Origin of the sequence: Rhodobacter maris, from assembly GCF_900217815.1 — a bacterium.
Lineage (GTDB): Bacteria > Pseudomonadota > Alphaproteobacteria > Rhodobacterales > Rhodobacteraceae > Rhodobacter > Rhodobacter maris.
In genome coordinates, this window is the sequence record NZ_OBMT01000005.1 from 114,644 (window position 1) to 168,813 (window position 54,170).

General features: G+C 65.0%; 57 protein-coding genes and 1 tRNA gene (2 of these 58 running past the window's edge). 19 read left to right on the plus strand and 39 right to left on the minus strand.

The window, feature by feature from the left end:
• From gyrB to mutM, 7 genes are all read right to left on the minus strand, one after another.
• Nucleotides 1-1,108, minus strand: partial view of a DNA topoisomerase (ATP-hydrolyzing) subunit B gene (gene gyrB / locus CRO22_RS09310; protein WP_097069871.1) — the beginning only. The gene continues 1,343 nt to the left of window position 1, outside the view; only the first 1,108 of its 2,451 coding nucleotides appear in the window; the start codon lies at nucleotides 1,106-1,108; its stop codon lies off the left edge, out of view.
• 73 nt (nucleotides 1,109-1,181) lie between these two features.
• Complete coding sequence (gene recF, locus CRO22_RS09315) at nucleotides 1,182-2,252, minus strand: DNA replication/repair protein RecF (protein WP_097069872.1); 1,071 nt, start codon at nucleotides 2,250-2,252, stop codon at nucleotides 1,182-1,184.
• Entirely contained in the window at nucleotides 2,249-3,367 is a 1,119-nt protein-coding gene (dnaN, locus tag CRO22_RS09320) for a DNA polymerase III subunit beta (protein WP_097069873.1), read from the minus strand. Before dnaN ends, recF begins: the two co-directional genes overlap by 4 nt.
• A 101-nt stretch (nucleotides 3,368-3,468) precedes the next feature.
• Nucleotides 3,469-4,827 carry a chromosomal replication initiator protein DnaA gene (gene dnaA / locus CRO22_RS09325; RefSeq protein ID WP_097069874.1) on the minus strand — a complete coding sequence of 453 codons (1,359 nt, stop codon included), beginning with the start codon at nucleotides 4,825-4,827 and terminating at the stop codon, nucleotides 3,469-3,471.
• Nucleotides 4,828-5,281: 454 nt separating this feature from the next.
• Entirely contained in the window at nucleotides 5,282-5,548 is a 267-nt protein-coding gene (gene rpsT / locus CRO22_RS09330; protein WP_097069875.1) for a 30S ribosomal protein S20, read from the minus strand.
• Nucleotides 5,549-5,707: 159 nt separating this feature from the next.
• Nucleotides 5,708-6,484, minus strand: coding sequence for an enoyl-CoA hydratase (locus tag CRO22_RS09335; protein WP_097069876.1), 777 nt, complete (start codon nucleotides 6,482-6,484; stop codon nucleotides 5,708-5,710).
• Between the two features lie 122 nt (nucleotides 6,485-6,606).
• Nucleotides 6,607-7,452, minus strand: coding sequence for a bifunctional DNA-formamidopyrimidine glycosylase/DNA-(apurinic or apyrimidinic site) lyase (gene mutM / locus CRO22_RS09340; RefSeq protein WP_097069877.1), 846 nt, complete (start codon nucleotides 7,450-7,452; stop codon nucleotides 6,607-6,609).
• 76 nt (nucleotides 7,453-7,528) lie between these two features.
• On the opposite strand from mutM, the gene ubiE reads away from it, so the two are divergent.
• Both ubiE and ubiB read left to right on the plus strand, forming a co-directional pair.
• Nucleotides 7,529-8,281, plus strand: a complete 753-nt coding sequence (gene ubiE / locus CRO22_RS09345; RefSeq protein WP_097069878.1) for a bifunctional demethylmenaquinone methyltransferase/2-methoxy-6-polyprenyl-1,4-benzoquinol methylase UbiE — start codon at nucleotides 7,529-7,531, stop codon at nucleotides 8,279-8,281.
• A gap of 1 nt (nucleotide 8,282) precedes the next feature.
• Nucleotides 8,283-9,809 (plus strand): 2-polyprenylphenol 6-hydroxylase, encoded by a 1,527-nt coding sequence (gene ubiB, locus CRO22_RS09350; RefSeq protein ID WP_097069879.1) that lies wholly within the window; start codon nucleotides 8,283-8,285, stop codon nucleotides 9,807-9,809.
• Here ubiB and CRO22_RS09355 read toward each other — a convergent pair whose 3' ends face one another.
• Together CRO22_RS09355 and fliK are read right to left on the minus strand one after the other, a co-directional pair.
• On the minus strand, nucleotides 9,810-10,478 hold the full coding sequence (locus tag CRO22_RS09355) for a flagellar hook capping FlgD N-terminal domain-containing protein (RefSeq protein ID WP_097069880.1): 669 nt from the start codon (nucleotides 10,476-10,478) through the stop codon (nucleotides 9,810-9,812).
• Between the two features lie 9 nt (nucleotides 10,479-10,487).
• Nucleotides 10,488-12,917, minus strand: coding sequence for a flagellar hook-length control protein FliK (fliK, locus tag CRO22_RS09360; RefSeq protein WP_097069881.1), 2,430 nt, complete (start codon nucleotides 12,915-12,917; stop codon nucleotides 10,488-10,490).
• A gap of 111 nt (nucleotides 12,918-13,028) precedes the next feature.
• Between fliK and CRO22_RS09365 the strand changes: the two genes are divergently transcribed.
• From CRO22_RS09365 to CRO22_RS09395, 7 genes are all read left to right on the plus strand, one after another.
• Nucleotides 13,029-13,337, plus strand: coding sequence for a rod-binding protein (locus CRO22_RS09365; RefSeq protein ID WP_097069882.1), 309 nt, complete (start codon nucleotides 13,029-13,031; stop codon nucleotides 13,335-13,337).
• Nucleotides 13,330-13,674 (plus strand): hypothetical protein, encoded by a 345-nt coding sequence (locus CRO22_RS09370; RefSeq protein WP_097069883.1) that lies wholly within the window; start codon nucleotides 13,330-13,332, stop codon nucleotides 13,672-13,674. Before CRO22_RS09365 ends, CRO22_RS09370 begins: the two co-directional genes overlap by 8 nt.
• A 207-nt stretch (nucleotides 13,675-13,881) precedes the next feature.
• On the plus strand, nucleotides 13,882-15,108 hold the full coding sequence (locus CRO22_RS09375; protein ID WP_097069884.1) for a flagellin: 1,227 nt from the start codon (nucleotides 13,882-13,884) through the stop codon (nucleotides 15,106-15,108).
• An 86-nt stretch (nucleotides 15,109-15,194) separates the two neighbouring features.
• Nucleotides 15,195-15,572, plus strand: coding sequence for a flagellar biosynthesis regulator FlaF (flaF, locus tag CRO22_RS09380; RefSeq protein WP_097069885.1), 378 nt, complete (start codon nucleotides 15,195-15,197; stop codon nucleotides 15,570-15,572).
• Complete coding sequence (flbT, locus tag CRO22_RS09385; RefSeq protein WP_097069886.1) at nucleotides 15,569-15,973, plus strand: flagellar biosynthesis repressor FlbT; 405 nt, start codon at nucleotides 15,569-15,571, stop codon at nucleotides 15,971-15,973. The genes flaF and flbT overlap by 4 nt, the downstream gene beginning before the upstream one ends.
• On the plus strand, nucleotides 15,970-16,803 hold the full coding sequence (locus CRO22_RS09390) for a DUF1217 domain-containing protein (RefSeq protein WP_097069887.1): 834 nt from the start codon (nucleotides 15,970-15,972) through the stop codon (nucleotides 16,801-16,803). The genes flbT and CRO22_RS09390 overlap by 4 nt, the downstream gene beginning before the upstream one ends.
• A 105-nt stretch (nucleotides 16,804-16,908) precedes the next feature.
• A complete protein-coding gene (locus tag CRO22_RS09395; RefSeq protein WP_245860929.1) occupies nucleotides 16,909-17,769 on the plus strand; it encodes a ChuX/HutX family heme-like substrate-binding protein in 861 nt (286 codons plus the stop codon).
• Here the strand turns inward: CRO22_RS09395 and hemW are convergent.
• Genes hemW through rph form a run of 4 tightly spaced genes read right to left on the minus strand, consistent with a single transcriptional unit; the run spans nucleotide 17,766 to nucleotide 20,615 of the window.
• Nucleotides 17,766-18,920 (minus strand): radical SAM family heme chaperone HemW, encoded by a 1,155-nt coding sequence (gene hemW / locus CRO22_RS09400; protein ID WP_097069889.1) that lies wholly within the window; start codon nucleotides 18,918-18,920, stop codon nucleotides 17,766-17,768. The two genes, CRO22_RS09395 and hemW, sit on opposite strands and share 4 nt — an antisense overlap.
• Nucleotides 18,917-19,297 (minus strand): RidA family protein, encoded by a 381-nt coding sequence (locus CRO22_RS09405; protein ID WP_097069890.1) that lies wholly within the window; start codon nucleotides 19,295-19,297, stop codon nucleotides 18,917-18,919. The genes hemW and CRO22_RS09405 overlap by 4 nt, the downstream gene beginning before the upstream one ends.
• A complete protein-coding gene (gene rdgB, locus CRO22_RS09410) occupies nucleotides 19,294-19,905 on the minus strand; it encodes an RdgB/HAM1 family non-canonical purine NTP pyrophosphatase (protein ID WP_097069891.1) in 612 nt (203 codons plus the stop codon). Before rdgB ends, CRO22_RS09405 begins: the two co-directional genes overlap by 4 nt.
• Nucleotides 19,902-20,615, minus strand: coding sequence for a ribonuclease PH (rph, locus tag CRO22_RS09415; protein WP_097069892.1), 714 nt, complete (start codon nucleotides 20,613-20,615; stop codon nucleotides 19,902-19,904). The genes rdgB and rph overlap by 4 nt, the downstream gene beginning before the upstream one ends.
• A gap of 112 nt (nucleotides 20,616-20,727) precedes the next feature.
• Here rph and hrcA point away from each other — a divergent pair, with 112 nt between their 5' ends.
• A complete protein-coding gene (hrcA, locus tag CRO22_RS09420; protein ID WP_097069893.1) occupies nucleotides 20,728-21,789 on the plus strand; it encodes a heat-inducible transcriptional repressor HrcA in 1,062 nt (353 codons plus the stop codon).
• Nucleotides 21,790-21,794: 5 nt separating this feature from the next.
• Nucleotides 21,795-22,343: a nucleotide exchange factor GrpE gene (locus CRO22_RS09425; RefSeq protein ID WP_097069894.1), complete on the plus strand. Its 549-nt coding sequence runs from the start codon at nucleotides 21,795-21,797 to the stop codon at nucleotides 22,341-22,343.
• Between the two features lie 113 nt (nucleotides 22,344-22,456).
• Here the strand turns inward: CRO22_RS09425 and mutS are convergent, their stop codons facing one another.
• Nucleotides 22,457-25,102 (minus strand): DNA mismatch repair protein MutS, encoded by a 2,646-nt coding sequence (gene mutS / locus CRO22_RS09430; protein ID WP_097069895.1) that lies wholly within the window; start codon nucleotides 25,100-25,102, stop codon nucleotides 22,457-22,459.
• Nucleotides 25,103-25,212: 110 nt separating this feature from the next.
• On the opposite strand from mutS, the gene CRO22_RS09435 reads away from it, so the two are divergent.
• Nucleotides 25,213-27,480 (plus strand): NADP-dependent malic enzyme, encoded by a 2,268-nt coding sequence (locus CRO22_RS09435; RefSeq protein ID WP_097069896.1) that lies wholly within the window; start codon nucleotides 25,213-25,215, stop codon nucleotides 27,478-27,480.
• A 47-nt stretch (nucleotides 27,481-27,527) separates the two neighbouring features.
• Nucleotides 27,528-28,409, plus strand: a complete 882-nt coding sequence (locus tag CRO22_RS09440) for a ribokinase (protein WP_097069897.1) — start codon at nucleotides 27,528-27,530, stop codon at nucleotides 28,407-28,409.
• 6 nt (nucleotides 28,410-28,415) lie between these two features.
• Here CRO22_RS09440 and phoB read toward each other — a convergent pair whose 3' ends face one another.
• The 11 genes from phoB to tsaD form a co-directional block, all read right to left on the minus strand.
• Nucleotides 28,416-29,108, minus strand: coding sequence for a phosphate regulon transcriptional regulator PhoB (gene phoB / locus CRO22_RS09445; RefSeq protein WP_097069898.1), 693 nt, complete (start codon nucleotides 29,106-29,108; stop codon nucleotides 28,416-28,418).
• Nucleotides 29,109-29,111: 3 nt separating this feature from the next.
• Nucleotides 29,112-29,822 (minus strand): phosphate signaling complex protein PhoU, encoded by a 711-nt coding sequence (phoU, locus tag CRO22_RS09450; RefSeq protein WP_097069899.1) that lies wholly within the window; start codon nucleotides 29,820-29,822, stop codon nucleotides 29,112-29,114.
• A gap of 13 nt (nucleotides 29,823-29,835) precedes the next feature.
• Nucleotides 29,836-30,633 carry a phosphate ABC transporter ATP-binding protein PstB gene (gene pstB / locus CRO22_RS09455; RefSeq protein ID WP_097069900.1) on the minus strand — a complete coding sequence of 266 codons (798 nt, stop codon included), beginning with the start codon at nucleotides 30,631-30,633 and terminating at the stop codon, nucleotides 29,836-29,838.
• An 11-nt stretch (nucleotides 30,634-30,644) separates the two neighbouring features.
• Complete coding sequence (pstA, locus tag CRO22_RS09460; protein ID WP_097069901.1) at nucleotides 30,645-31,982, minus strand: phosphate ABC transporter permease PstA; 1,338 nt, start codon at nucleotides 31,980-31,982, stop codon at nucleotides 30,645-30,647.
• Nucleotides 31,979-33,439 carry a phosphate ABC transporter permease subunit PstC gene (pstC, locus tag CRO22_RS09465; RefSeq protein WP_097069902.1) on the minus strand — a complete coding sequence of 487 codons (1,461 nt, stop codon included), beginning with the start codon at nucleotides 33,437-33,439 and terminating at the stop codon, nucleotides 31,979-31,981. Before pstC ends, pstA begins: the two co-directional genes overlap by 4 nt.
• A gap of 58 nt (nucleotides 33,440-33,497) precedes the next feature.
• The gene (locus CRO22_RS09470; protein ID WP_097069903.1) at nucleotides 33,498-34,532 is read right to left on the minus strand and encodes a substrate-binding domain-containing protein; all 1,035 of its coding nucleotides are present in this window, start codon (nucleotides 34,530-34,532) and stop codon (nucleotides 33,498-33,500) included.
• Between the two features lie 111 nt (nucleotides 34,533-34,643).
• A complete protein-coding gene (locus CRO22_RS09475) occupies nucleotides 34,644-35,306 on the minus strand; it encodes a sirohydrochlorin chelatase (RefSeq protein ID WP_097069904.1) in 663 nt (220 codons plus the stop codon).
• 374 nt (nucleotides 35,307-35,680) lie between these two features.
• The gene (locus CRO22_RS09480) at nucleotides 35,681-36,100 is read right to left on the minus strand and encodes an EVE domain-containing protein (protein WP_097069905.1); all 420 of its coding nucleotides are present in this window, start codon (nucleotides 36,098-36,100) and stop codon (nucleotides 35,681-35,683) included.
• Nucleotides 36,100-36,369: a YciI family protein gene (locus tag CRO22_RS09485; protein ID WP_097069906.1), complete on the minus strand. Its 270-nt coding sequence runs from the start codon at nucleotides 36,367-36,369 to the stop codon at nucleotides 36,100-36,102. The genes CRO22_RS09480 and CRO22_RS09485 overlap by 1 nt, the downstream gene beginning before the upstream one ends.
• Before the next feature lies 1 nt (nucleotide 36,370).
• Nucleotides 36,371-37,327: an NAD(P)H-dependent glycerol-3-phosphate dehydrogenase gene (locus CRO22_RS09490; protein WP_097069907.1), complete on the minus strand. Its 957-nt coding sequence runs from the start codon at nucleotides 37,325-37,327 to the stop codon at nucleotides 36,371-36,373.
• Entirely contained in the window at nucleotides 37,324-38,418 is a 1,095-nt protein-coding gene (gene tsaD, locus CRO22_RS09495; RefSeq protein ID WP_097069908.1) for a tRNA (adenosine(37)-N6)-threonylcarbamoyltransferase complex transferase subunit TsaD, read from the minus strand. Before tsaD ends, CRO22_RS09490 begins: the two co-directional genes overlap by 4 nt.
• Before the next feature lie 94 nt (nucleotides 38,419-38,512).
• Here tsaD and CRO22_RS09500 point away from each other — a divergent pair, with 94 nt between their 5' ends.
• The 4 genes from CRO22_RS09500 (at nucleotide 38,513) to CRO22_RS09515 (ending at nucleotide 42,133) form a co-directional block, all read left to right on the plus strand.
• Entirely contained in the window at nucleotides 38,513-39,238 is a 726-nt protein-coding gene (locus tag CRO22_RS09500) for a uroporphyrinogen-III synthase (protein WP_176518603.1), read from the plus strand.
• Between the two features lie 75 nt (nucleotides 39,239-39,313).
• Complete coding sequence (locus CRO22_RS09505) at nucleotides 39,314-40,552, plus strand: COG4223 family protein (protein ID WP_097069909.1); 1,239 nt, start codon at nucleotides 39,314-39,316, stop codon at nucleotides 40,550-40,552.
• Between the two features lie 10 nt (nucleotides 40,553-40,562).
• Entirely contained in the window at nucleotides 40,563-42,014 is a 1,452-nt protein-coding gene (locus tag CRO22_RS09510; RefSeq protein ID WP_097069968.1) for a heme biosynthesis protein HemY, read from the plus strand.
• 43 nt (nucleotides 42,015-42,057) lie between these two features.
• Nucleotides 42,058-42,133, plus strand: a tRNA-Thr gene (locus CRO22_RS09515).
• A 68-nt stretch (nucleotides 42,134-42,201) separates the two neighbouring features.
• Here the strand turns inward: CRO22_RS09515 and CRO22_RS09520 are convergent.
• From CRO22_RS09520 to CRO22_RS09560, 9 genes are read right to left on the minus strand one after another with little or no spacing between them, the layout of a single operon-like run.
• On the minus strand, nucleotides 42,202-42,762 hold the full coding sequence (locus CRO22_RS09520; protein WP_097069910.1) for a flagellar basal body-associated FliL family protein: 561 nt from the start codon (nucleotides 42,760-42,762) through the stop codon (nucleotides 42,202-42,204).
• Between the two features lie 9 nt (nucleotides 42,763-42,771).
• Nucleotides 42,772-43,497 (minus strand): flagellar basal body L-ring protein FlgH, encoded by a 726-nt coding sequence (gene flgH / locus CRO22_RS09525; RefSeq protein ID WP_097069911.1) that lies wholly within the window; start codon nucleotides 43,495-43,497, stop codon nucleotides 42,772-42,774.
• Nucleotides 43,498-43,509: 12 nt separating this feature from the next.
• Nucleotides 43,510-43,935: a flagellar basal body P-ring formation chaperone FlgA gene (flgA, locus tag CRO22_RS09530; protein ID WP_097069912.1), complete on the minus strand. Its 426-nt coding sequence runs from the start codon at nucleotides 43,933-43,935 to the stop codon at nucleotides 43,510-43,512.
• A complete protein-coding gene (gene flgG, locus CRO22_RS09535) occupies nucleotides 43,935-44,720 on the minus strand; it encodes a flagellar basal-body rod protein FlgG (RefSeq protein ID WP_097069913.1) in 786 nt (261 codons plus the stop codon). The genes flgA and flgG overlap by 1 nt, the downstream gene beginning before the upstream one ends.
• Nucleotides 44,721-44,732: 12 nt before the next feature.
• Nucleotides 44,733-45,449, minus strand: a complete 717-nt coding sequence (locus CRO22_RS09540; RefSeq protein WP_097069914.1) for a flagellar hook-basal body complex protein — start codon at nucleotides 45,447-45,449, stop codon at nucleotides 44,733-44,735.
• A 3-nt stretch (nucleotides 45,450-45,452) separates the two neighbouring features.
• Nucleotides 45,453-45,719 carry a flagellar biosynthetic protein FliQ gene (locus CRO22_RS09545; protein ID WP_097069915.1) on the minus strand — a complete coding sequence of 89 codons (267 nt, stop codon included), beginning with the start codon at nucleotides 45,717-45,719 and terminating at the stop codon, nucleotides 45,453-45,455.
• Nucleotide 45,720: 1 nt separating this feature from the next.
• Nucleotides 45,721-46,014, minus strand: coding sequence for a flagellar hook-basal body complex protein FliE (gene fliE / locus CRO22_RS09550; RefSeq protein ID WP_097069916.1), 294 nt, complete (start codon nucleotides 46,012-46,014; stop codon nucleotides 45,721-45,723).
• A gap of 19 nt (nucleotides 46,015-46,033) precedes the next feature.
• The gene (flgC, locus tag CRO22_RS09555) at nucleotides 46,034-46,426 is read right to left on the minus strand and encodes a flagellar basal body rod protein FlgC (RefSeq protein ID WP_097069917.1); all 393 of its coding nucleotides are present in this window, start codon (nucleotides 46,424-46,426) and stop codon (nucleotides 46,034-46,036) included.
• Nucleotides 46,427-46,431: 5 nt separating this feature from the next.
• On the minus strand, nucleotides 46,432-46,818 hold the full coding sequence (locus CRO22_RS09560) for a FlgB family protein (protein WP_097069918.1): 387 nt from the start codon (nucleotides 46,816-46,818) through the stop codon (nucleotides 46,432-46,434).
• A gap of 112 nt (nucleotides 46,819-46,930) precedes the next feature.
• Here CRO22_RS09560 and CRO22_RS09565 point away from each other — a divergent pair, with 112 nt between their 5' ends.
• A complete protein-coding gene (locus tag CRO22_RS09565) occupies nucleotides 46,931-48,253 on the plus strand; it encodes a FliI/YscN family ATPase (RefSeq protein WP_176518604.1) in 1,323 nt (440 codons plus the stop codon).
• A 96-nt stretch (nucleotides 48,254-48,349) separates the two neighbouring features.
• On the opposite strand, the gene CRO22_RS09570 is transcribed toward CRO22_RS09565, so the two are convergent.
• The 5 genes from CRO22_RS09570 to CRO22_RS09590 form a co-directional block, all read right to left on the minus strand.
• Nucleotides 48,350-50,716, minus strand: a complete 2,367-nt coding sequence (locus CRO22_RS09570) for a hypothetical protein (RefSeq protein WP_097069919.1) — start codon at nucleotides 50,714-50,716, stop codon at nucleotides 48,350-48,352.
• Nucleotides 50,713-51,582 carry a flagellar motor stator protein MotA gene (motA, locus tag CRO22_RS09575; protein ID WP_097069920.1) on the minus strand — a complete coding sequence of 290 codons (870 nt, stop codon included), beginning with the start codon at nucleotides 51,580-51,582 and terminating at the stop codon, nucleotides 50,713-50,715. The genes CRO22_RS09570 and motA overlap by 4 nt, the downstream gene beginning before the upstream one ends.
• A 61-nt stretch (nucleotides 51,583-51,643) precedes the next feature.
• Nucleotides 51,644-52,300, minus strand: coding sequence for a MotE family protein (locus CRO22_RS09580; protein ID WP_245860930.1), 657 nt, complete (start codon nucleotides 52,298-52,300; stop codon nucleotides 51,644-51,646).
• Entirely contained in the window at nucleotides 52,297-52,710 is a 414-nt protein-coding gene (locus CRO22_RS09585) for a hypothetical protein (RefSeq protein WP_097069921.1), read from the minus strand. Before CRO22_RS09585 ends, CRO22_RS09580 begins: the two co-directional genes overlap by 4 nt.
• Before the next feature lie 11 nt (nucleotides 52,711-52,721).
• Nucleotides 52,722-53,216 (minus strand): flagellar basal body-associated FliL family protein, encoded by a 495-nt coding sequence (locus CRO22_RS09590; RefSeq protein ID WP_097069922.1) that lies wholly within the window; start codon nucleotides 53,214-53,216, stop codon nucleotides 52,722-52,724.
• Between the two features lie 124 nt (nucleotides 53,217-53,340).
• Between CRO22_RS09590 and fliF the strand changes: the two genes are divergently transcribed.
• On the plus strand, nucleotides 53,341-54,170 hold the 5' portion of the coding sequence (gene fliF / locus CRO22_RS09595; protein WP_097069923.1) for a flagellar basal-body MS-ring/collar protein FliF. Its footprint extends 820 nt past the window's final position; only the first 830 of its 1,650 coding nucleotides appear in the window; the start codon lies at nucleotides 53,341-53,343; its stop codon lies beyond the right edge, outside the window.

The window sequence follows — 54,170 nt, forward strand, 5'->3', positions numbered from 1 at the left end:
TCTCGACCGCGGGGCGCACCTCGGAGGAAACGAGCTTGTCTTTGGTCTGGCTGGAAAATTTCGGGTCCGGCACTTTCACCGACAAGACGCAGGTCAGCCCTTCGCGGGCATCGTCGCCGGTAAAGTCGACCTTCTCCTTCTTCGCGATGCCGCTGTCTTGCGCATATTTCGTGATCGTGCGGGTCAGCGCGCCGCGGAAGCCCGCAAGGTGGGTGCCGCCGTCGCGCTGGGGGATGTTGTTGGTGAAGGGCAGCACCGTCTCGTGATAGCTGTCGTTCCACCACATCGCCACTTCAACACCGATGCCGCGCACCTCGCCGGTCATGTAGATCGGCTCGGGCATCACCGGGGTTTTTGACCGGTCGAGATATTTGACGAATTCGCGCACGCCGCCCTCGTAATGCAGCTCGCTGCGCAGAGGCTCGGCGGGGCGCTCGTCTTCAAGAATGATCCGCACGCCGGAATTGAGGAAAGCGAGTTCCCGCAGCCGGGTCTCGAGCGTCTTGAAGCTGTATTCGAGGTCGGAGAAGGTGCCCTCCGGGTCATGCGTTTTCGCCGAGGCAAGGAAGCGCACCTCGGTGCCCTTGTCGCCCGGCGCGTCGCCGATCTCGCGCACATGCTCGACGCATTCGCCCTTTTCAAACCGGGCGAAATAGACCTTGTCATTGCGCCAGACCTTGAGTTCGAGCCAGTCGGAAAGCGCGTTCACCACCGAGACGCCCACACCATGCAGCCCGCCCGAGACTTTGTAGGCATTGCCGTCGTCGTCGGTGTTGTTGAATTTGCCGCCCGCATGAAGCTGGGTCATGATGACCTCGGCCGCGGAGACGCCTTCTTCGTGGTGGATGTCGACCGGGATGCCGCGGCCATTGTCGCGCACCGAAACCGAATTATCGGCGTGAATTTTCACGGCAACGTAATTGGCATGGCCCGCCAGCGCCTCGTCGATCCCGTTGTCGACGACCTCATAGACCATGTGGTGCAGGCCCGAGCCGTCGTCGGTATCGCCGATATACATGCCGGGGCGCTTGCGCACCGCTTCCAGGCCCTTGAGAACCTTGATGGAATCCGCGCTGTATTCGGTCTTTTTATTGGGGGTGTCGGTCATCCGCGCCTATCCTGCAAGTCGATGGCGATTTATAGGGTTTCGGCGCCGCCTTGTCACGCCTTCGCCACAATATTTAGCGGTTCTGGAACGCGGTTTCCGCGAGCGCTGAGGTGCCAGCGGTTTCGGTCACTTCCCAGTAGCGCGCCCGCTCTCCCAGCGCCTCGAAAAGCTCCGCCCCGGTGCCGGTCATCATCACCTGCGCAGGCAGCGCGCAGATCTCGTCATAAAGCGCGGCGCGGCGGGCCGCATCGAGATGGGCGGCCACCTCATCGAGCAAAAGCACCGTCGTTTCACCTGCCAGCGCCCGGGCATTGGCCAGAAGAAGCGAAATCAGCAGCGCCTTTTGCTCACCCGTGGAGCATTGATCGGCCGGGGCGTCTTTCTCGGCGTAAACCGCGCTCAGGTCCGCCCGGTGCGGCCCGGTGAGCGTGCGCCCCGCCGCCATGTCCCGCCACCGCCCCTCGGCGAGCGCCGCAGCGAGGTCTTCGGGCCCCTCGCCGGTGATCGCGAGCGTCGCCGCCGGAAAGGCTGTGGCGGCCCCGGCCTGCGCCGCAGCAAGCTTCGTCAGCGTCTCGGCGCGGTGAACGCGGATCTGTGCGCCCGCCTCCGCCATCTGGCCTTCCAGCGCATGATACCAGGCGCCGTCCTGCACATCATCCTTCAAAAGCCGGTTGCGCTCGCGCATCGCTTTTTCATAAGCCAGCACCGCCTCCGCATGAGCGGGAAAAAAGCTCAGCGCCATCCGGTCGAGAAAGCGGCGCCGCCCTTCCGCGCCCTCGATCCAGAGCCGGTCCATCGCCGGCACCAGCCAGAGCACGCGCAAAAGCCGCCCGAGCGCGAGTTGCGAGGCGGCCTTGCCGTCGATGCGCACCTCCCGGCTTTGCCCCGGCAGGGCCGAGGTCTCGATCTCATAGTCGGAGAGGGTGGCCTTCAGCTTCCATCCCACGGCTTCTTGCCGTCGGATCAGCTCTTCCGCACTCGCGCGGCGCAGGCCCCGGCCCGGGGAAAGGAGCGAGACCGCCTCCAGCACCGAGGTCTTGCCCGCGCCATTCGGCCCGTAAAGCGCCACGGGCCGGGTATCAAACGCAAGATCCGCCCGGCGATGCGAGCGGAACTGCAAAAGCGTCAGGCTGCGCAAGCTCACACGCGCATCGGCATCACGACATAGACGGCGGAGGTGTCATTGCCTTCGCGCATCAGCGTCGGATCACCTGAGGAGTTGAACAGGAAGACGGCGTTTTCGCGGTCCACCTGGCTCGCGATTTCCAGCAGATACTTGGCGTTGAAGCCGATCTCGAGCCGTTCGTCGCCGTAAGCCACGGCCAGTTCTTCTTCCGCCGCACCGGCATCGGGGGCATTGACCGAAAGCACAAGCCGATCTTCATCAAGGCTCAGCTTCACCGCGCGCGAGCGCTCGGAAGAGACGGTGGCCACCCGGTCCACGGCTTTCGCGAATTCCTGCGCATCCACCTCAAGACGCCGCGCATTCCCCATTGGGATGACGCGGGTGTAATCGGGGAAGGTGCCGTCGATCACTTTTGAGGTGAGCGTGATCTCGGGCGTGGCAAAGCGCACCTTGGTCTCGGAGACGGAAACGGCGATCTGCGCCTCGTCGTCATCCAGAAGCTTGCGCAGCTCGTTCACGGTTTTGCGCGGCACGATCACGCCGGGCATGCCCGCAGCACCTTCGGGCTGCGGCGCATCGATCCGGGCGAGCCGGTGGCCATCGGTCGCCACGCAGCGCAGCACCGCGCCATCCTCGCCGGTCGCCAGATGCATGTAGACGCCGTTGAGGTAATAGCGTGTCTCCTCTGTCGAGATCGCGAATTTCGACTTGTCGAACAGGCGCTTGAGCACGCCGGCCTTGGCGGCGAAATTGGCGGTATATTCCGAGCTCGCCATCACCGGAAAATCTTCTTTCGGCAGGGTAGCAAGGTTGAAGCTCGAGCGCCCCGCCATCACCGAGAGCCGACCCGCGGCGGGGTCATCACTCAGCTGCACGAGTGCGCCATCGGGGAGCTTGCGCACGATTTCATGCAGCATCACCGCCGAAACCGTGGTCGCGCCCGCCCGTTCGACCTGCGCAGGCGCCTTGTCGACAACCTCGATATCGAGATCGGTGGCGCGGAAGGACACGGTTGCTCCTTCCGCCTCGATCAGCACATTGGCCAGGATCGGGATCGTGTTGCGCCGTTCGACAACCGATTGGGCCTGAGCCACCGCCTTCAGCAGGGCGGCGCGTTCGATGCTGATCTTCATATCCATTCCTCACCGGGGCCGGGGTCGGCACGGTAACATGCCGTCACGCCGGAACAAGATTTTTCCGGACATTCCGTTGCTTTGGTCGGGGCGTCAAGAGTTCAGGATTCCATCAGGCGCCGCAGAAGCCCGATATCTTCGGCTAGTTGCGTATCGGTCGCCATCAACTCGTCGATCTTGCGGATGCCATGCATGATGGTGGTGTGATCGCGCCCGCCGAACCGGCGTCCGATTTCGGGCAGGCTCCGCGTGGTGAGATGCTTGGCAAGATACATCGCCACCTGCCGTGGCCGGGCGATGGTGCGCAGCCGCTTCGGTCCGATCATGTCCGAGAGGCGCACATTGTAATGCTCCGCCACCTTGCGCTGGATTTCCTCGATGGTGACGCGGCGATCAGAGGCGCGCAGAATGTCGGCAAGGCATTCCTGAGCCAGATCGAGCGTGATTTCGCGCCCCACGAGCGAGGCAAAGGCAAAAAGCCGCGTCAGCGCCCCTTCGAGCACGCGCACGTTGGTGGTGATCCGATGCGCGAGGAATTCGAGCACGCCATCGGCCATCACGAGGCCCGGGTAGCTCACACGGTAAGCCTCGGCCTTGGTTTGCAGGATGCCGAGCCGCAGCTCATAATCGGTCGGATGCAGGTCGACAACGAGGCCGCATTGCAGCCGGCTCTTGATCCGTTCCTCCAGATCCTTGATCTCGCCCGGCGCGCGGTCTGCCGAAATCACGATCTGCTTGCCCTGATCGACGAGTGCGTTGAAGGTGTGGAAAAATTCCTCCTGTGTGCTGTCCTTGCCGGCGATGAACTGCACATCATCGACCATCAGCACGTCGACCGAGCGGAAGAGTTCCTTGAAATCCATGATCTGCCGGTCGCGCAAGGCCTGCACGAAGCGATACATGAACTGCTCGGCGGAAAGGTAGAGCACGCGCAGATCGCTGTGATGCGCCTGCAGCTCATGGGCGATCGCATGCATCAGGTGGGTCTTGCCGAGCCCGACGCCGCCGTAAAGGAAGAGCGGGTTGAAAGTGACCGGCCCGCCCTCGGCGACGCGGCGTGCCGCGGCATGGGCGAGTTCGTTCGGCTTGCCGACGACGAAACTGTCGAAGGTGAAGCGCGCATCGAGCGGTGCGCCGGGAAGCTCCTGATCTTCGGCGGTGCGATGCGCTTTGCGCATCATGGCAGCGGGCGCGGGTGTCTCGGGCGCCGCGGCACGGCCGACGCCCAGCGCAAGCGTTACCCGCTCGACCGGCGCGCCGGCATTGCGCAGTGCGCGCAGGATCGGTTCCCCATAATTGCGCGAGACCCAGTCGCACATGAATTTGGTCGGCGCTTCCAGCGCCGCGATGCCGTCGTTCAGCGCGACGAGCTCAAGCGGAGCGATCCAAGTGGAGTGGTTCGTCGTGCCGACGGTCTTGCGCAATTCATCGCTTGCTTGCCCCCAGAGCTCTTTTGTCATGTTCTTTCCATCAGCAGTCCTGCCCAGTCGCGGACCACGCCCTCAGGAGCCCCAACCGTCGCAGCGACGGATGAGGTCAGACATGACGATGCGTCCGGCGCAAATCCGGATACGGCATCACCTGCCGATGAGGCTTTCGCCCCTTTTTCGTCTGATCGCATCCGAGTGCCGAAGCGCAGGCTTCTTGGTATCGCGGCAGCTTTATCGAGCCAGCTTCGACCCTCGCGAGGCGTCATGTCCCCCAAGGCGACGTGAATCGCACCTAGACGCTAGCAAGCCGGACGGGGCGGCTGCAACCGATCTTCGCGCTTGACGCCCTGTTTCGCGAAACGAATCTCCCGCGCCGCCGCAGGGCCGGTATGCATTGGTTCAAAGCATTGAATATAAAAAGAAATCAGGCGCCCTAAACGAGGGCGCCTGATTAATACGTGCCTGTTCCGGCCTTCGCCAGATCTCAGTTCGAGAGCGCTTTCACGCGGGCCGAAAGGCGCGAGATTTTGCGCGAAACGGTGTTCTTGTGCAGCACGCCCTTGGTCACGCCACGCGCCATTTCCGGCTCGGCCGCTTGCAGTGCGAGCTTGGCGGCATCGGCATTGCCCGAGGCGATCGCTTCTTCGACCTTGCGGATGAAGGTGCGGATGCGCGAGCGACGCGCCTTGTTGATGTCGTTGCGGCGCTCGGACTGGCGGGCGCGTTTTTTGGACTGGGGCGTATTGGCCATTCTCTGTTCCCGGACTTTTGCAATTCAAAAAGCGTAAAGCCCGGTCGTCCCAGCGAACCGGATGATTCTAGCCTGAGCGGGCTCCACGCGCATGTGAGGGCCGCCTATAGGCCAAAGACGCTCAAAAGAAAAGCCCCTTTCGGGGCCTCTCCCCCGGCATCACTTGTCGCGGAACTGCGGTTCGCGCTTTTCGAGGAAGGCGGACATGCCTTCCTTTTGGTCTTCGGTGGCAAAGAGGGCGTGGAACACGCGGCGCTCGAACAGCACGCCCTCGCGCAGGGTGGTTTCATAGGCGCGGTTGACGCATTCCTTGACCACCATCGTCGCCACGGCGGATTTCGAGGCGATCTTGCGCGCGGCGGCCAGCGCCTCGGGGACAAGCTGCGCCACCGGCACGACGCGGCTCACAAGCCCAGAGCGCTCGGCTTCGGCGGCATCCATGAAGCGGCCGGTCAGATGCATGTCCATCGACTTCGATTTGCCGACAAAGCGGGTGAGGCGCTGCGTGCCGCCGATCCCCGCCACCACGCCGAGGTTGATCTCGGGCTGGCCGAATTTGGCGTTGTCGGCGCAGATGATGAAATCGCACATCATCGCAAGCTCGCAGCCGCCGCCGAGCGCGTATCCCGCCACCGCGGCGATGATCGGCTTGCGCGTGCGCAGAAGGCTGTCGGCTTCCACCCCGAAGAAGTCGGTGGTGAACATCTCGACGAAGCTCTTTTCCGACATCTCCTTGATATCGGCGCCCGCGGCGAAGGCTTTTTCCGAGCCGGTCAGCACGATGCAGCGCACCTTGTCGTTCGCATCGAGTTGTTTGAGTGCATCGGCAAGCTCGCTCAGCAACGCAGAGTTGAGCGCGTTGAGGGCTTCGGGGCGATTGAGGCGAATGAGCGCGACGCTGTCTTCGATTTCGACGATCAGGGTCTGGTAGGCCATTGCGGATGCCTTTCCTTGTTTTCGGGGAAGTCCTATCAGGTAAGACGCGAAACTCAAGACTTGTTGCGGGCCTGTAGCGCAGCGTTACCGGCAGTGCGGCGCAAATGCCCTGCCGGCGGCTTTTATCGTTGACACTGCGGGCAGAAATAGCTCGACCGCCCCCCCTGCGCGATGCGCCGGATCGGGGTGCCGCAGGCGGGGCAGGGCGCATCCTCACGGTCATAGACACGGAAGGCATGCTGGAAATAGCCCAGTTCCCCATCGGCCTGACGATGATCGCGCAGGCTCGATCCGCCCGCCTCGATGGCCTCCGAGAGCACCTCGCGGATGATCGGCACCAGCGCGGCAATGCGCGCGGCGGCGATGCGACTCGCCGCCCGGCGCGGGTCGATCCCGGCGCGGAAGAGCACCTCACACACATAGATATTGCCAAGCCCGGCAAGGAGATGCTGATCAAGAAGCGCGGTCTTGATCGGGCTCTTGCGGGCCTTCAGCGCGGCGACAAGGTAGCCCTCGTTGAAGGCGTTGCCGAAGGGCTCGGGGCCGAGTCCAGCCAGCAGCCAATGCGCCGCCTCACGATCGGTGCGCACCAGATCCATCGCGCCGAACCGGCGCGCATCGTTGAAGGTGACGCGCGCGCCGCCCTCCATGTGCAGCACGACATGATCGTGCTTTTGCGGCACCGGATGATCGAGATGGAACCGCCCGAGCGTGACGCCCGAGACGAGCATTCGCCCCGACATACCAAGGTGGATGAGCAGACTTTCGCCGGTATCGAGATCGGCGAGGATATATTTCGAGCGCCGCCGGAGCAGGGTGACCCGCGCGCCGCCAAGCCGCTCTGCCAGCCCTTCGGGCAAGGGCCAGCGCAGGTCGGGCCGGTTCACCTCGGCCCGTTCGATCCGCCGCCCTTCCATCGCCTGCACCAGCCCCCGGCGCACCGTTTCCACCTCTGGCAGTTCGGGCATTTTCGCTCCTGTCGCATTGTCACGGCCGAAACCGACCCTATAAGAGGGGGAACGTTTTCAGGATCGGCAAGGGCAGATGAGCACGGATCAGACCAGAACGACGCATTTCGGCTACCAGACCGTCGAGGAAGACGCGAAGGCCGGGATGGTGCATGGCGTGTTTTCGCGGGTGGCCTCGAAATACGACATCATGAACGACCTGATGAGCATGGGCATCCACCGGCTCTGGAAGGATGCGATGATGGACTGGCTCGCGCCGCGCCCGGGGCAAAAGCTGCTCGATGTGGCGGGCGGCACCGGCGACGTGGCCTTCCGCTTCCTCAAACGCGCCCCCGGCGCCACCGCCACCGTCTGCGACATGACGGAATCGATGCTGATCGAGGGGCAGAAACGCGCCGATGCGGCGAATATGGCGGAGCGGCTCAATTGGGTGGTCGGCGATGCGATGGACCTGCCCTTCGAGAGCAACACCTTTGACGTCTACACGATCTCTTTCGGGATCCGGAACGTCACCCGGATTCAGGACGCGCTGAACGAGGCTTACCGCGTGCTGCGCCCCGGCGGGCGGCTGATGGTGCTCGAGTTCAGCCAGATCCCGAATGATCTGATGCAGGCGGTCTATGATGCCTATTCCTTCAACGTGATCCCGGTGATGGGGCAGATCGTGGCGAATGACCGCGCCAGCTATCAGTATCTGGTGGAATCGATCCGCAAATTCCCGAACCAGGAGCTGTTCGCCTCGATGATCCGCGAAGCCGGCTTCGAACAGGTGAAATACCGCAACCTTTCCATGGGCATCGCAGCGCTGCACTCGGGCTGGAAGGTCTGAAATGCGCGGCCCGCATAATATCTGGCGTCTGATCCGCACCGGGGCGACCTTCGAGCGCACCGGGGCGATGCGGGTCGCGCTGGAAGCGATGGAGGCGCCGCCGCGGCTGCGCCTCGTCGCGCGCATCATGGGCTGGCCGTTCAAATGGCTGGGCTACAAGGGCGACCCGAGCCTGCCGCCGGTGACCCGGGCGATCACCGCGCTCGGCCCCTCCTACATCAAGTTCGGCCAGATCATGTCTACCCGCCCCGATGTGGTGGGCGAGGAGCTGGCGAACCAGTTGCGCATGCTGCAAGACCGGCTGCCGCCCTTTGATCAGCAGGTTGCGAAGGCGGTTCTGGCCGAGGAATTCGGCCGCCCGGTCGACGAGATCTTCACCGAGTTTTCCGAACCCGTCGCCGCGGCCTCGATCGCGCAGGTCCATGCCGCGCGGCTCGCCGAGACCGGCGAGAAAGTGGCCGTGAAAGTGCTGCGCCCCGGCATCGAGAAAGCCTTCCAGCGCGATATTGACGCCTTCCATTTTGCCGCCGAGATGATCGAGCGGCTCTCGCCCGCCTCGCGGCGGCTGCGCCCCACCGATGTGATCAAGCATTTCGAGGGCATCGTCACCGGCGAGCTCGATCTCAGGCTCGAAGCGGCCGCAGCCTCACAATTCAGTGCCAATACCGAGCGGGACGAAAAATTTCGCGTGCCGCTGCCGGTCTGGTCGCTCTCGAGCCGGCGCGTGCTGGTGATGGATTGGGCCGAGGGTCTGCCGATGGGCGACCCCGAGGCGCTGAAGGCCGCGGGCCACGACCTGACGGCAATCGGCACGCGGGTGCTGCAACTCTTCCTGAGCCACGCGCTGCGCGACGGCTATTTCCATGGCGACATGCATCAGGGCAACCTGAAGGTGGCGGAAAACGGCGATATCATCGCCTTTGACTTCGGCATCATGGGCCAGATCGACGAATACACCCGCCACGTCTATGCCGAGATCCTGATGGGCTTCATCCAGCGCGATTACCGCCGCGTGGCCGAGGTCCATTTCGAGGCGGGCTATGTGCCGAAAGATCAGGATGTGACGCAATTCGCGCTGGCGCTTCGCGCCGTGGGCGAGCCGATCTTTGGCATGAACGCGAAACAGATCTCGATGGCGCGGCTTCTGGCTTACCTCTTCGAGGTGACCGAGCGCTTCGGCATGGCGACGCGGACCGAGCTGATCTTGCTGCAACGCACCATGGTGGTGGTCGAGGGGGTGGCGCGTTCGCTCAACCCGGCGATCAACATGTGGGAAACGGCAAAGCCGGTGGTGGAGAGCTATATCCGCGAGAATGTGGGCCCGAAGGCGGCGCTGCGCAACCTTGGGCGCACCGCGCGGGTTCTGGGCCGGTTCGGCCCGCAATTGCCCGACATGCTTACCGCGGCGCTTGAAAACGCGACCCGCCCGCCCGCGCCCGCGCCCGAACCGCAACCGGTGCGGGGTGTGCATCTGGCAGGCGGGGCCGGGCTTGTCCTGCTCGGGATCGTGCTTGGCCTGCTCCTCTGATCAGCTCTCTTCGCGCAGCGCCGTAATCGACCCGGTCTCGATCGTCGTGCCGCCCTGCAACACCAGAACCGCGCCATCCGAGGTGCCCTGCGCCTCGACGATGCGGTTGTAGGTCTCGACCGGGTCGGTCGAAAGCAGGGTGCCGCTGTTGTAGCTCTCCAGCTCGAAGGTGTAGAGCCCCGCGGGCAGCGCATTGCCTTCGGCATCCGTGCCATCCCATTCGATCGAATCGGAGGAGACATCGATCGCGCCGCGGGAGACTTCGCCACCCGATTCATCGGTGATCACCAATACGCAATCGGTCGCCCCCACCACCGGGTTGGGCGAGATCGTCACCGCGTTCGTGCCATCGAAATAGGCGGGCGATTCGCTGCGCGCTTCCATGCCGACCCAGCCGGCATATTCGCTCATCCCCATCAGGCCGAGCTGAACGAGCATGCTTTCGAGCAAGTCATTGGTCTGGGTTTGCTGTTCGACCTGCGAGAAGGTGGCGAGCTGCACCGCGTAATCGGCGCTGTCCATCGGATCGGTCGGATCCTGGTTCGTCATCTGCGTGGTGAGCAGCTTCAGGAAGGTCTCGTAATCCGAGGTCAGCCCGCTCGCGGAGGTGCTCGAGGAGGAGCTCGACGAGGAGGAGGAGGAGGAGGTCGTGGAGGTGACGGTGGTCATGGCATATCCTCAAAAGCGAAGGTCGAGCCCACCCGCGGCAGTGCCGCGGCGCTGCAGGGCGAGGCTGGTGTCGTCGAATCGGGCCGGGCGCTCCGCCGCGGCGGTACGGGCGTTCTCGCCACCCTGTTGCTCCTGCGCTGCGCGCGCGGACTCACCGCGATCCTGTGCCGATTGCTGCCCGCCCGACTGATTGGCGAAGTCAAAGCTGATGTCGGAATAGCCCATGTCGCGGAAGTCGCGCGCGAGGCTGTCGATGTTGCGGCGCATCAGGTCGAGCGTTTCGGGGCGTTCGGCATGGACCGAGACGGTGATCCCTGTGTCGGAGCTGTGCAGCGTCATCCGCACCTTGCCGAGTTCCTCGGGCGAGAGCGAGATCTCGACCGGCTGATCGGCGGTGGCAGGAATCGCTTGCGCGAGCTGCCGGGCGATATGATGCGCACTGTTGGCGGCATTGGCGCCGGAGGCGGAGGGTTGCGTCATCTCGGCACCGCCGGTCCGGAGGCTGCGGTCGAGCCCGGTGACACTGAGAAAACTGTCGCCCGCCTCGACGCTGCCCGCGGCCGCGGTCTCGGAGGTTGAGGCGATCGTCGTTTCGGATGCGGGCGGGCGCCCCTGCGTCCCGCTTTGCCCGGTCTCGCTGCCGCGGGCCGTGGCGACATGCTCTGTGCCGCGTCCGTCCGGGCGGATGTCGGCGCGGCTCTCGGCGCGCTCGATCCGCTCTTCGCGGCGGTTGCGTTCTTGCTTTTGCTCCCCGTCGCTTGCGGTCTCCGGGGCGGCCACCGCCGTGCCCGGTGCCGCAGCGGCGGGAGCTGCCGTGGCGGGCGAGGAAACGGCGCTCGCCGCTGCAACGGGTTGGCTGTTGCCGCCCGTCGCCCGGTTGTCCGCGTCAGCGACGGCGGGGTCTTCCGTTCCGGCCCCGGCGGAGCTTGCAGCGGCCACCACCGCATCGAAGCGGCTTTCGGCGAGAGAGCCGCGGGCCACCGGCCGCGATGAGAGGCGCGCCGCCTCGGGCGATTTTTCGGCCGGGGTGGTCTGCAATGCCTCTTCAGACATCATGGTTGTATCTGCGGTCACCTGTTGCGGTACGGCGAAGGTGTCCGGGGCGCTGCGGGCCGTCTGGGCTTGCGGCGTTGTCGCCGGAGTTTTCAACGGCATCGATTCGGAGCGCGCGGCCGCCGACAAACGGGTCGCGGCGCTCGCCTGAGTCGCGACCTGAGCGGTGGGGGGGGTGGCCGGTTCTGCGGCGGGGGCTTCCGCCGCCGCGCCAGCCTGGCGCGCCTGCGCGTCGGCATGGGTTGCGCCAGAGGTATTCGTGGCCACTTTCTGCGCGTCATTTGCGAGGCTGCGCACGGAGACGAGGTTCGGGGAAGTGTCGACGAGGTCAAACACCGGGGCCTCGCCCTCGGACGTGCGGGCAGGAGCGGTCCGGGCCGCGGCTCCCGCTGCGGCAGGTGCCGTGGCGGCACTGGTCGCGCGATCTGCTTGGGGCCGTTCCGTCGCGTCGGTGGCAGGCGTCGCGTTGGCGGGGGCGACGGCTGGCGCATTGCCCTCCGACCTGGCGGCTTGCGCATCAAGGTTCTGGCGCGGCGCGACCTCTTCACCCCGTGCGGCTGCTTTCGGGGCCTCGTTGGTCCCGCTGGCATCAGAGCCCGCTTCGGCGCGCGGCACAGTTTGCGTCGCAGAGGTTGCGGCCGCGGCGGTCTGGGCCGGAAGGATCGGCTCGTCAACCGGTTCTGCGCTGGTGTCGATCGCAGGGGCGGATGCGGTGAGGACCTCGGCCGGGATCCCGTTGTCGGGACCGGTCGCTGCGGCTGTGGCGGTGGCCGGGCCGGTGCGCGCATCGGCTTGCGGGCTCGCAGTCCGCGCCGACCAGAACGCCTGCAGGGCCGCGCTTGATTGTCCGCCATATCCGGCGTCGACACCTTTCGCGGTTTGTCCCTGAGCCGGTGTGGACGCGGCTGCGGCAGGGTCGGTCATGGCGAGTGGCGCCGCGGCGGGCGTGGCTGTCGCGCCGCCGGCGGGGAGGGTGGCGTCGGCTTCTCCTCCCGCTTTTTGCCCGGAAACTGCGGCCGCCACATCGTCCGTGGCGGAGACGCGCGCGGGAGCTGTCGCCGGAGCGGTCATCGTCGCGGCAAGGCCCGCCATCCAGTTTGCGGCCTCGGTGCCGTCGCTGGCGTTCTCGGTGCCGGTCTCGCGGCGCGGATCACGACCGGGCGGAGTTGCCGCAGCCTCGGCCGTCGGGGCTTCGGCCTCGGCCGGCGTGGCGGCGCCGTCCTTCATTGATTCGGCAAAGAGCGCGGAGAAGTCGCCCTGCGCGTCCTTGTCATCCGCCTTGCCGGTCTGTGCCCCGGGCGGGGTCGTCCCCGCACTGGCGGCCCGCTCGCCGGGGACGGCGACGGCAAAGAGTTGCATCTGATCCGAAACGGGAAATGTTTTCATGGCCTCACGACTTCTGCCTGTGACATGCGCCAACTTAGGCCGCAGGAGGTTACCGCTTCTTTACCCCGATCTGCGAAGACTGGGTGAAATCGGTTCAATTGGAGCGATTCCATGCAGATCACCCCGACCACGACGTCTTCTCTCTCCGAATCGTCCAGTGCGACCTCTTTGAACGTCGCACAAACAGACGAGGCGCGGCTGCGCGAGAAAGCGAAGGATCTCGAAGCCGCTTTCCTCGCGGAGATGCTCAAGCTCGCGGGCGTGGGCAAGATGCAGGAAAGCTTCAACGGGGGCGCGGGCGAGGAGCAGTTCTCCTCCTTCCTCGCCGATGAATATGCCCGAAGCATGGTCGACAAGGGCGGGATCGGTCTCGCCGAGTCGATTTTCCAGTCGCTACAGAAAGGAGCGCAGAATGCCTAACGAGACCGAGGACCGCATCGCCAGGGTGGTTGACCTGCTGCGGCTCGAGAAAGATGTGATCCGCAACGGCGAATTCGCGGCGCTCCCCGATCTGGTGGCGCGCAAGGAAGCGGCGCTGGCCGAGCTTGAGGGCACGCCCGCGCGCTTGCTCGCGGGCGTGCGGCAGATGGCGCTCGAAAACCAGCGCCTGCTGGATGCCGCGCTCAAAGGGGTGCAGGCGGTGCGCAAGCGGCTGGCCGAGATCCGCCAGTCCGCGCGCAGCTACCAGAGCTATGACGCACAGGGGCGGGCCCGCAAGATCGGCCCGGAAAGCGGCTCGGTGGAGCGGCGGGCGTAAACCATTCTTCTAAATTCCGACGCAATCAGGGCCGCCCGACTGGGCGGCCTTAGTCATTCGTTAGCCCTTCGCGTGCCAATGTTGCCCTGCATCCGAGAGGGTGGCGCGGTGAAGCGATGATGCTGCCGCATGGGTCAGAAAGCCGAAGGCGCCGTCCAATTGACGGCATGTGAAACCCGGCGCAAAGCGCCAAACATAGGGACCAACATGTCCAGCATTCTCACGAACTCCAGCGCGATGGTCGCGCTTCAGACCCTCAAAGGCATCAACTCGAACCTGGCGCAGACCCAAAGCGAGATCTCGACGGGTAAATCCGTTTCTTCGGCGAAAGACAACTCGGCGATCTGGGCCATCTCGAAAGTGATGGAATCGGACGTCGCCGGTTTCGAAACCCTCTCGACCAACCTCGCGACCGGCCAGTCGATGGTTTCGGTGGCGCGGACTGCGACCGAATCGATCACCGACGACCTGAAGTCGATCAAGGAAAAAGTTGTTGCGGCGCAGGATCCCTCGGCGGATACCGAAAAACTGCAAGCCGAAGTCGACGAACTCGTCTCGATGATCAGCTCGAAGATCAGCGGTGCGCAGTTCAACGGCATCAACCTGATCAACAGCGGTGCGTCTGACCAGACGATCGTCGGTTCGCTCGACCGCGATTCGACCACCGGTGCGGTGAGCGCCAACACGATCACCGTTACCGCGCAGAACCTCGGCATGAGCAGCGTGGCCGCGACCGGCACCGTTGATGTCGGCAGCACCGACGCGAACGCTGCGACTGTCGGTGCCGACGGGAAATCGGTCGGTGCTGTTATCGACAAGAACACCCAGCAAGACATCAAGTTCGCTGGTCTTGCGGAAGGCGATACTGTCGAGCTGACCCTCGGATCGCAGAAGTTCACCTACAAGGTGACCGAGGCCGATACCCTCGGGACCAGCTCGACCGAAGACATCGTTGTCGGCAAGCTCGCTGACATGATCAACTCGGCCGGTATTGACGGTGTGACCGCGATCTATGATCAGGCGAACGCGGGCGAACTGCTGATCGACAACGCCGATCTGGCTGGCAGCGGCGCGACGCTCGAAGATCTTCAGATGTCCGTGACCCTCCGTGGTGACGGCTCGGGCGATCTGGCCGGTCTCGACGGCTTCCAGGTCACCGATGCGGCCGCTCTGACGACGATCGAAGACATGATCAACGTGGCTGTCGATGCCGCCGCGGCCTTCGGTGCCGTCGAATCGCGTCTCGAAAGCCAAGCGTCCTTCGTGAGCGAGCTCTCGGACGCGCTGACCTCGGGCATCGGTTCGCTCGTCGACGCGGACATGGAAGAAGCCTCGGCCCGTCTGCAAGCGCTGCAAACCCAGCAGCAGCTTGGCATTCAGGCGCTGTCGATCGCCAACCAGCAGCCGCAATCGATCCTCTCGCTGTTCAAGTAACGGCTTCCGGGGGCGCCACAAAGGCGCCCCCTTCCCTCCGCGGCAAAGCCGCGGCCTGACCCCATTCGCCACTGGAAGGTATTCCTGTGAACGCCACTCTTCTGGCCAAAACGGCCTATGCAACCCCCGGTCAGCCCACCCGCACCCTGCGCGGCACCGAATACGAAATCTTCGCGCGTGTGACGCATCGCCTGAAACTGGCGGCGGGCATGGCGAAAACAAACTTTCCCGCCTTCGTCAGCGCGCTTTACGACAACCGCAAGCTCTGGACGACGCTTGCCGTCGATGTCGCTCAGCCCGACAACGAACTGCCCGAGATGCTTCGGGCGCGGATTTTCTATCTCAATGAATTCACCCAGGTGCACAGTGCCAAGGTGCTCAAGGGCGAGGCTTCGGCCGAAGTCCTGATCGACATCAACACGGCCATCATGCGCGGTCTGCGTCGCGAAGGCGGTGCCGAATGAGCGGCCTTGTCCTGAAGCTTGCGCCCAAGGAAAGGGTGCTGATCAACGGTGCGGTGATCGAAAACGGTGACCGCCGCTCGCGCCTCGCCATCATGACGCCGAATGCCCATATCCTGCGGCTGCGCGACGCGATCCACCCCGAGGAGGTCAATACTCCGGTGCGCCGCGTGTGCTATATCGCGCAACTCGTGCTCTCGGGCGACGTCGAGCCTTCGGAAGCGCGGATGCAGCTTTTGCGCGGCATTGAGCAGCTCTCTCAGGTGCTGACCGACCACGACAGCCGCGCGCATCTCAATCTCGCCTCTTCGGCGGTGTTGGAAGAGCAGTTCTATCAGGCGCTCAAATCCCTGCGCGCCCTTCTGCCCCGGGAGGAGCGGCTGCTCGCCGCGGGCAGCGCATGACCTACACGCCGGTCATTCCCGCCTCCGGCTATGCCGGCTGGGCCATCCTGAACCGCACGATGGAGACGCAGAAGACGGCTTTCGTCAATTCTGCCGAGATCCAGCGTGACGAAGATTACTTTCGGGAAAAGATCGGCTCCATCACCACGGCCGAAGACCTGGTTGCCGATCGCCGCCTTCTCAAGGTGGCGCTCGGGGCCTACGGCCTGAGTGACGACATCGACAACAAGTATTTCATCAAGAAAGTGCTCGAAGAGGGCACGCTTGATGAGGACTCGCTTGCCAACAAGCTCTCGGACAAGACCTATCTGGCCCTCTCCGAAGCCTTCGGCTTTGGGGATTACGAAACGCCGCTCACGCAGCAGAGCGGCTTTGCCGACGACATCCTCGAAAAATACGAGACCCTGCAGTTCGAGGTCGCGGTGGGCGACGTGGACGACACCATGCGGCTGGCGATGAACGCGCAGCGCGAGCTGCCCGCTCTGGCCGAGAAGACAAGCTCGAGCAATTCCAAGTGGTATACCGTGATCGGCTCGGAATCGCTTTCCGAAGTGGTACGCACGGCGCTGGGCCTGCCCGAAAGCGTCGGTTCGCTCGATGTCGATCAGCAGCTCACGATCTACAAGAACAAGTCGGAAGCGGTGTTTGGCGATTCCGACTTCTCCATCTTCTCCGACAGCGATGTGGTCGACAAGGCGGTCCGCAACTATCTCGTCCGCGCCCAGCTCGACGAGGCCAACAGCGTTTCATCGCAGAGCATCGCGCTGCAATTGCTCAATACCGACAGTTCCAGCAATGCGGGCAATTCGATCCTGTCGATCCTGCTCTGAGCGCCCGCTGCGGCGGCTTGGCGGTGGACCGCGGGTCGTGACGTGCTAAAAAAGGGCGTCCGGTTCGGCCGGGCGCCCTTTTGCATGACCGAAAGCGCGAGAGTAATGACCCCCGAAGAGATCCGCACCGCCCGCGCGAAGAAACCGCGCGTTTTCGCCCGTGACTTCGCCGAGGAACTCGGGATCACCGAGGCCGAGCTTTGCGCCGCCTTTCTTGGCAGCCGGTCCACGCGGATCTCCGCCGATGCCCGCAAGATCCTCGTACGGGTTTGTGCCCTGGGCGAGGTGATGGCGCTCACGCGCAATGACTCCTGCGTGCTCGAAAAGGTCGGGCACTATGGCAATGTCGCAGAGGCTGACGGCGCGATCACGGTGGAGAACGGTACGATCACGCTGCGGCTCGATCCGGCACAATGGGTCCATGCCTTCGCCTGGGACGAGGAAACGCCGAAAGGGCCAAAGCGCTCGGTGCAGATCTACGATGCCGCAGGCGAGGCGGTGCACAAGGTGCATTTGCGCGAGGCCTCCGACGCGGCGGCCTGGGCGGCGCTGGTGGCCGAGCTTGCGCTGGCGGATCAAACGGCGCCGCTCGATCTGGCGCCCCCGCCTGCCCCCGTTGCGGTATCTCCGCGGGGCGAGCGGCTTGCCGGGGGTGCGGTTGAAAAGCTGATGTATCGTGCCGGAGAGATCGGCCTCTCGGTGCGCTTCACGGTGGAGAGCCACGGCTGTTGCGAGACCCATCGCGGGCCGATCCATCGCGTGTTGCCTGCCGGGCCCTGGATCAACGTGCTCGATCCGGGGCTGGAGCTGCATCTGCGCATGGATCACATGGCGCAGGTCTGGCGCGATGGCGACGTGGTCGAAGCCTTCGATGCTGCGGGCGGCCTGATTGTGCAGATGGCGGCGGGGGAGGAAGCGGCCGCCGCGACCTGGGGCGAGATGCTTGCCGCGCTGCCGCGCGCCTAGGGCATCAGCTCTCGGATCACCGCATTGAGCACCGCGCGCCCTTCCTTGGTGGCGCGGATGCGGCTCTCGCTGCGGGAGATCATGCCCCAGCTTTCGAGGTTGTTCAGAGCCTCTTTCGGCAGGGTCTGGCCCGAGAGGGCGGCGTAGCGCGCAGGGTCGATCCCCTCGTCGAGCCGCAGCCCGAAAAGCAGGAACTCGGTCGCTTCCTCATCACGCGACAAAACCTCGCGTGGTGCCTCGCCCGTGCCGGTTTCCTCGACGCGTTTGAGCCAGTCTCCCGGCGCTTTCGGCGCCACGGTGGCATGGCGGCGCCCGTCAAAGGTGAGCCGCCCATGCGCGCCGGGGCCGATGCCCGCATAATCGCCATAGCGCCAGTAAACGAGGTTGTGGCGGCATTCCGCGCCGGGGCGCGCATGGTTCGAGACCTCATAGGCCGGAAGCCCCGCCGCCTCGCAAATCTCCTGCGTGCGCAAATACATGTCGGCGGCCAGCTCGTCTTCGGGCAATTCACGCAGCTTGCCGGCGGCAAAGAGCCGCCCAAAGGCCGTGCCGTCTTCGATCGTGAGCTGATAAAGCGAGAAGTGATCCAGCGCCATCGAGAGCGCTTCGCGCAATTCGCGCTCCCATTCCGCAAGGCTCTGGCCCTGGCGGGCATAGATCAGATCAAAGCTGACGCGGTCGAAATGCGCGCGCGCGATGTCAAAGGCCGCGCGCCCCTCGGCGGCGGTATGCATCCGGCCAAGGCGCTTGAGGCTCTCGTCTTCCATCGCTTGCATGCCCATCGAAAGCCGCGTCACACCCGCCTCGGAAAAGGCTCTGAACCGGCCCGATTCAACACTTGTCGGGTTGGCTTCAAGTGTGACTTCAAGATCATTGGCGCAGGGCCATGTGGCGCGGATGCGCGCGATCACCGCCTCCACTGTCTCGGGCGCCATCAGCGAGGGGGTGCCGCCGCCAAAAAAGACGGTGTTGAGAAGGCGGCCCTGCGTCTGAGCCCCGATCCGGTCGATTTCCGCAAGATAGGCCCTGCACCAGCGGGCCTGATCTATCTGGGCCGCGACATGGCTGTTGAAATCGCAATAAGGGCATTTGGCGGCGCAGAAGGGCCAGTGGAGATAGAGCCCAAAGCCCCCCTGCTGCCAGTCCGTCATCCCTTGAACGCCGTGACTTCGATCTCGATCTTCATCGCCGGGTTCACAAGGCCCGCAATGATCATCGTTGCCGCCGGGCGGATCTCGCCGAAGGTTTCCGACAGCGCCGGGATGATCTCTTCCATATAGGCGCCGTCGGTGATGATGTAATTCGCCCGCACCACATCGTTCAGGCCAAAGCCCGCGCCCTCAAGCACCGATTTGATCGTGGCCAAGGCATTCCGCGCCTGATCGAGCACCGAATCCGGGAAGGCTTTCGTTTCCGGGTCAACGCCGGTGGTGCCCGCAACGAAGCACCAGCCCCCCTGCACCACGGCGCGCGAGTAGCCAAGCTTCGGCTCGTAGGGCGAGCCGCCGGAAATGTTCTGACGCATCATTCGGCCTCCATGACCTTGACGAATTTGCGAAACGCATCGGCGCGATGCGAGATCTCGTTCTTCTTCGCCGGGTCCATCTCGGCAAAGGTGATGGCGTAGCCCTCGGGCTGGAACATCGGGTCATAGCCGTGCCCCTGCGCGCCGCGCATCGGCCAGACGAGCTGCCCCTCGGCCTTGCCTTCAAACACCTCGTCATGCCCGTCAGGCCAGGCGAGAACGAGGGTGGAGCGGAACCGCGCGGTGCGCGGCAGGGGGGCGTTCAGCTTTTCGCATTCCGCCCAGGTGCGCTCCATCGCCATCACAAAATCGCGCCCGTTCGGCGTTTCTGCCCAATCGGCGGTATAAACGCCGGGCGCGCCGCCCAGCGCATCGACCTCGATCCCGCTGTCATCGGACAGCGCGGGCAGCCCCGTTGCCTTGGCGGCCGCATGCGCTTTGATCCGGGCGTTGCCGACAAAGGTCGTTTCGGTCTCGGCGGGCTCGGGCAGGTTCATCTCGCCCGCGCCCACGACCTCGACCCCATAGGGGGCCAGAAGCGCGCGCATCTCCGCGAGCTTGCCCTTGTTATGGGTCGCGACCAGAAGCCGCTTTTCCGTGAAACGCCTCATGCCACCGCGGCCTTTTGCGCCGCGACGAGCTTGGCAATCCCCGCCTCGGCGAGATCCAGAAGCTCGGTCATCTGCGCCCGCGAGAAGGTCGCGCCTTCGGCCGACATCTGCACCTCCACGAGCCGCCCGGAGCCCGTCAGGATGAAGTTGCCATCCACGCCCGCCTCGCTGTCCTCGGCATAATCGAGGTCGGCCACCGGCTGGCCCGCATAGATGCCGCAGGAAATCGCCGCCACATGGTCAAGGATCGGGTCGGAGACGATCAGCCGCGCGGCGAGAAGCTTGTTCACGGCCAGCCGCAGCGCCACCCAGCCGCCGGTGATCGAGGCGCAGCGGGTGCCGCCATCAGCCTGCAACACGTCACAGTCCACCACAATCTGCCGCTCGCCCAGAGCCGAGCGATCCACCCCCGCGCGCAGGCTCCGCCCGATCAGGCGTTGAATTTCCTGCGTGCGGCCCGATTGCTTGCCCGCTGCCGCCTCGCGGCGATTGCGCGAATTGGTGGCGCGCGGCAGCATGCCATATTCCGCCGTCACCCAGCCAAGGCCGGAGCCTTTGAGGAACGAGGGGGCCTTGTCCTCGATTGTTGCGGTGCAGAGCACATGCGTGTCGCCCATCTTGATCAGGCAGGAGCCCTCTGCATGCTTCGTCACGCCGGTTTCGATTGAAATCGCGCGAATATCACCAAGATTACGACCAGAGGGGCGCATGAATGTTCCTTTCCGTGGGTTCGGCTCCATTTGAGGCCCCGCGCGAAGCGATGCAACCCCCTCGGCATGATTGACGTGAAAGCTCAGCCCGCTTTAATGCCGCAAGAGAACCATGATACAGCAAGACCAACTCTTCTCCGAACTGAACGACCGCTCGCGCGAGGTGTTTCGGCGGGTGGTCGAAGGCTATCTGGAATCCGGCGACCCGGTCGGCTCGCGCACGCTCACCCGGATGATGAGCGAAAAGCTCTCTGCCGCCACGATCCGCAACGTGATGCAGGATCTCGAATACCTTGGCCTCCTTGGCAGCCCGCATGTCTCTGCGGGGCGGGTGCCGACGCAGCTTGGCCTGCGCATGTTTGTCGATGGCTTCATGGAGGTGAGCGAGGTGCAGGCCTCTGACCGCGCCGCGCTCGAGGCAACGCTTGGCACCAACGAGCCCGGAGTCGGCACGCTTCTGGACCGGGTGGGTTCGGCGCTTTCGGGCCTGACGCATGGCGCAAGCCTTGTGCTTGCCCCCAAGACCGAGGCGCCGATCCGCCATATCGAATTTGTCTCGCTTGCGCCCGACCGGGCGCTTGTGGTGCTGGTGCTGGCCGATGGTCAGGTGGAAAACCGCGTTTTCACGCCGCCCGTCGGGCAAACGCCTTCCTCGATGCGGGAGGCCGCGAATTTTCTCAACGCGCTGGCCGAGGGGCGGACGCTGAGCGAGCTGCGCCGCGAAATGGCGGTGGAGATCTCGCAGCGCCGGCAGGAGCTCGATGCCCTGGCCGCCGAAATGGTGGAAAGCGGACTCGCGCAATGGGCCGATCAGGGCGAGCCTTGGGAGCGGCTGATCGTGCGTGGCCGGGCGAACCTGCTTGACAGCGAAGATGACCTCGACCGGATTCGCACCCTCTTTGACGACCTCGAGCGCAAGCGCGACATTGCCGAATTCCTCGATCTGGCCGAAACCGGCGAGGGTGTGCGCATTTTTATCGGCTCCGAAAACAAACTCTTCTCACTTTCGGGTTCCTCTTTGGTGGTCTCTCCCTATATGAACGCGGATCGGAAGATCATCGGTGCGGTGGGCGTTATTGGCCCCACGCGGCTCAACTACGGGCGGATCGTGCCGATCGTGGATTATACGGCGCAGCTGGTCGGGCGAATGCTGTCGGGCCGGGGCAAAGGGTGAGGCGAATGACCGAGAAGAAAGACGAGATGGCAGAAGATCAGGCACAGCTCGACGAGGCGCTGGCCGCAGCGCTCGAGGAAGATTTCGGCGAGCTTGAGGCCTTGCGTGCGGAACGCGACGAGCTGCGGGACCGGTTCATGCGGGCGCTGGCCGATGCCGAGAACGCGCGCAAACGCGCCGACCGGGACCGCCGCGAGGCGGAAAACTACGGCGGCTCGAAGCTCGCCCGCGACATGCTGCCGGTGTTTGATGCGCTCAAGCGCGCGCTCGATGCGGCGGGGGACGAAGTCCGCGCCGCAGCACCTGCGCTGATCGAGGGCGTGGAGCTGACGCAACGCGAGCTTCTCAACGTGTTTGCGCGCCACGGCATTGTGGCGGTGGCGCCGAAAGTGGGCGACAAGTTCGACCCGCAGCACCATGAGGCGATGTTCGAGGCACCGCTGCCGGGCACGGTGGCTGGCGACATCATTCAGGTGATGGACCCGGGCTTTTTGCTGCATGACCGGCTTTTGCGCCCCGCAAAAGTGGGCGTGAGCTCGATGCCGAAGGCCTGAGGTCGGCCAAGGCCGGGGGCTCTGCCCCCGGACCCTCGCGATATTTGGACAAAGTCGAAGGCCATTGGGTTCAGAGACTATTGAGCGCGGCCGGGTTGGGCCGCGCTTTTTCGTCAGTCTTTCAGGAGGGCGCGCAGCGCGTAGAGCGCGTCCATCGCCTCGCGCGGGGTCATTTCGTCTGGGTGGAGCGCGCGCAATTGCGCCTCAACTTCCGAGGCTTTCGGCGCGGGCGCGGGCGCGGGCGGGGGCGGTGCGCTGATGGCAAAGAGCGGCAGATCGTCGATCACCGCCTGTTTCTTGCCGCCCTCGCGCTCGCCCTTTTCGAGCGCATCCAGCACCACGCGCGCCCGCGCCACGACCGATTCGGGCAGCCCCGCGAGGCGCGCCACCTGCACGCCGTAAGAGCGATCTGCCGCGCCCTTCTTCACCTCGTGCAGGAAGATCACTTCGCCCTCCCATTCCTTCACCGCGACGGTGGCGTTTTCCACGCCCTCAAGCTTGGCCGAAAGCGCCGTCATCTCGTGATAATGGGTGGCGAAAAGCGCGCGGCAACGGTTCACGCCATGCAGATGCTCCATCACCGCCCAGGCGATCGAGAGCCCGTCATAGGTTGCCGTGCCACGGCCGATTTCATCGAGAATCACCAGCGCGCGGGCATCGGCCTGGTTCAAGATCGCGGCGGTCTCGACCATCTCCACCATGAAGGTGGAGCGACCGCGGGCAAGGTCATCCGCCGCGCCGACCCGGCTGAAGATCTGGCTCACCAGCCCGATATGAGCGCGCCGTGCGGGCACAAAGCTGCCGGTCTGGGCCAGAAGCGCAATCAGCGCATTCTGGCGTAGGAAGGTCGATTTGCCCGCCATGTTCGGCCCGGTGAGCAGCCAGATTGCGGGGGTGGGGCCAGAGGTCAGCGCGCAATCATTGGCGATGAAGGGCTCGCCCTGGCGCTTGAGCGCGGCCTCGACCACCGGGTGCCGCCCGCCCTCGATTTCAAACGCGTGGCTCTCGTCCACCTGCGGCTCGACCCAATCCTCGGCGGCGGCAAGGTCGGCAAAAGCGGCCGCAAGGTCGATCTCTGCGAGCGCGCGCGAGGCCTCGGAAACGGGTCCGGCGGCGGCCAAAATCGCGCCTTTCAGGCTCTCATAGAGCCGCTTTTCGATTTCCAGCGCATGATTGCCCGCGTTCAGGATGCGCGTTTCCAGTTCGCTCAGCTCAACCGTAGTAAAGCGCACCTGATTGGCCGTGGTCTGGCGGTGGATGAACCGGGCCGACAAGGGCGGGGCGAGCATGCGCTCGGCATGGGTCGAGGTCGTTTCGATGAAATAGCCCAGCACGTTGTTGTGCTTGATCTTGAGCGAGGCGATGCCGGTTTCCTCGATGAACTCGGCTTGCATGCGGGCGATGACGCCCCGGCCCTCGTCGCGCAGGTTCCGGGTCTCATCCAGCTCCGTGTCGTAACCCGGTGCGATGAAGCCGCCATCGCGCGCCAATAGCGGCGGCTCGGCCACCAGCGCGGCATCGAGCAGCACGACAAGGTCTTCGTGCCCGGTGAGGCGTGCGGCGGCTTCGGCGAGCACCGCGGGCGCCTCGCTGGCGCCCAGCCGCTCGGCAATGCGCCCGGCCTGTTCAAGCCCGGTGCGGATCGCCGTCAGGTCACGCGGCCCGCCGCGGTCAAGCGCGAGCCGGCTCAGCGCCCGGTCGATATCGGGGCAACGCTTCAGATCGGCGCGCAGATCTTCTGAAAATCGACCCTGTTCGAGCAGGAATCGCACCGCATCGTGGCGCGCATGGATTTGCGCCAGATCGCGCGAGGGGGCGGAAAGGCGGCGCTCCAGGAGCCGCGCGCCCCCCGCCGTCACGGTGCGGTCGATGGTGGCGAGAAGCGACCCCTCGCGCCCGCCCGAAAGCGCCTGTGTCAGTTCGAGGTTGCGCCTTGTGGCCGCGTCGATCTGCACGAGGCTTCCGGCCTCCTCGCGCAGGGGCCGCCGCAACAGGGGCAGCTTGCCGCGTTGGGTGAGGTCAAGATAATCGACCAAGGCGCCCATGGCGGAAATTTCCGCGCGCGAAAAAGCGCCAAAGGCATCGAGCGAGCCGACGGCGAAAAGATCGCAGAGCCGCTTTTCCGCCCCCTGACTGTCAAAGCTTGAGCGCGCCAAAGGGGTGAGGGCCGCGCGCAGGTCAGAGACGATTGGGCCACAATCGGCCTCTTTGACCTCGCTCACCAGCACCTCGCGGGGGGCGAGGCGCGCAAGCTCCGGCCCGAGCCGGGAAAGCGGGCAGGGCATCACCCGAAACTCGCCGGTCGAAATATCGACCCAGGCGAGCGCGCCGTCCTCGCGCAGCTCTGCCCAGGCGGCAAGGAAGTTGTGGCGCCGCGCCTCCAGAAGGCTCTCCTCGGTCAGTGTGCCGGGCGTGACAAGCCGCACCACATCGCGCTTCACCACCGATTTGGCGCCGCGCTTTTTGGCCTCTGCTGGGTCTTCGAGTTGCTCGGCAATCGCCACCCGGAAGCCCTTGCGGATCAGCGTGAGCAAATAGCCCTCGGCGGCATGCACCGGCACGCCGCACATCGGGATCTCTTCGCCCAGATGCAGGCCGCGCTTGGTCAGCGCGATGTCGAGCGCGCTTGAGGCCGCCACGGCATCATCAAAGAACATCTCGTAGAAATCGCCCATGCGGTAGAACAGGAGCGCACCCTTGTTCGCCTCCTTGATGGACAGATATTGCGCCATCATGGGCGTCACGGTTTCATTCGACATCAAATCCCCCTGCGGCGGGCACATTATAAAAGGCCGCACCCCCGTGCAAACCGATTGAGGCGACCCGGCGCAGGCGTTAAGAGGAACCGCCTGCTGGAGGAGTTTGGCCCATGACCACCAAGAACCGCGTTACGCCCGAAGAGGCGCTGGCCTATCACCTCGACCCCACGCCGGGGAAATACGAGATCGTCGCCTCAAAGCCGATGACCACGCAGCGGGATCTGAGCCTTGCTTATTCGCCCGGTGTTGCGGTGCCGGTGGAAGCGATCGCCGAGCGGCCCGAGACCGCCTACGATTACACCGTGAAAGGCAACATGGTCGCGGTGATCTCGAACGGCACGGCGATCCTTGGCCTTGGCAACCTTGGCGCGCTCGCCTCCAAGCCGGTGATGGAGGGCAAGGCCGTGCTCTTCAAGCGCTTTGCCGATGTGAACGCCATCGACATCGAGCTTGCGACCGAAGACCCGGAAGAGATCATCAAGGCGGTGAGCCTGATGGGGCCGACCTTTGGCGGCATCAACCTCGAAGACATCAAGGCGCCCGAGTGTTTCATCATCGAGCAGCGGCTGAAAGAGATCATGGACATTCCGGTGTTCCATGACGACCAGCACGGCACGGCAGTGATCTGCGCGGCGGGGCTGCTCAATGCGCTCGAAATCTCGGGCAAGAAGATCGAAGATTGCAAGATCGTGCTCAATGGCGCGGGGGCGGCGGGGATCGCCTGCCTCGAACTCATCAAGGCGATGGGCGCGAAACACGACAATTGCATCATGTGCGACACCAAGGGCGTGATCTATCAGGGCCGCACCGAGGGCATGAACCAGTGGAAATCGGCGCATGCGGCAAAAACCGATGCGCGCACGCTCGAAGATGCGATGAAGGGTTGTGATGTGTTCCTTGGCGTTTCCGCCAAAGGGGCGCTGACGCCCGAGATGGTCGCCACCATGGCCGACAATCCGGTGATTTTCGCGATGGCGAACCCGGACCCGGAGATCACGCCCGAGGATGCGCAGGCGGTGCGCCCGGATGCGATCGTGGCGACGGGGCGTTCAGACTATCCAAACCAGGTGAACAACGTTCTGGGCTTTCCCTATCTGTTCCGCGGCGCGCTCGACATCCACGCCCGCGCGATCAATGACGAGATGAAGATTGCCTGTGCCAAGGCGCTGGCGGATCTTGCGCGCGAGGATGTGCCCGACGAGGTGGCGATGGCCTATGGCCGCAAGCTCACCTTCGGGCGCGATTACATCATTCCCACCCCCTTCGACCCGCGGCTCATTCATGTGATCCCGCCGGCAGTCGCGCAGGCGGGGATGGAGACCGGCGTGGCGCGCCGCCCGATCATCGACATGGACGGCTATGTGCAGAGTCTGAAGGCGCGGATGGACCCGACGGCGGCGATCCTGCAGGGGATCAATGCGCGCGCGCGGCAGGCGCAGGCGCGGATGATCTTTACCGAGGGGGATGACCCGCGGGTGCTGCGCGCGGCCGTGGCCTATCAGCGCGGCGGCATGGGCACGGCGCTGGTGGTGGGGCGCGAATCGCATGTGAAGGAACAGCTTGAGGCGGCGGGCATCGGCGATGCTTACCGCGAGCTTCAGATCGTCAATTCGACCAACTGCAAGCATATCGAGACCTACAAGGATTTCCTTTACCGGCGCCTGCAGCGGCAGGGGATGGACCGGGAAGATGCGCACAAGCTTGCCACGCGCGACCGGCATGTGTTTGCCGCGCTGATGCTGGTGCATGGGCATGGCGACGGCATGATCACCGGCGCCACGCGCAAATCCGCCCATGTGCTTGAACTGATCAACAAGGTGATCGACGCCAAGCCCTCCGATGGCGCGGTCGGCATCACGGCGCTCTTGCACAAGGGCAAGGTGGTGCTGATCGGCGATACGCTGGTGCATGAATGGCCCGACGAGAACGACCTTGCCGATATCGCCATGGCGGGGGCGCGGGTGGCGCGGGGCCTCGGCATCGAACCGCGGGTGGCCTTTGCCTCCTTCTCGACCTTCGGCTATCCGGTTTCCGAACGCGCGATGAAGATGCATGTCGCGCCGCAGGTGCTGGATGAGCGCGGGGTCGATTTTGAGTATGATGGCGAGATGGCCGTCGATGTGGCGCTGAACCCCGAGATGATGAAGCACTACCCGTTCTGCCGCCTCACCGGGCCGGCAAACATCCTCGTGGTGCCGGCGCGGCACTCGGCCTCGATCTCGGTCAAGCTGATGCAGGAGATGGCGGGCGCCACAGTCATCGGCCCGATCCTGACCGGGATCCCCCATTCTGTGCAGATCTGCTCGAACCGGGCGACAGTGAACGACATCTTGCATATGGCCGCACTCTCAGCCAGTAAATTGGGTCAGACGCGCTGAAAGACCCATGCCGGGCCGGTTTCGGCCCGGTTTCATGAGGATGTAGCATGACGATCTTCAACCTCGGCTCGATCAACGCCGATCACTTTTACCGGCTGCCCCATCTGCCCACACCGGGCGAAACGCTTGCCGCCACCCGCTATGACCGGGGTCCGGGCGGCAAGGGGGCGAACCAGTCGGTGGCGGCGGCGCGCGCAGGCGCGGATGTGCGCCATATCGGCGCGATCGGCGCGGACGGGCGCTGGATGCGCGACGAGCTGCGCGCCGATGGGGTCGATTGCACGCATGTCTCCGAAGTGGGCACCGCCTCGGGCCATGCGATCATCTATGTCGATGCCGAAGGCGAGAACACGATCATCCTGTTTCCCGGCGCAAACCGGGTGGTGCCGCGGGTCTCGCTGGAGGCCGCGCTTTCGGATGCGGCACCGGGCGATTACCTGATGATGCAGAACGAAACCTCGCTGCAGCGCGAGGCGGTGGAGCTCGCCCGCAAGAAAGGGGTCTTTGTCGCCTATTCGGCCGCGCCGTTCGAGGCCGAGGCGGTGCGTGCGGTGATCGAGGGGCTCGATCTTCTGCTCCTCAATGCTGTCGAGGCCGCGCAGCTTTGCGAGGCGCTGGGCGTTGCGCTTGAAGCGCTGCCGGTGAAAGCCGTCTGCGTCACGCATGGCGCGAAGGGCGCGGTCTGGCATGACCTTGTCGGGAAGACCGAGCACCGCCAGCCCGCCTTTCCGGTCGAGCCGGTCGATACGACGGGCGCGGGCGATACTTTCGCGGGCTATCTGGTGGCGGCGCTTTCCGAAGGGCTCGCGCCGCCCGCGGCGCTGCAACTCGCGGCAGCGGCCTCGGCGGTGAAAGTGACCCGTGCGGGCACCTCGGCCGCGGTGCCGAAGCGGGCCGAGGTGGAAGCTTTCCTGAAAGCGCGGGGCTGAGGCGCCTTAACCCAGCGAATAACCGGTGCCGCGCACGGTGCGCACCGGATCGGAACCGCCGTTGACCATCAGCGCCTTGCGCAACCGGCCCACATGGACGTCAATGGTGCGGGTGTCGACATAGATGTCGCGCCCCCAGACGCGGTCCAGAAGCTGATCGCGCGTCCAGACCCGGCCGGGCTTTTCCATCAGTGTCGAGAGCAGCCGGAACTCGGTCGGCCCGAGCTTGAGCGGCTGGCCGTCGCGGAACACCCTGTGCTCGCCCGCATCGAGAATGATGTCATCAAAGCTGAGCCGCTCGCCCATCGTGGCGGGCCGGGTGCGGCGCAGCTGCGTGCGCAACCGCGCCATCAGCTCCACCACCGAATAGGGTTTCACGACATAATCATCCGCCCCGGTTTCAAGGCCGCGCACCCGGTCGGCCTCTTCCGAGCGGGCCGAGAGCATGATGATCGGGATCGCCCGGCTGTCCGGGTTCGCCTTCACGCGTCGGCAGATCTCGATCCCCGAGACATTCGGCAGCATCCAGTCAAGCACGATCAGATCGGGCTTTTCCTCGCGCAGAAGCAACAAGGCCTCGTCACCGTTTACCGCCATCACCACGCGGAACCCCTCGGCTTCGAGGTTGTATTGCAGGACTTCGCGCTGGGCCGATTCATCCTCGACCACCAGCACGCAGGGCTGCCCGGTTCCGACCATGTCTTAGCCCTCCTGCGGCGTGAACGGGGTCACGCTGTCCGATTTCGGGCGCGGTTCCTCGGGCATCTCGCCGGTGACAAGATAGGTCACCTGCTCGGCGATCGAGGTGCACAGATCGCCCATCCGCTCGATGTTCTTGGCGATGAAATGCAGATGCATGCAGGGCGTAATGTTGCGCGGATCTTCCATCATGTAGGTGAGGAATTCGCGGAACAGCGCGTTGTACATCTGGTCGATTTCCACGTCGCGGGCGCGCACATCGGCGGCGAGCTTCGCATCGCGCTGGATGAAGCTGTCGATCGCGTCCTTCAGCATCCCCTCGACCGCCATCGCCATGCGCCGGATCGCGCCCGAAGAGCCGCTGATCGCCGGCATCGCCACGATCACCTGCGTGCGCTTGGCGATGTTCTTGGAGTAATCGCCGACGCGCTCGAGGTTCGAGGCGATCTTGAACACGGTGAGCGCGATGCGCAGATCCGAGGCGGTGGGCGCGCGCAGCGCGATCAGCCGCGCCGCCTCGCTGTTGATCATCTCTTCGAGTTCGTCGACCTGCTTGTCGCGCTTGCGCACGGCTTCGGCCAGTTCCTCGTCACGGTCTTCGAGCGCCTGGGCGGCATCGAGCACCTGGCTTTCGACGAGCCCCCCCATCTTCACGACCATCGCCTGAACGGCCTCCAGGTCGCGGTCGAAGGACGAAACGATATGTTGGCTCATGGGATGTCTTTCCTCAACCGATACGGCCGGTGATGTAGCTTTCCGTGCGGGGATCGCGCGGATTGGTGAAGATCTGGCCGGTCTCGCCGAATTCGACGAGATTGCCGAGGTGGAAGAAGGCGGTGCGTTGCGACACGCGCGCCGCCTGCTGCATCGAGTGGGTGACGATCACGACCGAGAAGTTTTCGCGCAGCTCGTCGATGAGTTCTTCAACCTGCGCGGTGGCGATCGGGTCGAGCGCCGAGCAGGGTTCGTCCATCAAGAGCACCTCGGGCGAGGTGGCGACGGCGCGGGCGATGCAGAGCCGCTGTTGTTGCCCGCCCGAAAGCCCGGTGCCCGGCGCGTCGAGCCGGTCCTTCACCTCGTTCCAGAGCGCGGCCTTGCGCAGCGCGCTTTCCACCACTTCATCCAGCTCGGCCTTGTTCTTCACGAGGCCGTGGATCTTCGGCCCGTAGGCGACGTTGTCATAGATCGACTTCGGGAACGGGTTCGGCTTCTGGAACACCATGCCGACGCGGGCGCGCAGCTGCACCGGGTCGACCTTCTTGTTATAGATGTCCTCGCCATCAAGCAGGATATCGCCTTCCACCCGGCAGATGTCGATCGTGTCGTTCATCCGGTTGATGCAGCGCAGGAAAGTCGACTTGCCGCAGCCCGAGGGGCCGATGAAGGCGGTGACCGTCTTGTCGAGAATGTCGACATCGACATCCTTGATCGCATGCGTGGTCCCGTAGAACACCTGCACCTTGCGGGCAGAGATCTTGATATCGGTGGCGTCCACGGTTCTCTCCGTCAGTCTCATGTCATTCATGGGTCGCATCCTTACCAGCGCCGTTCAAAGCGGCGACGCAGAAGCACCGCGAGGATATTCATCGCGAGCAGGAACACCAGCAGCACGATGATCGCCCCCGAAGCGCGCTCGATGAAGGCGGGGTCGGCACGTTGGGTGAAGTTGTAGACCTGAACCGGCAGCGCCGCGGCCGGATCGAGGAAGCCCTCGGGGGGCGCGGCCGGGTAGTCTTTGACAAAGGCGACCATGCCGATGAGCAGGAGCGGCGCGGTCTCGCCCAAGGCTTGCGCCAGGCCGATGATCGTGCCGGTGAGGATGCCGGGGAGCGCGAGCGGCAGCACATGGTGGAAGATCGTCTGCATCTTCGAGGCGCCGACGCCGAGCGCGGCATCCTTGATCGAGGGCGGCACGGCTTTCAGCGCGGCGCGGGTGGCGATGATGATCGTGGGCAGAGTCATCAGCGTGAGCACGAGCCCCCCCACCAGCGGCGAGCTTTGCGGCATGCCCGCGAAGTTGATGAAAACCGCAAGGCCGAGGATGCCGAACACGATCGAGGGCACCGCGGCGAGGTTGGCGATATTCACCTCAATGAGGTCGGTGAAGCGGTTTTGCGGCGCGAATTCCTCCAGATAGATCGAGGCGGCAACGCCGATCGGCAGCGCGAGCACCAGCACGATGATCATCATATAGGCCGAGCCGAGGATCGCCACGCCCAGCCCCGCCGATTCCGGGCGCAGCTCGGAGGCATCGGGGTTGGTGATGAAGGCGGGGTTCAGCGCGAGCTTGATCATGCCCGCGTCGCGCATCTTCTGGGCGAGCTCAAGCTGGGCGGGGGAGACGTTGCTGTCGAGCGCGGCGCTCTCCATCGTCACCCGGCCCTTGAAGAAGCCGTCGATCCGGCCGCCTGCCAGCGCCTCGAAGTCGATCGTGGTGCCGATCAGCTCGGGTTTGGCGAGCACCTGATTGCGCAGGATCGCGGGCGCTTCCTTGGAGATCAGCGCGCCGATCTCTTTCGTTTTCATGCCCTCGGGGGCGAGGCCCTTTTCCGTCACCGCTGCCTCAAGCGCCTGCGAGAGGAGCTTGCCATAGGTGATCGTGGTCGCCTTGGCGAGGTCCGCCGGGTCGCGGTTGCCCTTCGGGTCGAGGAGTTTGGCGTCGAGCGTGACGGGCAGGCTCAGCATGGTCTGCCGGAAGGCGCCAAGCCCGGAGCCGAGCACCGAGGAGAGCAGCACGATCAGCGCCAGAACGCCGACACCGACAGCAACGACGCCATAGATGCGGAAGCGCTTTTCGGCCGAGTTGCGGGCCTTGGTGCGGGCGTCCTTGGTGTAGAGCGAGGGACGGTGTTGGGACATGTCTGCCAGTGTCATTCGTATTGCTCGCGATATTTGCGCACGATGATCAGCGCGATGATGTTGAGCACCAGCGTGAAGACGAAGAGCGTCAGGCCGAGCGCGAAGGCAACGAGGGTTTCGGGCGAGGCGAATTCGGTGTCACCGGTGAGCTGGGAGACGATTTTCACCGTCACTGTGGTCATCGCCTCGAACGGGTTGAGCGAGAGCTTCGCCGCCGCGCCCGCGCCGAGCACCACGATCATCGTTTCGCCAATGGCGCGCGAGGCGGCGAGCAGGATCGCACCGACGATGCCGGGCAGCGCCGCGGGCATGATCACCTGCTTGATCGTTTCCGATTGTGTGGCGCCAAGGCCGTAAGAGCCATCGCGCAGGCTTTGCGGCACCGCGTTGATGATGTCATCCGAGAGCGAGGAGACGAAGGGGATGATCATGATCCCCATCACGAGGCCCGCGGTCATCACCGAGGAGGAGGAGGAGCCGATCCCGAGCGGCTGGGCGAAATAGTCGCGCAGCATCGGGCCGACCGTGATCAGCGCGAAGAGGCCGTACACGATGGTCGGGATGCCGGCGAGCACCTCAAGCAGCGGCTTGGCAATCGCGCGCACCTTTTTGGAGGCGTATTCCGCAAGGTAGATCGCCGCAAAGAGGCCGACCGGCACGGCGACGGCGAGCGCAATCAGCGAGACATAGAGCGTGCCCCAGATCAGCGGCCAGATGCCGAGATCGGAACCGCCGCCGAATTTCGGGTTCCATGTCAGCGAGAAGAAGAAATCCGCCGCCGGATAGAGCTGGAAGAAGTGCACCGTCTCGAAGACGAGCGAGAGCACGATGCCGACGGTGGTGGCGATGGCGACAAGCGAGGCCGCGATGAGCAGCACTTTCACAAAGGATTCCGAGACGTTGCGGGCGCGGAACTCGGGACGGATGCGCACCATTGCAAAGCCGAGCCCGGCCAGCGCCACGGCAAGCACAGCAACCACCATCGCGGTATGGGCGACAGTGTTGAGCGCGCGATATTCCTTCGCGGCCTGAAACACGACGGGTTTCACATTCGAGCCGAGCGCCACGCCGACATCGGCCATGCGCGAGCGGATGTCGCTCAGATCGGCGCGCATGGTTGAGATGTCGGCCTCGCTCAGGCGCCCCTGGGCGACGACGAGGTCGATGCCTTCGGCGATGCGTCGCACATCGCTCATCACGAGGCCGATGTTGGCGCCTTCGGGGAGTTCACTGGCGGGAAGCATCTCGACGACGCGGGCTTCGATCAGCGCGGGCTGCGCGAGAAGCCAGAGCGCCATCAGCAGGAAGGCGGGCACGGCGGTAAACAAGGCCACCGTCTGGCCGTAATATCCGGGGAGGGAATGGAGTTTGCGAAGGTCTCCCTTGGCCGACTTCAGCGCACGCATGCGCCCGAGAATGAAGCCGCCGATGGCGAGAACAAGCACGAGAGCCGCGAGAAGGCCGATGGTCATGGCAAGATCCGGTCAAGGGAAAGGTGGCGCCCGAAGGCGCCACCTGGGAAGGTTTGGCTCAGTTGAGCGGGCCCATCGGGGTGCCGGCGGCAACCATCGCCTGGGTCGCGGCCAGTTCCGGGTCCGACACGAGGCCATAGGCCGCGAGCGGGCCGTTCGGGCCGGCCATTTCGTCGGAGACGAAGAAGTCGATGTACTCTTGCAGGCCCGGGATCACGCCGAGATGCGCTTTCTTCACGTAGAAGTAGAGCGGACGCGAGACGGGGTAGGTGCCGTCGGCGATGGTTTCGGTCGAGGGAACGATGCCCGACATGGTGGCGACGCGCAGCTTGTCGGTGTTGTTTTGGTAGAACGACAGGCCGAACACGCCGATCGCGTTCTTGTTCGCGTCGAGGCGCGAGAGCGTCTCGGTGTAGTCGCCGTCGATGTCGACCGAGGTGCCGTCGGTGCGCAGCGCGAGGCAGGCTTTCTCGCCGTCTTTTTCGCCCATGGCGGCAACGAAGGCTTCTTCGGCGCCGGTGGCCTTGCAGCCCGCTTCCAGCACTTTGATGTCGAACACTTCACGGGTGCCGTGCTTGGTGCCCGGGATGAAGGCGAGGATGTCTTGTTCCGGCAGCGCGGCGTTCACGTCGTGCCAGGTTTTCGCGGTGTTCGGGACGAGCGCGCCGTCTTTCATCACTTGCGCGGCGAGCGCGTTGTACCAGTCGGCCGGGGTGAAGGCGAAGTCGGCGCCGTTGATGTCCGAGGCGAAGACGATGCCGTCATAGCCGATGCGGACTTCCATGATTTCGTCGACGCCATTGGCTTTGCAGGTGTCGATGTCGGATTGCTTGATGCGGCTCGACGAGTTCGCGATGTCGATGGTGTTCTCGCCCACGCCTTCGCAGAGCTTCTTGCGGCCCGCGCCCGAACCGCCGCCTTCCACGACCGGGGTCGGAAAGTCGAAGTTTTCGCCGAAGGCTTCGGCAACGATGGTGGCATAGGGCAGCACGGTCGAGGAACCGGCCGACTGGATCTGGTCGCGGGCAAGCGCGCCCGCGGTGGAAGCGGCCAGGATGGCCAGCGCCGAGACGCCGATTTTCGCGGTGTTCATGGATCACTCCTGAATGTCATTGCGGGCCGATCTGGCCTCGGCGCCCGGCTTAGGCCCGGCCCATGACGCTAATGCAAAAAATACATGACAGTTATATGACAACCCGGCGGCTCAGCCGCGCGCAAGCGCCGCAGCAATCAAGGCGGGCACGCCCGCGGTTTCGCCAATCGCGGGGAGGAGCGGGCCGCGATGGCCCGCCTCGGCAAGCGATTTTGGAATATCCAGAGCCACATGGCCGGCGCGGAGGGCGAAAAGCGGCAGGCAGACCGCGTCGCGGTGATGGCTCGCAATCAGGCGCAGATGCGGTTCCTCCTCAAGGAAGGCCAGCACCAGCCGATGATGCGGCAGAATCTCGGCGAGCTGCCGCGCCAGCGCTTCGGTGGTCTCGCGCGAGCTGCGGGCGGCTTCGGAGCCGTGGGCGACCAGAATCACCTCGGTACAACCTGCGGCGGAAATCGCCTTTGCCACCAGCTCTGGCAGGGCCGGATCGCGACCGAAAGGCGGCAGGATCGGCGCCGCATGGCCCAGTTCGGCCAGCCGTCGCGGAAGCTGTACCCGCGTGAACCAGCCCTCGGCCATGAAGAACGGATAGACCGGCGCCTGCGGTTGCGCAACGAGCGCGGCGCGCAAGGCACCGGGGCAGGCAAGGGTTGCCGCGCCAATCTGCCAGTCCGGCAGGAGAGCATTCACCTGAGCCGCGAGATCTTGCAGCTTGCGGTCAGCGGGGATCGGGTCGGACGGAAACCCATGGGCGACAATCAGGGCATTTCTCATACGCCAAGCCTAACGCAGCGACGCAAGACGGCAAGGGTGCGCGCGGCCGGAATTTGCGTCATTCTCTCCCGGTTTCGCTCGCAGAAGGGGGGAGGATGATGTCCGAGGAGAATGGTTAACCGATAGTAACCACAAGTCTATGATAATACGTCATATTGTTGGGACTAATCAGTTGCGGCGAATCCCTGGTTCGCCTAGAAAGAACCTACCGGCCAGGACGGTCAGGACCCGAATTTACAGTTTCACGTGTGGTGCGTAGGGGAACACGTGGGGTGAGGAGGGTCCTGGTAGGGGTGCCGGGACCCTCCGCTTATTCTGGCTTTCCGACTCTGCCTGCGGCCTTGGCCGTGGCATCGATGTGCCGTTTTAGCGCCTCAGGGTGCGACGCCGCCAAGCGCGCAAACGATCTGCCATTCCTCTTCCGTCACCGGTTGCACCGAAAGCCGCATGCAGGTGACAAGCGACATCTTGGTCAGTCGCGGGTCTGCCTTCACCTCGCTCAGCGTCACCGGGCGGGCAAGCGGGCGGATCGCGCGGATGTCGACGCAATCCCAGCGTGGGTCATCGGTGGTGGAATCGGGGTGGGAGAGCGCGCAGACCTCGACGATGCCGACGATCTCCTTGCCGATGTTGGAATGATAAAAGAAGCCCTGATCGCCCAACTGCATCGCACGCATGTTGTTGCGCGCCATGTAGTTGCGCACGCCGTGCCATTCCTCGCCCACGTCGCCCTTGGCCACCTGCATGTCCCAGGACCAGACGTTCGGCTCCGATTTGAAGAGCCATTTCGCCATCAGCCGATCACCTTTTTCCATTCCTGCACGCTCACGCTCTCAAAGAGCCCGGCCGCGGCATAGGGATCGCCCGCGGCCCAGGCCTGCGCAGCGTCAAGGCTGTCACATTCGACAATCACGAGCGAGCCGCACATCTGCCCCTCGCTCAGGAACGGCCCCGCCATCTTCACGACCCCGGTTTTCTCGATATAGGCGAGATGCGCGGCGCGGGTGTCGAGCCGGGTTTGCAGCGCCCCTTCCTTGTCACGGCAGATCACGGCGTAAAGCATGTCATTCCTCCTTGAGCGGACGAGAGAGCAACGCCGAGACGGCGTCGGAAACAGAAAGTTCGCGGCCGACAAGCGCGGCGATCATCGCGGTGATCGGCATCTCGATGCCGTGGCGCAGGCCCAGCTCCATCGCGGCGCGCGCTGTGGCGGCGCCCTCGACGGTGATGGCCGCATCAAAAGCCGTGTCCGAGCCCAGCGCCTGACCAAAGCGGAAGTTGCGTGACTGCGCCGAGGTGCAGGTGAGCACCAGATCGCCAAAGCCCGAGAGCCCGGCAAGCGTTTCGGGGCGGGCGCCGAGTTTGAGCGCGAGCCGGCTCATTTCGGCAAAGCCGCGGGTCATCAGCGCGGCGCGGGCGGAATCACCCAGTTTCGCGCCGATCACCACACCGGCTGCGATGGCGATGACGTTTTTCAGCGCGCCGCCGAGTTCGGCCCCCACGGTATCGGTGGTGCGATAGAGCCGGAGCGTGGGGGTGGACAGGCGCGCCTGAAGGTTTGGCGCATCGGCGCGCGTGGCGAGCGTCAGTGCTGTGGGCAGGCCGCGGGCGATATCGGCGGCAAAGCTCGGGCCCGTCAGCACTGCGGCGCGTGCGCCGGGGCAGGCGGCCTCGATCAGCGCGACAGGGCCCTGCCCCGTCGCAAGGTCGATCCCCTTCGAGCAGGAGACGAGGATTTTGCCGTCGAGACGTGTCCTATGGGCGGCAAGGAAGGCCCCCATCTGCTGCATCGGCATGGCCAGAAGCAGAACTTCGGCAGCGCTGGCGCGAGCGAGGTCGGAGGAAATGCTCAGCGCTTCGGGCAGGGAGGCGCCGGGCAGGCGGCGGGCGTTCTCGCGGCGCGCGGCCATTTCGGCGGCATGAGAGGCCTCTCGTGCCCAAAGCGCGACCGGCCCCGTTTGCGAAAGCGAAATTGCCAAAGCCGTACCAAAGGCGCCCGCGCCCAGAACCGCAATCTTCATGCCTTTGCCCCCTTCTTGCCCGCGCCCAGCATCGCGGGTGCGGTCTGATCAAGGGGCCAACGCGGGCGGGCGACAAGGTCTGCCGCTGTCGCAGTGCCGGCGCGGAACCGCTCGATGCCCGCAAAAGCGATCATCGCGGCATTGTCGGTGCAGAGTTTCAAGGGCGGTGCGGTGAAGCGCACGCCGGCCTCGGCGCAAACGGCCTCAAGGCTTGAGCGGATCTGCCGGTTCGCGGCCACGCCGCCCGCCACCGCGAGGGCGGGAACCTCGGGCGCCTCGGCCAGATAGGCTTTCAGCGCGCGGCGGGTCTTTTCGGCCAGCACGTCGGCAACGGCTTGCTGGAAAGCGGCGCAAAGATCGGCACGGGTTTGCCGGTAAAGCCCGCCATGCGCCGCCACCTCGGCATCGCGCGCGCGCAAGAGGGCCGTCTTCAGCCCGGAAAAGGACATGTCGCACCCGGGCCGATCCAAGAGCGGGCGCGGGAAGGGGAAGGCTTTCGGGTTGCCCGCCAACGCCTCTGCCTCGACCGAGGGGCCGCCCGGTTGGGCCAAGCCCAGAAGCTTCGCCGTCTTGTCAAAGGCCTCGCCCGGCGCATCGTCGATCGTGCCGCCGAGGCGCTGGAAGCTCTCTGGCCCGCGCGCGATCAGGAACTGGCAATGCCCGCCTGAGACAAGAAGGATCAGATAGGGGAAGGCGAGCGCATCGGTGAGCCGGGGCGTAAGCGCATGGCCTGCGAGATGGTTCACGCCGACAAGCGGCACCCCCGAACCCGCAGCAAGGCCCCGTGCGCACATCACCCCCGACATTACCCCGCCGATGAGCCCCGGCCCGGCGGTAACCGCGATGCCATCGAGATCGGCCAGCGCGAGCCCGGCCTCGGCCAGTGCCGCCTCGACGCAGGTATCGAGTTTTTCGGCATGCGCCCGTGCCGCGATCTCGGGCACCACGCCGCCATAGGGCGCGTGCAGCGCGACTTGCCCGGCAACCACCGAGGCAAGCACCTCGGCGCGGTCCGGCCAGGCTCGCACGACGGCGGCCGCGGTATCGTCGCAGCTCGATTCAATGCCGAGAAAGGTGAGCGCTTCGGTCATGTGGTTTTGCCGCAGGGGCTTTCGGGGGGCTTTGTTGCAAGGGGTTCCTATCGCAGGTAACACCGGGGCAGGCATCGCACAACCCGAGGCCCTCATGCGTGAAGATGAACCCTTTCGACCGCCCCTCCTGCTGACGCGCCCGCGCGTGGGCTCGGAGCGGTTCGCGCGGCAGTTCCGCGCCCGGATGGACGACGAGCACTGGCCGGTGACGATTGCGCCGCTGCTGGAGATCGAACCCACCGGCGCGGATCTCCCTGCGGCAAATGCACTCATCATCACTTCCGAATCCGCGGTCGCTCCGGTGGCTGCGGCGCCTGCTCTGGCGGGCAAGCCGGTCTATTGCGTGGGCGAGCGCACGGCGCAGGCGCTCACCCGGGCGGGCTTCGAGGTCGCTCTCGTTGCCCCCGATGCCAAGACGCTTTTGCCGATGATCCTCGCCGTGCCCGATCCGGGCGCGTTGCTCCATGCCCGTGGCTCGGACATCGCCTTTCCGCTTGCCGAACGTCTCACGGAGTCCGGGCGCGAGGTGCGCGAGGCCGTGGTTTATGCGCAAATGTCGCAACCGCCCGCGCCCGAACTCTTGGCGCTGCTGGCCACGCCGGGGCCGGTTCTGGTGCCGGTTTTCTCGCCCAACAGCGGGCGGCTTCTGACCGAGGCGGCCGAAGGAGCGCAGGCGACCCTGCGTGTGGCGGCGATCTCGCACGCCGCGGCGGAGGCCTGTGCCACGCTGCCGTGCAGCGCCCTGCGCGTGGCGGCCAAACCCTCCGCCGAGGCGCTGCTCGACGTTCTTGTCGCACTGATGCGAAACAGTTCCGGTTGAGCCCCGCGGGTGCGCCCAATAGACTGCCCGCGATCGAAGATGTGACGCGCTTTTGCGCGGACAGGAGGAATGTCCATGGCGAAACCGGAAACGGACGAGACCGAAACCACCGCAGCCACCTCTGCCCAAGACCTTGAAATGACTTCCAGAGAAGAAGAGTCGCAGGCGGCAGAGGCGCGCGCGGAAGAGGATGCGGGCATCGAGGAGGCGATTGTCGTCGACGAGAGCGCCGCGGCGCCGGGGCCGGGCGAATCAGAGCCCGAGAGCACGCTCCTGCCCGATCCTTCGGCGCCGGAACCGGAAACCGCCGCGGAAGAGACGCCCGCGCCCGTTGCGATGAAAAAACCGGAACCTCCGCCGAAGCGGCGCGGCCTGCCTGTGGTGCTGGGCGGCGTGATTGCGGCGGTGATCGGCGCGGGGGTGACGATTGGTGTCCTGCCCAATATGCCTGCCGATCTGCGCGAGACGATCCTGCCCGCGGGGGGCGGAGCGCGCGCGCTCGAACAGGCGATTGCCGCGCAGGACAAGAAGATTGCAGCGCTTGAAGCCAAGCTCGCGCAGGCGCCCGAGGCCGGGCCCGATGTGGCGGCACTCGAGGCGCAGCTCCCCGAACTCTCCGCCAAGCTCGCTGCGCTGGAAAGCGCGGGCAATGCGGATGCGCAGGCGGAGATCGACGCGCTGAAGGCGGAACTCGTGCAGATGCGCGAAGACATGAAGAAATCGCCGATGTATGCGACGCAGCAGCAGCTTGATGCCGCGACCACCGAGGCGAAGGCGCGGATCGCCGAAGCAGAGGCCGAGGCGGCGAAGATGCGTGCCGAGACCGAAGCCGCCGCGCAACGTGCGATCAAGCAGGCGGCGGTCTCGCGGGTTGCCGCCGCCTTTGACACTGGCGCTCCGCTCGCGCGCCCCGTGGCCGAGGTTGAGGCCGCCGGCATGACTGTTCCCGCAGCGCTGAAATCCGAGGTGCCCTCGGCGATGATGCTGCAGGAAACCTTCCCCGATGCCGCCCGGGCCGCGCTCGCCGTGGCGCGCAAGGTTGATGCTGGCGACAGCGTGATGGGCAAGCTTGGAACCTTCCTTCTGGCACAGACCGGGGCGCGTTCGCTCAATGCGCGCGAGGGCAGTTCGCCCGATGCCGTGCTCTCGCGGGCGCAAGCCGCGGTCGATGATTCCAAATTCGAGACGGCGGTGGCCGAACTCGCAGCCCTGCCCGAAGAGGCGCAGGCTGAAATGACGTCCTGGAAAGCGATGGTGGAGGCCCGCATGACGGCCCAGGCCGCCATCTCCGAACTGGCCCAATCCGTGCAATGAGGTGATGGCGATGATCTGGTCTTTTGTGAAAATCGCGCTGTTTCTGCTCATCGTCGCCGGGTTGACGATGGGCGCTGCGGCGCTGTCCGATTCGGGTGAGGCGATCCGCATCGTCGCGCTTGGGCAGGAGTTCAACTTTGGCGCGCTGCAGGCGGTGATCCTGCTGTTGATCGTTGTTGCGGTGCTTTGGGTCGTGTTCAAGGTGGTTGGCTTCCTCGTCGCCTTCCTGCGCTTTGTGACCGGCGATGAAACCGCGATCAGCCGCTATTTCGACCGCAACCGCGAGCGCAAGGGCTATCAGGCGCTGGCGGAGGGGATGCTGGCGATCGCCTCGGGCGAGGCACGGCTGGCGATGTCCAAGGCGGCAAAGGCGGAGCGCTATCTGCGTCGGCCCGACCTGACGAACCTGCTCACCGCGCAGGCGGCCGAGATGAATGGCGACCAGCGCCGGGCGGAAACGGTTTACCGCCGCATGCTCTCGGATCCGCGCACGCGCTTTGTGGGCATCCGCGGCCTGCTGACGCAAAAGCTCACCGATGGCGATACCGATACCGCGCTGAAGCTGGCGCAAAAAGCCTTCGCGCTGAACCCCAAACACCCGGATGTGCAAAACACCCTGTTCCGGTTGCAGACCGAATCGGGCGACTGGAAAGGCGCGCGCGACGTGCTCTTGGCCAAGATGCGGCAGGGCGAGATCCCGAAAGATGTGCACAAGCGCCGCGATGCGGTGCTCGCGCTGCAGGAAGCCCGCGTCGTTCTCGACAAGGATTCCTCGCTTGAGGCGCGCGAGGCGGCGATTGCGGCGAACAAGTCCTCGCCCGATCTCATCCCCGCCGCGGCGATGGCCGCCAAGGCCTATGCCGATCAGGGCAACACCAAGGCGGCCACGCGCGTGCTGCTGAAGGCCTGGGAGGCGCAGCCGCACCCGGATTTGGCCTCGGTCTATGCCGCGCTCGAACCCTCTGAATCTGCCTCCGAGCGGCTCGCCCGTTTCGAGAAATTGCTCTCGCTGCGGCCCGACCACGAGGAAACGAAGCTTCTGCGCGCCGAACTCAGCATCGCCGCAGAAGATTTCCCGGCGGCGCGCCGGGCGCTCGGCACCCTTGCCGAAACGCATCCGACCACCCGCACGCTCACGCTGATGGCGGCGATCGAGCGCGGCGAGGGCGCGGATGAAGCGGTGGTGCGCGGCTGGCTGACGCGCGCGGTGACGGCGCCGCGCGGCAAGCAATGGTGCTGCGACAAATGCCAGAACATTCAGGCGGAATGGGCTCCGGTCTGCGACAATTGCGGCGGCTTTGATACGCTGAGCTGGCGCGAGCCGACGAGCGGTGGCGTGCCGCTGCCCAATGGCGCGGAAATGCTGCCCCTGATCGTGGGCGCGGGCAAGCCGAAGCCCGAGGCCGCATTCGACATCACCCCGCCGGATGCCGAAGACGCCGCAGAAAAAGGCGAAAAATAGGGCTACACATCCCTGCGATGGCGTGCTACGTGCCCGCCATCACGCCGGTGTAGCTCAGCTGGTAGAGCACGTCATTCGTAATGATGGGGTCGGGGGTTCGAGTCCCTTCACCGGCACCAGATTCCAAAACGGCCGGGTCCTCGGGTCCGGCCGTTTTCTTTTCATCTTCCGGGCGGTTGCGGCGCCGCTAATGCTGCGAATCCTGCCGCGCGATATCGGACACCAGAACCGAAAGCGCCATATCGCCGAGGATCGTCCGCACCGCCTCAAGCATGGTGCGGCGCAGTTCTGCCATCGTCGCCGTATCGGTGAAGGCGCCGTCGAAGCCACCGGCATTCGCGTGGTCAAAGAGCACCTGCAACAGCGTGTCACGGATCTTCGGTTCGGCGGCATAGACCTTTTCGGTGCTGCCGAGCGTCACCTCGATGCTGAGCGACAGCACCACCAGCGAGGCAACTTTGCCGCCCCGCACCACCGGCACGACGAACTGGTTGTTGAGCTTGACGAATTCGGTTGTGGCAAGGCTTTCTGCCCCCTCGCCTTCGCCATGGCCCGCCTCGGCGCCATGGGCCGCAGGGGCGGCATGACCTTCCGCGGCTGGCGCGTTGTGACCGCCTTCGGCCGGGGCCGCGCCTTCCGCGGCAGCCGCTTCGGGCTCGGGTGGCGGCGGGCGCAGAAAATATCCCGCTGCCCCGCCCCCGGCGAGGCCGATCAATGCCAGAAGGACCGGGAGGATTTTCATCAGCATGGCGAACCCTCAGAACGGCAGGAGAATGTCGGCGACCTGCTGGCCGATGCGCGGTTGCTGCACATCGGTGATCTGGCCGCGGCCACCATAGGAGATCCGTGCCCCGGCGATCTTGTCATAGGTGATCTCGTTTTGCCGGCTCACATCCTCGGGCCGCACGAAGCCGGTCACGACAAGCTCACGCACTTCGAAGTTCACCCGCACCTCCTGATTGCCCTGGATCCGCAGCACCCCGTTGGGGAGCCGGTCGAGCACCGTGGCGGCGACGCGCAGCGTCAGCTTTTCCTTGCGGGCCACCGAACCGTCACCGGCATAGGAGGAATCGGAGGTGGTCTCATAGGCGGTGGCCATCGAGGCGCCGGTCGGCTGGTGCCGGTCGAGCCGTTGCGGGATGCCGAACATCTGCGGAATGCCCATCGTGTCCGAACTCGAGCGCGAGCGGTCGGTGCTGTTGGAGATCTCGGCCTTGTCGTCGATCTCGATCACCACGGTGAGAATGTCGCCGCGCGCCGCGGCACGGCGGTCGCCCAGAAGCGAGCCGCGGTTGCCCGACCAGAGCGAGGCTTCCTGCGCGGCGGTGCGTCGGCCAGGTTCCTCGGGCATCGGTTGTGCGCTCATCGCGTAAAATTCGTTGCTGCTTTCGACCGGGGTGAAATCGGGGGCGCGGCCAACCTGCTCGAGGCGGCCGCAGCTCGCGACGGACAGGGCGACAAGGGCGATCAGGGCAGGACGCATGAAGGATTTCTCTCAAGGTTGGACATGGCCGGCGCCATCGGCACCGAGCGTGGCAAAGATGACGGTCTTGGAACTCAGGTTCATCACCCGGATCGAATCGCCGATCGCGCCGCGGTCGAGTGCGCGGCCTTCGGCCTGGATGCGCAGTGTTCCACGGTTGTAGACAAGCGGCAGGGTCTGGTTGCGTTCGACGATCGCGGGCGGCGCCAGGTCGCCGGCATAGATCGGCCGGCCGGGGTAAAGGATGGAGCGGGTCTCAAGCCCGATCACCTGGCTCACATCGGCGAGCGCGCCCGGAATATCCTCTTCGGAGAGGACCACATCCTCGGGGTTGATCACGCTTTGCGCCCGCAGGGTGCGCAGCGTCACGACCGAGCCCGCCTCGGCCACGGAGCCAAGTGCGAAGCTGGCGCAGAGGGCAAGCAAAACCGTTTTCATCAACGCACCTGTGTGGTGGCCGAGAGCATTTCATCGGCGGCGGTGATCACTTTGGCGTTCATCTCGTAACCGCGCTGCGCCTTGATCAATTCGGTGATCTCGCGCACCGCATCGACCGAACTGTCTTCCAGATAGCCCTGCTTGAGCGTGCCGAGCCCGTCGACGCCGGGAGTGGAGACGGCGGGCGGCCCGGAGGCCTCGGTTTCGAGGAAGTTGTTCGAGCCGATCGCCTCGAGGCCCTTTTCGTTGGTGAACTCCGCCAGCGTGATCGTGCCGATCTGGGTCGGCTGTATCTGGTTGGTGAAATAGGCATAGACCTCGCCATCCGCATTGATGGCAATCGTATTGGCGCCGTTCGGAATGGTGATGCCGGGCACCAGCGGATACCCGTCAGAAGTGACGACGTCGCCATTGGCGGAGCGTTTGAAGCCACCGTCTCGGGTATAGGCGGAGGCACCCGAAGGCAGTGTCACCTCGAAATAGCCCTTTCCGTCGATCGCCAGATCGAGATCGCCGCCGGTTGCGCTGAGCGAGCCCTGCGCGAGTGTCACGCTCACCGCGGTGGGGCGCACACCAAGGCCAAGCTGCACGCCCGCAGGCACGATGGTGCCGTCGTTCGCGGTCACCGTACCGGGGCGGGTGGCCTGCTGATACATCAGATCGGCAAATTCGGCGCGCCGGGCGTTGTAGCCCGTGGTCGACATGTTGGCGAGGTTGTTCGAGATGACCTCGACCCGCATTTGCTGGGCGCTCATCCCGGTGGCGGCGATTTGCAGGGCGCGCATGGCTCTCTCCTGTTACTTGCTGAGCGTCGAGATGACGCCGCGGATCCGTTCGTCTTCGCGGTCGAGGAAGTTCTGACCCATCTCATAGGCCCGCTGCACTTCGATCATCCGCGAGATTTCCGACACCGGATCGACGTTCGACTGTTCCACGAAACCCTGCATCACCCGCGCCGTTTCGGCCGGCCGGGTGCCATCGGGCACGGCAAAGCGGGTGCCGGCCTGCAGGCTGATACTGGTGCTGTTCTCGGGCAGATAGAGCCCGATCTGGGCGAGCGGGGCGCCATTGATCGAGAGCGTGCCGTCTTCCGCCATTGCGACTTCGCCCTGATCGTTGGGCACGAAGATCGCGGTGCCGCCTGTGTCGAGGACACGAAAGCCCTCGGGAGTGACGAGTTCGCCATCGGGCGAGCGCAAAAAACTGCCCGCCCGCGTGAGCTGGTTGCCCTCGGGCGTCTCGATCATGAAATAGCCCTCGCCCTCGATCGCGAAATCAAGAGAATTGCCGGTGCTGGCAAGCGGCCCTTGCGCAAAATCGACGATCCGCCCGTTGGCATAGGCCATCGACAGCGATGGCTGCTCGCCATCGAGCGAATCGACATATTCCGAGAACAGCACGCCTTCGCGCCGGAACCCGGTGGTGGAGATGTTGGCCATGTTGTTGGCCACCACCTGCATTTCCCGCATCAGTCCCGACTGGCGCGACAGGGCGGCATAGATGGAATTGTCCATGGCTCAGAGTCCGATGATCAGCGGGATAAGGCGTGCGGTGTAAAAATTGACGAGGGTTTCCGACATGAAGGACATCGACACCCAGAACACGACGAGCATGGCGCCCACCTTCGGCACGAAGGTCAGAGTCATCTCCTGCACCGAGGTCAGGGCCTGAAAGAGGCCGATGGTGACCCCGGCGATGAGCGCGACGACCAGCATCGGCGCGGAGATCATCACCGCGATCCAGAGGCCCTCGCGCATCGTGTCGAAGAAGACGATGTCTTCCATGTCACACCGGCATCCGCAGGATTTCCTGATAGGCCTCGACGACCTTGTTGCGCACGGTGACCGCGGTCTCGACCGCAAGCTCGGTCTGCGCGAGCGCCTGCACCAGCGCATGCGGGTCGGCATTGCCGAGCATCGCGGATTTCGCGGTTTCCTCGCTTTGGTTCATCGTGTCGAGGAAGCTCGTGGCGAGATTGCCAAGCGCGCCCTGATCAGACGAACCGGAGCCGGCCTGCGGCGCGGCGGCAGAACGCGCCCGGGTATATCCCAGGGCGGCGGCAGAAGATTTAATGTCCATTCTGGACCTCCTTCAGGTTTCAACGACGCAGCAGATCGAGCAGAGCGGCAGACATCTGCCGGGTCTGGTCGAACATCTTGAGGTTCGCCTCGTAACTGCGTTGCGCTTCGCGCGCGTCTGCGATTTCGACCACCAGATCGACGTTCGAGCCGTCGTAGTAGCCGTTGTCATCGGCCAGAGGGCTGTTGGGATCGTAGATCCGGGCCAGATCCTTCTGGTCGAGCTGCACGGGGCCGAGTTGCACCTCGGTCGCTCCGTTTTCTTGCGACACCACTTCCTCGAAGCTGGTCAGCTTCCGGTGGTAACCGGGGGTGTCGACGTTCGCGATGTTTTCCGACACATGGCGCAGGCGCATCGACTGCGCCTTGAGGCCGGAAGCGGAAACCGAAAGGGTATTGGTGAAATCGCCCATCTGCCTCAGCTCCGGCCAAGGCTGGAGCGCAGGATGCCCAGCGAGGATTTGTAGATCGCAAGCGCAAGATCGTGCTGGCGCTTCGTATTCGCCGCATCGACCATCTCATCTTCGATCGAGACGTTGTTGCCATCCGGCGAAGCGGCACCGGTCTGCTCGCTTTCGGTCACTTCAACACTGTAATGGCCGTCGGCGCCGAGATGGCCCGAGCGGGTCGCGCGCATGGCTTCGCCATGATCGCTGCGATAGGTATCTTCGAAAGAGGCAACCTCGCGCGAGCGATACCCGGGAGTATCGGCATTGGCGATATTCGTTGCAATCGCACTTTCGCGCAGGGCGGCTGTTTGCGCCATGGACTGCGCCATCTGGAAGACTTCGAGTTTTTCGAACATCGGGGTTTCTCCTCCGAGCTATCAACCAAGGATTAAGGGAGAATCGTTTAAAAACAGTTTCGAGAAGACGGGCATGGAGAGATGTCCGAAACCATAAGCTTGGGAGGCCAGAATGGCGCTTGGCGGTTTGGAGATGTTGCAGGCGGAAATCGCCGAGGTGGGCGCGGTGCATCCGGTCGGGCGTGTGTTCGAGGTCGGGCAGGGCACGATTTCGGTGAGCGGACTGACGACGCGCGCGACATTGGGGGACCGCGCGCAGATCCACACGCGCGCGAGCGGGCTTTTCGATGCCGAGGTGATTGCGCTCAGCCGCGGGGGCGTCACGCTTCTGGCCGATGGCGCGGTAGAAGGTATCGCGATCGGCGACCGGGTGGAAATTCTGGGCCAGGCGGGCATTGCCCCCGATGATTCCTGGGTCGGACGCATCGTCGATCCGTTTGGCCGCCCGCTCGATGGCCGCCCGCTCCTGCGCGGCCCGCTCGAGCGCAATGTGCGTGCGGCGCCGCCAGCTGCCGCCACCCGCGGCCGACTCGGCGGCCGGGTCGAAACCGGGCTCGATGTTTTCAACACGCTGCTTCCGCTTGTACAGGGGCAACGGATCGGCCTCTTTGCGGGGTCGGGCGTCGGCAAATCCTCGTTGCTTGCGAAATTCGCCAAGGGGGTACAGGCCGATGTGGTGGTGATCGCGCTCATCGGTGAACGGGGCCGCGAACTGCGCGAATTCGTCGAGAAGACGATGGGCGCAGAGGGGATGGCGCGGGCTGTGATTGTTGCGGCAACCTCCGACCAGTCGCCGCTGGTGCGCCGCCGCTGCGGCTGGGCCGCGATGTCGGTGGCCGAGCATTTCCGCGATCAGGGCAAGCATGTGCTGTTTCTGGCCGACAGTGTCACCCGCTTTGCCGAGGCGCATCGGGAAGTGGCGCTCGCCGGGGGCGAACCGCCGAGCCTGCGCGGTTATCCGCCCTCGACCGCGCATCAGATCATGTCGCTCGCCGAACGCTCTGGTCCCGGCCCCGAGGGCACGGGCGCGATCACTGCCGTCTTCTCGGTGCTGGTTGCGGGGTCGGACATGGAAGAGCCGGTAGCCGATATTCTGCGCGGCACGCTCGACGGTCACGTTGTGCTGGATCGCGCCATTGCCGAACGGGGGCGCTTTCCGGCCATCGACCTATTGCGCTCGGTCTCGCGCTCGCTCCCCGATGCGGCGAGCCCGGCCGAAAATGCGCTCATATCAAAGGCGCGCAAGCTTCTGGGGGCCTATGACCGGGCCGAGATGATGATCCAGGCCGGGCTCTATGCGAATGGCAGCGATCCGGTTGTTGATGCGGCGATCCGGGTCTGGCCCGCATTGGATGCCTTCATCGCGCAAGACGCGCCCGATCGGGTCGCAGCGAGTTTCTCGCGGCTTGCCAAGGCGCTTTCCGGCGCGGGCTGAGCCCCTCGCTCGCATCCCCCGAATGCAGAAGGCCCGGCGCTTGTGCCGGGCCTTCGGTCTTTGAAGCGGAGCACGCTCTTGGCCCAAAGGCGGGGGTCACTTGTCGCGCAGATCTTCCATCAGCTTGGCAAAAGCGGCGCGTTCGGCTTCGCTGCGGGCCAGCAGATCGTTTGCCGCAGCGATTGGTCCGGGGGGTTGGGCCCCGGTAGCGTCGCTTGCAGCAGGTGCGGCGCCGTCTTCGAACAGAGCGAGAAAGCGCTTTTGCGTCTCCGAGCCGGCATCGGCGACATGGCGCCAGTCGCCGGCGCGCCAAGCGGCTTCGGTCTGGGAGGTGGTGTCGCCTGCCTCAGCGAAGGCTTGCTCGGCGCTGTCGTGCCGACCAAGGAGGCTGAGCGCCTCGCCCCGAAGCTGTGCGGCATTCTCGCCGTCGAGGCCGATCAGATGAGAATAGGCTGCCGCAGCGTCATGACCCGCCAATGCGGCGCGCGCCAGCGCAAGTCTTCCGCCCGGTGTGCCGCGGGTTTCGGGTGCGATCACCGTGCGCGCCGAGATCCAGAACCCGATCCGGGCAAGACGGTCGGCCAGCGCGACCTGGACCTCCGGGGCGATCTGTTCCGGGCTCCAGGCGTTGCGATGACGGAAAAAGGTTTCGATGAAGCGCTTGTCATCGGGGAGTTTCGCCTGCATCGCCACCAGATCGTTGCGGGTCCGCTCCCGCACCGCGTCCTCTTCAGGCGTATCCCAGAGCTCCAGCGCATGGAAGGCAGCGTCGAACTGCCCTGTCGAGCCCTCGCCCAGAATCGCGGCGCGTGTGAGTTGCGCGCCGAGCGGGCTGCCGCGCAACTGCAAAGCCAGCGCGCTTGCATTCTCCACATCGGCCTGGGCAATCGCGACTCCTTCGGAGAGTTTTGTCTCGATCGAGAGCGCCAGAGCCTCCGCGGCGGTCTCGTTGCCCGATTTCGCCACCCGGTCGAGCCGTTCGGTTGCGGTGGCAACCTTGCCCGCGGAAAGGTCGATCTGCGCATCGATCACATCAAGCGCGGTGGCTGTATTGACCGGTGCGCGCGCCAGCATCGAGCGGACCGTTGCGGCCACATCGGGCGCACCGACCTCGATCAGCCGGGCGCTGAGCTGTGGCCCGATCAGGTTGCGGATGTCGCCCGGCAGCGCCGCGTAGGCGCGCACCACGGCCCCGAAATTGACCATCGCCTTGGCCGGCGGTTCAGGAAGTGCGAGCAAAGCCCAGAGTGCGGCCTTGCCATTGCAGGAGATTTGCGCGCCGAATTCCGGCCGCGGCGGCGGCCGGTTGCCCTCGACCAGATCAGCCAGCGCCGCAATCCGCGGCGGAGTGTCCAGACCGAAGGCAGGATAGAGCGCATGCGCCTCGGCCCCGAATCCGAGCGCGATATAGATCTGCGCAAGATGTTCGAGCGACTCGGCACGCGGCTTGTCGAATTCCTCAAGCAGGTCGCGGCGGGCCTCGGAAATCTGCTGCGCCGGGGGCGCCTCGCTGAGCCAGGATTGCAGGTCATAACCGCGATCGGAGGGGCAGCTGTGACCGAGTTCGGTGAGGCGGGACGCATCGAAAAGTGCGGCCATGTCGCGGTCGATCACCGTTTCGGATTGCAGTGCAAGCCCTTCCTCTTTCGGCGCAGCGCTCGGGTGTCCGGTCGCATCGCCGCCCTGCGTCGCAGCTGCATGGGAGGTGTCCGGCGCATGTTCGGCGGCGAGTTCTGCCGTCGGTGCGGGGCCGTCATGCGTTGCCTCGTGCGCGGGTGCATCGGCCGGCATCTGCATGGTGATCAGCCCCTGCGAGGCCGCGCGGCCAAGCTGGTCGATCAGCGCGAGTTCGGCGGCGTTGATGCGCGGATCAGGTGCGACGAGACGCGTGAACTCCGGGCTGGGCTCGGGCGGGGGCGCTGGCTTCGGCGCCACCTCGGCGGTGATCCCCTCCCCAGCGTCGCCCGGAGGCGGGCCCGGCTGCGGCGCGGCCGGACGACCGGCCCAGTAGAGGTCGAGATAGCCCTGATTCGGCTCCGGCCGGTAGGAGCGCGCCGGAGGCACCGGGCCGGGCTGCATTCCCGCGGCGGCGATCGGCGTCGTATCGGCGCCGTCGGCAATGTCGATCACCACCGCGCCGATCGGCAGCTGGAACGATTCGAGATGCACCTCGGGCCCGGTCTCGATGAAGACCGAGCGTTCGTCGAGATCGGCGGAAACCGCGCGGATCCGGTCCTTCGGGATCAGCCGGAACACATTGGCCAGATCGAAGCGCCGCGGCGTCTCGGTCTCAAGCCGGTAACCGCCCTCGACACGTTCGGTACGCCAGCCGGTACCGGGCGGAAACATGAAGACGAGCCGCGAGAACCCGTCATGCTCGCCCGAGCGCACATCGATCTGCTGGGCTACGCCCGGGCTGGCCAGTGCCAGAAGCCCGGCCAGAAAAAGGGCAAGTAACCTCATGCCGCCTCCGATTTGACCGCCTTGAGCGCCTCTTCGAGATCCGCGAAGCTCGGCCGGATGTGATGGGGCGTGTTCTGGCGGCCGACCTCGATGCAGATGTTGGTGGCGTGGTTGTGCAGGTTGGCCACCAGCACTTCGCGGATCAGCTTGTAGAAATGAGCGTCTTCCGTCACTACGCCGCCGATGCGCGAGGCGAAGGGGGCGACAAAGCCATAGGCGAGGAACACGCCAAGGAACGTCCCGACGAGTGCGTGGCCGATCATTGCGCCAAGGATCTCCGGCGGCTGGTCGATCGAGCCCATGGTCTTGATCACGCCGAGCACGGCGGCCACGATGCCGAGCGCGGGGAGCGCATCCGCAACGGTCTGGATCGCGTGGCTCGAATGCATCGCGTGGTGAAAGTTCGCCTCAAGTTGCTTTTCGAGCACTTCTTCGACCTGATGGGGGTCGTCGTAGTTCATCGAGGCCGAGCGCATCGTGTCGCAGATCATCTCGACCGCTTCATGATCCGCCACGATCTTCGGATATTTGCCGAAAATGCTCGAATTGTGCGGATCTTCGATGTGCTCTTCGATCGCCACCGGGTTCTGCCGCGCGAGCCGGATCAGTTCGAACATCAGGCACAGCAGGTCACGATAATCGGCAGGCTTCCATTTCGCGCCCTTGAACACCTTGCCGACATCCTTGACCGTATGCTTGATCGAGGGAAGGTCGTTGGCCAGCACGAAGGAGCCGAGTGCGGCGCCTCCGATGGTGATCATCTCGAAGGGCAGCGCCTCGATCACCGGCCCCATCTCGCCGCCGCCGCCGACATACCCGCCAAACACCATCGCGAAGATGATCACAATCCCGACAATGCCGATCATATCCGTTCTCCATTGACCCGGAGCAACTCTGTCAGAGTTGGATTAACAAAGTTTCTGCGTCTCATTGCTGCGGCGCGCCGGCGTTGCGGCCCGCCATGATCACCGAAATCGAATAGGCGACCTGCGGATCGAGCGCCGACATGACCGCGGCAGAGGCATCAGGCCGCATGCGGCTGAGAAAACCGGCGGCAAAATCGGGCGCCATCGCCGAAAAGAGCGGTGCCGCCTCTTTCGGCTTCATGTTCTCGTAAACGGTGACAAGCCGTGACACATCCTTGTCAGCCGCCTCGTCGGCGATTGTCACGGTCTTGGCAAGGTTTTGCTCCGCCTCGACAAGCGAGGCAAGCCGCTGCTCGATTCGCTTCTCCGCGAGCCCGATCGCCTGCGAGCGGTCGGTCAGAAGCTGTTCGCGCTCGGCGAGCTTCTGTTCCCGCGCCTGCACTTCCTGCAGCATCATCAGAACTCCCGGTTCGGTGACGCAATCTGCCCCCGCTGAGGGTTCGGCGGAATGGGCTGATTCCGAGCCGGTGGCGAAGGCTTCGGCAATGCCGGAGCCAAAGCGGATCATCCCGGAGGTGGCGAAGAGCGTGGCAATCAACACCAGGCTGCCGCGGCCAAGACGGCGCCGGGCCTTGCGCGTCGGAGCCTTGGCAGGTGGTTTCGTGGATGCGCCCGACGGCGCGGCCTTGCCGACGCGGGCCTCCTTGGCGGGTTTCATTCCGCGGCCTCCAGATCCGAAGTGCGGCTGCGCCGGCGCAGCACGCGGGCGCGGCGCGGATCCGGTTCGACGGCGACCGGTGCAACCGGAGGCACTGGCGCCGGTGCCGGTGCGGGCGCGGCGGGGGCCGTGCGTTCCTGCATGGTCGCGATCAGAAGCTCGAGGCGCTGTGCGGCCTGTTCGGCGCGTTCGGTCAGCCCGCGCAGTTGCTCGGCCGAATTCGCCGAGGCGCCCTGCGCGCGGTTGAGCGCCTTGGTCATGTCGTCCACTTGCGCCGAGAGCACGGCAATTGCCCCGCCCATACCGTTTTCAAGCTGGTTGAAGCGTTTCAGACGGCTGCCCAGAACCATGCAATAGATGGTGGCGCCCAGCGCCCCCAGCCCCATCAGAATATCGGCAATATACTGCATTTCCCACTCCCTCAGTTCATCACGAATTCAATAATGAGAAGATCGTTCACCCGGTTTTCCCCGACGACGACCTGGATCCGGCGCAGCATCTGTGCGCGCAGCCGCATCAGTGCGGACGGATCCTCAAGCTCGCGCAGCTCCACCGCGCGCAGGAAGCCGTTGAGCACATCCATCACCCGCGGCTTGAGCATTTCCACCTCCTGTTGGTAGGCGGTCGGCACCTCGAGTTGCGCGGCAAAGCGCAGGTGCCGGGCGTTGCCGGCGGCAAGCGACATCACCATCGGATCGAGCGGTACGAAAGCGACCTGCGGCATCGGCGGCCCCTCGGGGGGGGCCTCATGCGCGGCCGCTTCGCCCTCGGCCGGTGCCGGGGCAAGGATCAGCCCTGAATAAAGTGCATAAAATGCCCCGCCCCCGAACAGGAGCATCAGCACCAGCCCGATGATCAGGGGCAGTTTCGATTTTTTCTTTGGCGCTTCATCGCCTGCAGCATCCGTGTCGGCCATGGCGGTTCCCGATTTCTTCGTTCTTCCTTCCTATAGCCCGGCACCCACTAACCGATTGTTAAGGGCGATCGGAGAAAGATGCTCTCGACGACAGGGCAGAAAGCCCGCTCGATGGAGGTGCGTCTTGCAACAGCTCTTGGCCCTTTGGCAGGGATTGGACACGCTCAAGCGTGCGGTCGTGATCGGTGCGACGGTTCTCATGTTTGCCGCCATCATGGCGCTTTCCAGTTTCGCTTCGCGCCCTGATATGGCGCTGCTCTATGCAGGTCTGGAAGGCGCGCGCTCAGGTGAGGTAATCACAGCGCTTGAAGCGCGCGGCGTGCCTTACGAAGTGCGCGGCGACGCGATCTATGTCGAGGCCGCGCGGCGCGACGAGCTGCGGATGTCGCTCGCAAGCGAAGGCCTGCCGGCCACCGGCGGCGCGGGCTATGAACTGCTTGATTCGCTCTCGGGCTTCGGCACCACATCGCAGATGTTCGATGCCGCCTACTGGCGCGCGAAAGAAGGCGAGCTCGCCCGCACCATCGTGTCGAACCCGATGATCCGTCAGGCGCGGGTGCATATTGCCGTTCCCGCCGCGACCTCGTTTCGCCGCGACAATCGTCCCAGCGCCTCTGTCACGGTCGTGACGGCCTCGGGCGGGCTCTCGCCAACCCATGCCAAGGCCCTGAAATACCTTGTTTCCTCTGCGGTTCCAGGAATGACGCCCGAAGAGGTCTCGATCATCGACAGCGTTTCGGGCCTGGTTTCGACCGGCGATGATTCGATGAGCCCGGCCGCGAGCGATCGCGCCGAGGATCTGCGCAAGAATGTCGAGCGGTTGCTTGAGGCGCGCGTGGGCTACGGCAATGCCGTGGTCGAGGTCTCGGTGCAGACGGTGACCGAACGCGAGGCGATCACCGAGCGGCTGATCGATCCGAAAAGCCGGGTGCCGATCTCGACCGATGTCGAATC

Bases quoted from the DNA above. Each gene is read 5' to 3' on its own strand.
- dnaN (WP_097069873.1), bottom strand. From the start codon at position 3,367: ATGAAGATCAGCATCGAACGCGCCGCCCTGCTGAAGGCGGTGGCTCAG.
- dnaA (WP_097069874.1), bottom strand. From the start codon at position 4,827: ATGACAAAAGAGCTCTGGGGGCAAGCAAGCGATGAATTGCGCAAGACC.
- rpsT (WP_097069875.1), bottom strand. From the start codon at position 5,548: ATGGCCAATACGCCCCAGTCCAAAAAACGCGCCCGCCAGTCCGAGCGC.
- CRO22_RS09335 (WP_097069876.1), bottom strand. From the start codon at position 6,484: ATGGCCTACCAGACCCTGATCGTCGAAATCGAAGACAGCGTCGCGCTC.
- mutM (WP_097069877.1), bottom strand. From the start codon at position 7,452: ATGCCCGAACTGCCAGAGGTGGAAACGGTGCGCCGGGGGCTGGTGCAG.
- ubiE (WP_097069878.1), top strand. From the start codon at position 7,529: ATGAGCACGGATCAGACCAGAACGACGCATTTCGGCTACCAGACCGTC.
- ubiB (WP_097069879.1), top strand. From the start codon at position 8,283: ATGCGCGGCCCGCATAATATCTGGCGTCTGATCCGCACCGGGGCGACC.
- CRO22_RS09355 (WP_097069880.1), bottom strand. From the start codon at position 10,478: ATGACCACCGTCACCTCCACGACCTCCTCCTCCTCCTCCTCGTCGAGC.
- fliK (WP_097069881.1), bottom strand. From the start codon at position 12,917: ATGAAAACATTTCCCGTTTCGGATCAGATGCAACTCTTTGCCGTCGCC.
- CRO22_RS09365 (WP_097069882.1), top strand. From the start codon at position 13,029: ATGCAGATCACCCCGACCACGACGTCTTCTCTCTCCGAATCGTCCAGT.
- CRO22_RS09370 (WP_097069883.1), top strand. From the start codon at position 13,330: ATGCCTAACGAGACCGAGGACCGCATCGCCAGGGTGGTTGACCTGCTG.
- CRO22_RS09375 (WP_097069884.1), top strand. From the start codon at position 13,882: ATGTCCAGCATTCTCACGAACTCCAGCGCGATGGTCGCGCTTCAGACC.
- flbT (WP_097069886.1), top strand. From the start codon at position 15,569: ATGAGCGGCCTTGTCCTGAAGCTTGCGCCCAAGGAAAGGGTGCTGATC.
- CRO22_RS09390 (WP_097069887.1), top strand. From the start codon at position 15,970: ATGACCTACACGCCGGTCATTCCCGCCTCCGGCTATGCCGGCTGGGCC.
- CRO22_RS09395 (WP_245860929.1), top strand. From the start codon at position 16,909: ATGACCCCCGAAGAGATCCGCACCGCCCGCGCGAAGAAACCGCGCGTT.
- hemW (WP_097069889.1), bottom strand. From the start codon at position 18,920: ATGACGGACTGGCAGCAGGGGGGCTTTGGGCTCTATCTCCACTGGCCC.
- CRO22_RS09405 (WP_097069890.1), bottom strand. From the start codon at position 19,297: ATGATGCGTCAGAACATTTCCGGCGGCTCGCCCTACGAGCCGAAGCTT.
- rdgB (WP_097069891.1), bottom strand. From the start codon at position 19,905: ATGAGGCGTTTCACGGAAAAGCGGCTTCTGGTCGCGACCCATAACAAG.
- rph (WP_097069892.1), bottom strand. From the start codon at position 20,615: ATGCGCCCCTCTGGTCGTAATCTTGGTGATATTCGCGCGATTTCAATC.
- hrcA (WP_097069893.1), top strand. From the start codon at position 20,728: ATGATACAGCAAGACCAACTCTTCTCCGAACTGAACGACCGCTCGCGC.
- CRO22_RS09425 (WP_097069894.1), top strand. From the start codon at position 21,795: ATGACCGAGAAGAAAGACGAGATGGCAGAAGATCAGGCACAGCTCGAC.
- mutS (WP_097069895.1), bottom strand. From the start codon at position 25,102: ATGTCGAATGAAACCGTGACGCCCATGATGGCGCAATATCTGTCCATC.
- CRO22_RS09435 (WP_097069896.1), top strand. From the start codon at position 25,213: ATGACCACCAAGAACCGCGTTACGCCCGAAGAGGCGCTGGCCTATCAC.
- CRO22_RS09440 (WP_097069897.1), top strand. From the start codon at position 27,528: ATGACGATCTTCAACCTCGGCTCGATCAACGCCGATCACTTTTACCGG.
- phoB (WP_097069898.1), bottom strand. From the start codon at position 29,108: ATGGTCGGAACCGGGCAGCCCTGCGTGCTGGTGGTCGAGGATGAATCG.
- phoU (WP_097069899.1), bottom strand. From the start codon at position 29,822: ATGAGCCAACATATCGTTTCGTCCTTCGACCGCGACCTGGAGGCCGTT.
- pstB (WP_097069900.1), bottom strand. From the start codon at position 30,633: ATGAATGACATGAGACTGACGGAGAGAACCGTGGACGCCACCGATATC.
- pstA (WP_097069901.1), bottom strand. From the start codon at position 31,982: ATGACACTGGCAGACATGTCCCAACACCGTCCCTCGCTCTACACCAAG.
- pstC (WP_097069902.1), bottom strand. From the start codon at position 33,439: ATGACCATCGGCCTTCTCGCGGCTCTCGTGCTTGTTCTCGCCATCGGC.
- CRO22_RS09470 (WP_097069903.1), bottom strand. From the start codon at position 34,532: ATGAACACCGCGAAAATCGGCGTCTCGGCGCTGGCCATCCTGGCCGCT.
- CRO22_RS09475 (WP_097069904.1), bottom strand. From the start codon at position 35,306: ATGAGAAATGCCCTGATTGTCGCCCATGGGTTTCCGTCCGACCCGATC.
- CRO22_RS09480 (WP_097069905.1), bottom strand. From the start codon at position 36,100: ATGGCGAAATGGCTCTTCAAATCGGAGCCGAACGTCTGGTCCTGGGAC.
- CRO22_RS09485 (WP_097069906.1), bottom strand. From the start codon at position 36,369: ATGCTTTACGCCGTGATCTGCCGTGACAAGGAAGGGGCGCTGCAAACC.
- CRO22_RS09490 (WP_097069907.1), bottom strand. From the start codon at position 37,327: ATGAAGATTGCGGTTCTGGGCGCGGGCGCCTTTGGTACGGCTTTGGCA.
- tsaD (WP_097069908.1), bottom strand. From the start codon at position 38,418: ATGACCGAAGCGCTCACCTTTCTCGGCATTGAATCGAGCTGCGACGAT.
- CRO22_RS09500 (WP_176518603.1), top strand. From the start codon at position 38,513: ATGCGTGAAGATGAACCCTTTCGACCGCCCCTCCTGCTGACGCGCCCG.
- CRO22_RS09505 (WP_097069909.1), top strand. From the start codon at position 39,314: ATGGCGAAACCGGAAACGGACGAGACCGAAACCACCGCAGCCACCTCT.
- CRO22_RS09510 (WP_097069968.1), top strand. From the start codon at position 40,563: ATGATCTGGTCTTTTGTGAAAATCGCGCTGTTTCTGCTCATCGTCGCC.
- CRO22_RS09520 (WP_097069910.1), bottom strand. From the start codon at position 42,762: ATGCTGATGAAAATCCTCCCGGTCCTTCTGGCATTGATCGGCCTCGCC.
- flgH (WP_097069911.1), bottom strand. From the start codon at position 43,497: ATGCGTCCTGCCCTGATCGCCCTTGTCGCCCTGTCCGTCGCGAGCTGC.
- flgA (WP_097069912.1), bottom strand. From the start codon at position 43,935: ATGAAAACGGTTTTGCTTGCCCTCTGCGCCAGCTTCGCACTTGGCTCC.
- flgG (WP_097069913.1), bottom strand. From the start codon at position 44,720: ATGCGCGCCCTGCAAATCGCCGCCACCGGGATGAGCGCCCAGCAAATG.
- CRO22_RS09540 (WP_097069914.1), bottom strand. From the start codon at position 45,449: ATGGACAATTCCATCTATGCCGCCCTGTCGCGCCAGTCGGGACTGATG.
- CRO22_RS09545 (WP_097069915.1), bottom strand. From the start codon at position 45,719: ATGGAAGACATCGTCTTCTTCGACACGATGCGCGAGGGCCTCTGGATC.
- fliE (WP_097069916.1), bottom strand. From the start codon at position 46,014: ATGGACATTAAATCTTCTGCCGCCGCCCTGGGATATACCCGGGCGCGT.
- flgC (WP_097069917.1), bottom strand. From the start codon at position 46,426: ATGGGCGATTTCACCAATACCCTTTCGGTTTCCGCTTCCGGCCTCAAG.
- CRO22_RS09560 (WP_097069918.1), bottom strand. From the start codon at position 46,818: ATGTTCGAAAAACTCGAAGTCTTCCAGATGGCGCAGTCCATGGCGCAA.
- CRO22_RS09565 (WP_176518604.1), top strand. From the start codon at position 46,931: ATGGCGCTTGGCGGTTTGGAGATGTTGCAGGCGGAAATCGCCGAGGTG.
- CRO22_RS09570 (WP_097069919.1), bottom strand. From the start codon at position 50,716: ATGAGGTTACTTGCCCTTTTTCTGGCCGGGCTTCTGGCACTGGCCAGC.
- motA (WP_097069920.1), bottom strand. From the start codon at position 51,582: ATGATCGGCATTGTCGGGATTGTGATCATCTTCGCGATGGTGTTTGGC.
- CRO22_RS09580 (WP_245860930.1), bottom strand. From the start codon at position 52,300: ATGAAACCCGCCAAGGAGGCCCGCGTCGGCAAGGCCGCGCCGTCGGGC.
- CRO22_RS09585 (WP_097069921.1), bottom strand. From the start codon at position 52,710: ATGCAGTATATTGCCGATATTCTGATGGGGCTGGGGGCGCTGGGCGCC.
- CRO22_RS09590 (WP_097069922.1), bottom strand. From the start codon at position 53,216: ATGGCCGACACGGATGCTGCAGGCGATGAAGCGCCAAAGAAAAAATCG.